The 56,460-nt window shown below is 67.0% G+C and carries 54 protein-coding genes (1 of these 54 only partly in view); 27 read left to right on the top strand and 27 right to left on the bottom strand.

From position 1 onward, the window contains the following. From WKW82_RS17820 to cuyB, 6 genes are all read right to left on the bottom strand, one after another. Positions 1-205, bottom strand: partial view of an amidohydrolase family protein gene (locus WKW82_RS17820; RefSeq protein ID WP_340343658.1) — the start only. It extends 632 nt beyond the left edge of the window; only the first 205 of its 837 coding nucleotides appear in the window; the start codon lies at positions 203-205; its stop codon lies beyond the left edge, outside the window. Then, the gene (locus WKW82_RS17815) at positions 202-774 is read right to left on the bottom strand and encodes a carboxymuconolactone decarboxylase family protein (RefSeq protein WP_340343657.1); all 573 of its coding nucleotides are present in this window, start codon (positions 772-774) and stop codon (positions 202-204) included. The genes WKW82_RS17820 and WKW82_RS17815 overlap by 4 nt, the downstream gene beginning before the upstream one ends. A gap of 108 nt (positions 775-882) precedes the next feature. Continuing rightward, on the bottom strand, positions 883-1,851 hold the full coding sequence (locus WKW82_RS17810; RefSeq protein ID WP_340343656.1) for a LysR substrate-binding domain-containing protein: 969 nt from the start codon (positions 1,849-1,851) through the stop codon (positions 883-885). 158 nt (positions 1,852-2,009) lie between these two features. Further along, on the bottom strand, positions 2,010-3,137 hold the full coding sequence (locus WKW82_RS17805; protein WP_340343655.1) for a serine hydrolase domain-containing protein: 1,128 nt from the start codon (positions 3,135-3,137) through the stop codon (positions 2,010-2,012). Further along, positions 3,128-3,490: a copper-binding protein gene (locus WKW82_RS17800; RefSeq protein ID WP_340343654.1), complete on the bottom strand. Its 363-nt coding sequence runs from the start codon at positions 3,488-3,490 to the stop codon at positions 3,128-3,130. Before WKW82_RS17800 ends, WKW82_RS17805 begins: the two co-directional genes overlap by 10 nt. Positions 3,491-3,656: 166 nt before the next feature. Further along, a complete protein-coding gene (cuyB, locus tag WKW82_RS17795) occupies positions 3,657-5,111 on the bottom strand; it encodes a cysteate racemase (RefSeq protein WP_340343653.1) in 1,455 nt (484 codons plus the stop codon). 109 nt (positions 5,112-5,220) lie between these two features. Here cuyB and WKW82_RS17790 point away from each other — a divergent pair, with 109 nt between their 5' ends. Then, positions 5,221-6,198 carry a Bug family tripartite tricarboxylate transporter substrate binding protein gene (locus WKW82_RS17790; RefSeq protein WP_422823509.1) on the top strand — a complete coding sequence of 326 codons (978 nt, stop codon included), beginning with the start codon at positions 5,221-5,223 and terminating at the stop codon, positions 6,196-6,198. Between the two features lie 18 nt (positions 6,199-6,216). On the opposite strand, the gene WKW82_RS17785 is transcribed toward WKW82_RS17790, so the two are convergent. The 9 genes from WKW82_RS17785 to WKW82_RS17745 all read right to left on the bottom strand — a co-directional run bounded on the left by WKW82_RS17785 (position 6,217) and on the right by WKW82_RS17745 (position 14,123). Next, complete coding sequence (locus tag WKW82_RS17785; protein ID WP_340343652.1) at positions 6,217-7,497, bottom strand: MFS transporter; 1,281 nt, start codon at positions 7,495-7,497, stop codon at positions 6,217-6,219. Beyond that, positions 7,494-7,949, bottom strand: a complete 456-nt coding sequence (locus WKW82_RS17780) for a MarR family winged helix-turn-helix transcriptional regulator (RefSeq protein ID WP_340343651.1) — start codon at positions 7,947-7,949, stop codon at positions 7,494-7,496. Before WKW82_RS17780 ends, WKW82_RS17785 begins: the two co-directional genes overlap by 4 nt. Positions 7,950-8,185: 236 nt before the next feature. After that, positions 8,186-9,328 carry an FAD-dependent monooxygenase gene (locus WKW82_RS17775; protein WP_340343650.1) on the bottom strand — a complete coding sequence of 381 codons (1,143 nt, stop codon included), beginning with the start codon at positions 9,326-9,328 and terminating at the stop codon, positions 8,186-8,188. Positions 9,329-9,365: 37 nt separating this feature from the next. Further along, positions 9,366-10,463, bottom strand: coding sequence for an ABC transporter substrate-binding protein (locus tag WKW82_RS17770; protein WP_340343649.1), 1,098 nt, complete (start codon positions 10,461-10,463; stop codon positions 9,366-9,368). A 186-nt stretch (positions 10,464-10,649) separates the two neighbouring features. Continuing rightward, positions 10,650-11,549, bottom strand: a complete 900-nt coding sequence (locus WKW82_RS17765) for an ABC transporter permease (protein WP_340343648.1) — start codon at positions 11,547-11,549, stop codon at positions 10,650-10,652. Positions 11,550-11,567: 18 nt separating this feature from the next. Further along, complete coding sequence (locus WKW82_RS17760) at positions 11,568-12,380, bottom strand: ABC transporter ATP-binding protein (protein WP_340343647.1); 813 nt, start codon at positions 12,378-12,380, stop codon at positions 11,568-11,570. Further along, the gene (locus WKW82_RS17755) at positions 12,377-13,168 is read right to left on the bottom strand and encodes an alpha/beta fold hydrolase (protein ID WP_340343646.1); all 792 of its coding nucleotides are present in this window, start codon (positions 13,166-13,168) and stop codon (positions 12,377-12,379) included. The genes WKW82_RS17760 and WKW82_RS17755 overlap by 4 nt, the downstream gene beginning before the upstream one ends. After that, positions 13,165-13,572, bottom strand: a complete 408-nt coding sequence (locus tag WKW82_RS17750; RefSeq protein ID WP_340343645.1) for a VOC family protein — start codon at positions 13,570-13,572, stop codon at positions 13,165-13,167. The genes WKW82_RS17755 and WKW82_RS17750 overlap by 4 nt, the downstream gene beginning before the upstream one ends. A 2-nt stretch (positions 13,573-13,574) precedes the next feature. Continuing rightward, the gene (locus WKW82_RS17745; RefSeq protein WP_340343644.1) at positions 13,575-14,123 is read right to left on the bottom strand and encodes a GAF domain-containing protein; all 549 of its coding nucleotides are present in this window, start codon (positions 14,121-14,123) and stop codon (positions 13,575-13,577) included. Positions 14,124-14,218: 95 nt separating this feature from the next. Here WKW82_RS17745 and WKW82_RS17740 point away from each other — a divergent pair, with 95 nt between their 5' ends. Continuing rightward, a complete protein-coding gene (locus WKW82_RS17740) occupies positions 14,219-15,190 on the top strand; it encodes a LysR family transcriptional regulator (RefSeq protein ID WP_340343643.1) in 972 nt (323 codons plus the stop codon). A 268-nt stretch (positions 15,191-15,458) separates the two neighbouring features. Further along, positions 15,459-16,613: a hypothetical protein gene (locus WKW82_RS17735; RefSeq protein WP_340343642.1), complete on the top strand. Its 1,155-nt coding sequence runs from the start codon at positions 15,459-15,461 to the stop codon at positions 16,611-16,613. A 202-nt stretch (positions 16,614-16,815) separates the two neighbouring features. On the opposite strand, the gene tcuB is transcribed toward WKW82_RS17735, so the two are convergent. The 5 genes from tcuB to WKW82_RS17710 all read right to left on the bottom strand — a co-directional run bounded on the left by tcuB (position 16,816) and on the right by WKW82_RS17710 (position 23,390). Next, positions 16,816-18,000, bottom strand: coding sequence for a tricarballylate utilization 4Fe-4S protein TcuB (gene tcuB, locus WKW82_RS17730; RefSeq protein WP_340343641.1), 1,185 nt, complete (start codon positions 17,998-18,000; stop codon positions 16,816-16,818). Continuing rightward, positions 17,987-19,396 (bottom strand): FAD-dependent tricarballylate dehydrogenase TcuA, encoded by a 1,410-nt coding sequence (gene tcuA / locus WKW82_RS17725; RefSeq protein WP_340343640.1) that lies wholly within the window; start codon positions 19,394-19,396, stop codon positions 17,987-17,989. Before tcuA ends, tcuB begins: the two co-directional genes overlap by 14 nt. 80 nt (positions 19,397-19,476) lie before the next feature. After that, a complete protein-coding gene (locus WKW82_RS17720) occupies positions 19,477-20,403 on the bottom strand; it encodes a LysR family transcriptional regulator (RefSeq protein WP_340343639.1) in 927 nt (308 codons plus the stop codon). Positions 20,404-20,664: 261 nt separating this feature from the next. After that, the gene (locus tag WKW82_RS17715; protein WP_340343638.1) at positions 20,665-21,189 is read right to left on the bottom strand and encodes a hypothetical protein; all 525 of its coding nucleotides are present in this window, start codon (positions 21,187-21,189) and stop codon (positions 20,665-20,667) included. Between the two features lie 203 nt (positions 21,190-21,392). After that, positions 21,393-23,390, bottom strand: a complete 1,998-nt coding sequence (locus WKW82_RS17710) for a YncE family protein (protein ID WP_340343637.1) — start codon at positions 23,388-23,390, stop codon at positions 21,393-21,395. A gap of 220 nt (positions 23,391-23,610) precedes the next feature. Between WKW82_RS17710 and WKW82_RS17705 the strand changes: the two genes are divergently transcribed. The 15 genes from WKW82_RS17705 to WKW82_RS17635 all read left to right on the top strand — a co-directional run bounded on the left by WKW82_RS17705 (position 23,611) and on the right by WKW82_RS17635 (position 39,642). Further along, positions 23,611-24,651, top strand: coding sequence for an HAD family hydrolase (locus WKW82_RS17705; protein WP_340343636.1), 1,041 nt, complete (start codon positions 23,611-23,613; stop codon positions 24,649-24,651). A gap of 92 nt (positions 24,652-24,743) precedes the next feature. Next, positions 24,744-25,535, top strand: a complete 792-nt coding sequence (locus tag WKW82_RS17700; RefSeq protein ID WP_340343635.1) for a transporter substrate-binding domain-containing protein — start codon at positions 24,744-24,746, stop codon at positions 25,533-25,535. 229 nt (positions 25,536-25,764) lie between these two features. Then, positions 25,765-27,405 carry an NADP-dependent glyceraldehyde-3-phosphate dehydrogenase gene (locus WKW82_RS17695; RefSeq protein ID WP_340343634.1) on the top strand — a complete coding sequence of 547 codons (1,641 nt, stop codon included), beginning with the start codon at positions 25,765-25,767 and terminating at the stop codon, positions 27,403-27,405. Positions 27,406-27,414: 9 nt separating this feature from the next. Beyond that, complete coding sequence (pyk, locus tag WKW82_RS17690; RefSeq protein WP_340343633.1) at positions 27,415-28,830, top strand: pyruvate kinase; 1,416 nt, start codon at positions 27,415-27,417, stop codon at positions 28,828-28,830. A gap of 56 nt (positions 28,831-28,886) precedes the next feature. Beyond that, entirely contained in the window at positions 28,887-30,791 is a 1,905-nt protein-coding gene (gene edd / locus WKW82_RS17685; RefSeq protein WP_340343632.1) for a phosphogluconate dehydratase, read from the top strand. Then, positions 30,788-31,435 carry a bifunctional 4-hydroxy-2-oxoglutarate aldolase/2-dehydro-3-deoxy-phosphogluconate aldolase gene (gene eda, locus WKW82_RS17680; protein WP_340343631.1) on the top strand — a complete coding sequence of 216 codons (648 nt, stop codon included), beginning with the start codon at positions 30,788-30,790 and terminating at the stop codon, positions 31,433-31,435. The genes edd and eda overlap by 4 nt, the downstream gene beginning before the upstream one ends. Continuing rightward, the gene (locus WKW82_RS17675) at positions 31,432-32,604 is read left to right on the top strand and encodes a YncE family protein (RefSeq protein WP_340343630.1); all 1,173 of its coding nucleotides are present in this window, start codon (positions 31,432-31,434) and stop codon (positions 32,602-32,604) included. Before eda ends, WKW82_RS17675 begins: the two co-directional genes overlap by 4 nt. A gap of 21 nt (positions 32,605-32,625) precedes the next feature. Further along, positions 32,626-33,609, top strand: coding sequence for a 2-hydroxyacid dehydrogenase (locus WKW82_RS17670; RefSeq protein ID WP_340343629.1), 984 nt, complete (start codon positions 32,626-32,628; stop codon positions 33,607-33,609). Between the two features lie 4 nt (positions 33,610-33,613). After that, on the top strand, positions 33,614-34,441 hold the full coding sequence (locus tag WKW82_RS17665; protein ID WP_340343628.1) for a shikimate dehydrogenase family protein: 828 nt from the start codon (positions 33,614-33,616) through the stop codon (positions 34,439-34,441). A gap of 107 nt (positions 34,442-34,548) precedes the next feature. Then, a complete protein-coding gene (locus WKW82_RS17660; RefSeq protein ID WP_340343627.1) occupies positions 34,549-35,220 on the top strand; it encodes an amino acid ABC transporter permease in 672 nt (223 codons plus the stop codon). Positions 35,221-35,262: 42 nt separating this feature from the next. After that, positions 35,263-35,916: an amino acid ABC transporter permease gene (locus WKW82_RS17655; protein ID WP_340343626.1), complete on the top strand. Its 654-nt coding sequence runs from the start codon at positions 35,263-35,265 to the stop codon at positions 35,914-35,916. A 43-nt stretch (positions 35,917-35,959) separates the two neighbouring features. Further along, entirely contained in the window at positions 35,960-36,769 is an 810-nt protein-coding gene (locus WKW82_RS17650) for a transporter substrate-binding domain-containing protein (protein WP_340343625.1), read from the top strand. 8 nt (positions 36,770-36,777) lie between these two features. Beyond that, positions 36,778-37,566 carry an amino acid ABC transporter ATP-binding protein gene (locus tag WKW82_RS17645; protein ID WP_340343624.1) on the top strand — a complete coding sequence of 263 codons (789 nt, stop codon included), beginning with the start codon at positions 36,778-36,780 and terminating at the stop codon, positions 37,564-37,566. 5 nt (positions 37,567-37,571) lie between these two features. After that, positions 37,572-38,522: a sugar kinase gene (locus tag WKW82_RS17640; protein WP_340343623.1), complete on the top strand. Its 951-nt coding sequence runs from the start codon at positions 37,572-37,574 to the stop codon at positions 38,520-38,522. Positions 38,523-38,580: 58 nt separating this feature from the next. Beyond that, the gene (locus WKW82_RS17635; RefSeq protein ID WP_340343622.1) at positions 38,581-39,642 is read left to right on the top strand and encodes a LacI family DNA-binding transcriptional regulator; all 1,062 of its coding nucleotides are present in this window, start codon (positions 38,581-38,583) and stop codon (positions 39,640-39,642) included. Here WKW82_RS17635 and WKW82_RS17630 read toward each other — a convergent pair. Next, the gene (locus WKW82_RS17630) at positions 39,612-40,448 is read right to left on the bottom strand and encodes an amidohydrolase family protein (protein ID WP_340343621.1); all 837 of its coding nucleotides are present in this window, start codon (positions 40,446-40,448) and stop codon (positions 39,612-39,614) included. The two genes, WKW82_RS17635 and WKW82_RS17630, sit on opposite strands and share 31 nt — an antisense overlap. A gap of 193 nt (positions 40,449-40,641) precedes the next feature. Between WKW82_RS17630 and WKW82_RS17625 the strand changes: the two genes are divergently transcribed. Further along, positions 40,642-41,652 carry an aldo/keto reductase gene (locus tag WKW82_RS17625; protein ID WP_340343620.1) on the top strand — a complete coding sequence of 337 codons (1,011 nt, stop codon included), beginning with the start codon at positions 40,642-40,644 and terminating at the stop codon, positions 41,650-41,652. Positions 41,653-41,698: 46 nt separating this feature from the next. Further along, entirely contained in the window at positions 41,699-42,826 is a 1,128-nt protein-coding gene (locus WKW82_RS17620; RefSeq protein ID WP_340343971.1) for a zinc-binding dehydrogenase, read from the top strand. Positions 42,827-42,854: 28 nt separating this feature from the next. On the opposite strand, the gene WKW82_RS17615 is transcribed toward WKW82_RS17620, so the two are convergent. Both WKW82_RS17615 and WKW82_RS17610 read right to left on the bottom strand, forming a co-directional pair. Beyond that, the gene (locus WKW82_RS17615) at positions 42,855-43,058 is read right to left on the bottom strand and encodes a hypothetical protein (RefSeq protein ID WP_340343618.1); all 204 of its coding nucleotides are present in this window, start codon (positions 43,056-43,058) and stop codon (positions 42,855-42,857) included. Positions 43,059-43,066: 8 nt separating this feature from the next. After that, on the bottom strand, positions 43,067-43,450 hold the full coding sequence (locus WKW82_RS17610; protein WP_340343617.1) for a tautomerase family protein: 384 nt from the start codon (positions 43,448-43,450) through the stop codon (positions 43,067-43,069). A gap of 133 nt (positions 43,451-43,583) precedes the next feature. On the opposite strand from WKW82_RS17610, the gene WKW82_RS17605 reads away from it, so the two are divergent. From WKW82_RS17605 to WKW82_RS17595, 3 genes are all read left to right on the top strand, one after another. Beyond that, entirely contained in the window at positions 43,584-44,807 is a 1,224-nt protein-coding gene (locus WKW82_RS17605) for an MFS transporter (protein ID WP_340343616.1), read from the top strand. Between the two features lie 74 nt (positions 44,808-44,881). After that, positions 44,882-45,754, top strand: a complete 873-nt coding sequence (locus WKW82_RS17600; RefSeq protein WP_340343615.1) for a ParB N-terminal domain-containing protein — start codon at positions 44,882-44,884, stop codon at positions 45,752-45,754. Between the two features lie 88 nt (positions 45,755-45,842). Continuing rightward, a complete protein-coding gene (locus WKW82_RS17595; RefSeq protein WP_340343614.1) occupies positions 45,843-46,358 on the top strand; it encodes a DUF4124 domain-containing protein in 516 nt (171 codons plus the stop codon). A 19-nt stretch (positions 46,359-46,377) separates the two neighbouring features. On the opposite strand, the gene WKW82_RS17590 is transcribed toward WKW82_RS17595, so the two are convergent. Further along, complete coding sequence (locus WKW82_RS17590) at positions 46,378-47,208, bottom strand: urease accessory protein UreD (RefSeq protein WP_340343613.1); 831 nt, start codon at positions 47,206-47,208, stop codon at positions 46,378-46,380. A 122-nt stretch (positions 47,209-47,330) separates the two neighbouring features. Next, positions 47,331-47,663 carry a hypothetical protein gene (locus tag WKW82_RS17585; RefSeq protein WP_340343612.1) on the bottom strand — a complete coding sequence of 111 codons (333 nt, stop codon included), beginning with the start codon at positions 47,661-47,663 and terminating at the stop codon, positions 47,331-47,333. A 121-nt stretch (positions 47,664-47,784) separates the two neighbouring features. Between WKW82_RS17585 and WKW82_RS17580 the strand changes: the two genes are divergently transcribed. The 4 genes from WKW82_RS17580 (at position 47,785) to WKW82_RS17565 (ending at position 52,632) form a co-directional block, all read left to right on the top strand. Then, positions 47,785-48,285, top strand: a complete 501-nt coding sequence (locus WKW82_RS17580; protein ID WP_340343611.1) for a DUF2306 domain-containing protein — start codon at positions 47,785-47,787, stop codon at positions 48,283-48,285. Between the two features lie 90 nt (positions 48,286-48,375). Next, on the top strand, positions 48,376-48,846 hold the full coding sequence (locus WKW82_RS17575; RefSeq protein ID WP_340343610.1) for a (2Fe-2S)-binding protein: 471 nt from the start codon (positions 48,376-48,378) through the stop codon (positions 48,844-48,846). 2 nt (positions 48,847-48,848) lie between these two features. Next, positions 48,849-51,116 carry a xanthine dehydrogenase family protein molybdopterin-binding subunit gene (locus tag WKW82_RS17570; protein ID WP_340343609.1) on the top strand — a complete coding sequence of 756 codons (2,268 nt, stop codon included), beginning with the start codon at positions 48,849-48,851 and terminating at the stop codon, positions 51,114-51,116. 292 nt (positions 51,117-51,408) lie between these two features. Continuing rightward, on the top strand, positions 51,409-52,632 hold the full coding sequence (locus WKW82_RS17565) for an IS110 family RNA-guided transposase (protein ID WP_340343608.1): 1,224 nt from the start codon (positions 51,409-51,411) through the stop codon (positions 52,630-52,632). A 252-nt stretch (positions 52,633-52,884) separates the two neighbouring features. Here WKW82_RS17565 and cobA read toward each other — a convergent pair whose 3' ends face one another. Both cobA and WKW82_RS17555 read right to left on the bottom strand, forming a co-directional pair. Then, a complete protein-coding gene (gene cobA, locus WKW82_RS17560) occupies positions 52,885-53,712 on the bottom strand; it encodes a uroporphyrinogen-III C-methyltransferase (protein ID WP_422823508.1) in 828 nt (275 codons plus the stop codon). Continuing rightward, a partial coding sequence (locus WKW82_RS17555; RefSeq protein ID WP_340343606.1) for a nitrate reductase occupies positions 53,709-56,460 on the bottom strand: 2,752 nt, incomplete at its 5' end. The genes WKW82_RS17555 and cobA, both read right to left, overlap by 4 nt.

Raw genomic sequence — 56,460 nt, 5'->3', positions numbered from 1 at the left:
CCTTGCCATACGCGCTGGCATGCACCAGCACGCCGTGTCCCAGGCCCAGCCGGGAAAGCAAGGCCAGATACGACGACTCGACCGCTTCAGGCGGCGTGTAGCTGCGCTCGGGCGCCAAGGGAAAGCGCTCGTAGGGACCGAACAGGTGGGCGTGGCAGTCCCAGCCCGCAGCAACCATCCCTGTGTTGTTGACCGCTTCGCTCATTGCAGCGCGGCTTCCTGGGGCAACGGGAACGCCGGCGACACGCCTTCGGGCAGCGGAATCTCGTGGCAGTTGAGCGTCATCGCGACCATCGTGTAGTAGCCCACCAGCGCGGTCAGTTCGACCACCGTGCGCTCGCCGAACCGTGCGAGGGCGGCTGCATACGTCGCGTCGGATACCGAGTTGTGTCGATTGAGTTCGACCGCGTAGTGGTAGACGGCCGCGTCGTCTGCCGACAGGCCGGGCGGTTCGGTCTGCGCGAGAAGCGCTTCGATGATCGGCTGCTCGATGCCGGCCTTCTCGGCCTCGACGCGATGCGCGTACCACTCGAAGGGCGAGTTGCAGGCGCGGCCGGTGACGAGGATGGCGATCTCCGACAGTCGCGGCGGCAGGGATGTTCCGTAGCGCAGCAAGGCCCCGATGGCCTGCCACTTGTCCGCGAGTTCCGGGTTGTGGAGCGCGGCCCGCAGCGGGCCCTGGATGCGCCCGCGCGGGCCGGAGACGATCTTGTCGTAGACCACACGCTGGTCGGCGTTCATGGTCTCCGGGGCGGGCAGGGAAATTCTGGGCATGCGGGTGTCTCCTGAGGTCGATCGTTGCCGACGAGCTTAGGGGGCAGCGGCCTCGCGCGCATCCGCGCCCGGCGCAACGCTGCTATGCGCAGGCGTGCAACGCGGGGCTCATCCGGGACCGCCGGAATGCCACATGCCGCTGCGTGCGCTGTCTTCCACGATGCTGACGATTTCCGACGCGACGGCTGACACGGCCCGGCCCGGTCCCTTGGTCCGCGCCAAGGCCATCGAGACGACCCGCTGGAGCGTGGGCGAGACGATCCTGGCGGCTTGCAGCCGGCCCTCCTGCACCTCGGTCCATACGGCGTGGATGGGCAGCACGGTGTAAAGCCGGGCCTCGGCGACCGTCGACCGCATGAGCGGCAGCGAATCGGCCTCCAGCACCGGCGCCAGGGTGATGTGCTCCTGGCGCGCCATCGCGTCGAGGGCGGTGCGCAGGCCATTCGGCGCGCTCGGCAGGATGAAGGGCAACTCGTGCAGCGACGCGAAGGGAAGCTCCGGCTTGGCCGTCAGCCGGTCGCCCGCAGCCCCGATCAGGTAGCTGTCGACGGTGGCCAGCGCTTGCTCCTGCTCGTGCAGCGCGGTGCCGTAGCGATAGAGGATCGCAATGTCGACGCGCCCATCGGCCAGCCATTCCTCCACCTGTCCACTGGAGCCCTCGAGGATCTTGAGCTGGATGCCGGGATGACGCTCGCGCAGCTGCTTGAACAGGCGCCCGACGATCGGATTGGTGATGGAGGGCAGCGAGCCGATGGTGACCCGCCCCGCGGGCTCGCGCGCCTCGCCGTGGATCTCCAGCTCGAGTTGCTCGGCATCGGAGAGCAGGGCCTTGACCAGCGGAAAGATGCGTTGCCCCACGTCCGACAGCGCCACGCCGCGCCCGGTGCGGTTGAACAGGCGCGCCTTGCATTCCCGCTCCAGCGCGTTGAGGTGACGGCTCAACAGCGACTGGTTGCTGTCGAGGAACAGCGCCGCGCGCGTCAGGCTCCCAAGCTCGGCGATGGCCAGGAAGGCGCGCCACTTCTGCAGGTCCGACGTGATGTCGAGTTGGATTTGGGTGGCTTTGCCGGATTGCATGGGGCCTTGCTCGCAGCGTGGGGTGCGCCCATTGTCCAGCGTGCGGGCGGCAAGCAAATGCCGGCTTTCCCTCGGGAGAGGCTGAGCGCTACCGCGAGATCTTTCTCTCCACCGACCCCACGCGCCCATCCCTGATGGTCACGGTGGTCAGCGTCTGTTCATCGCGCGGGACCCGCCGCCTGCTTCTCATCCGGCGCCGCCGCGAGGATGCGCGCGGCAAGCACGTTGAACTGCCCCACATCCACGGCGTTGCGCTTGTACCAGAGCCGGCTGTTGTCGACGCGATGGACGACCACGATGTCCCGCGTCCGGTCGACCAGCATGAACTGCCCGCCGGTCCCGTCCGCAAGCACCAGCGGGTTGCTGGCGGGGCGCCATGCGGCGAAGGACGTGTACGGCACCCACCACATGTAGCCATAGCCGTTCCCGCCCGACACCGCGCTGTACGACTTCGTGCTATCGCGCAGCCAGGCGGTCGACACGATCTGGCGGCCGTTCCACTGGCCGTCGCGGCTCACGAGCAGCCCGACGCGCGCCAGGTCCCGTGCGGACAGGTACATCAGGTAGGCGGGGTGGTCCGAGACGCGCTCGTACTCGAACTTCGTGTCTTGCGCATAGCGGAAGTCCTCGAACTGAAGGGGTTCCGCCAGGTCGGACTTCAGGGCCTGGAACACGTTCTTGCCGGCGCGGCGCTGGAAGATGGCGCCGAGCGTGTTGAAGTCCCAGTTGTTGTAGTACCACCAGGTGCCCGGTGCGTGGCTGCCGCGTTCGGGCCGCCGCTTCTTGGCATCGGGTGTTTCGTAGGCCGCCTCGTGATAGACGCCCGAGCGCGATTGCAGCAGTTGCCGGACCGTGGCGGTCCGCTCGACCTCGGACAGGCCGCCCTTGTCCGTGATGTCGAGCGTCGCCAGGGTCTGGTTCAAGTCGATCGCGCCGCGGTCCACCTGGATGCCGAAGAGCACGCTCAGCACGCTCTTGCGAACCGACGCGAGGTTCATGGGTCGACGGATGTCGCCATAGGCATGCACCAGCACGCCGCGGTGGATCACCAGGTAGGCGTCGGAGCGAGCCCAGTCGGCATAGTCATCTGCGAGCTTGAGCTTTTCTGCGGACCAGCCGTTCGGTTGCCCGGCGGTCGCGGGTGTACTCCACGATGCGCCGGGAAAGGCCTGCTGCGCGGCCACCAGCGCGGGCGCGGCGATGCACAGCGCCGCCAGCACGCGAGCGGCCAGGCGCGCCAAGCCACCGATTCGTGTGCGCGAGGGGAAGGGCTGGGTCAGTCGCATGGCTGGAAGCGCTTGCATTCGTCGACGACGTGGATGGCCGTCAACACGTTCTCGCCGTCCACACGCCGTGACGTGAACTTGACCCATGCACCCTCGGGAATGTCGGCCAGCAACGAGCGGTCGGTCACCCGGAAGGCCTGCGTCATGAAAGGCAGCTTCGCGCTGGGCAAGAGCTTCAGGCGGACATAGAACCTGTTGTCCGTCTCCTGCAGGAAGGACGCGACGCGCGCGCGTGTGAACACGGTGGCGCTTTGCTTCGAACCCGACTCACTCGAGGTTGCAGGTTGAGCGACTGCACTGCCGATCGCGATGACGGCCAGGGCACTCGTGACGGCGGTGCGCAGCGTGTTCAAGACATGTTTCTCCATGGAGATCGTGATGCCGAATGTATGTCGTCGATGGTCGGCTCCGATCTCGGGTTTGACCGGTATCGACCATCAGGTTGATCCACGGATGGCTTTGCATGTCGACGCCCGAACGCTTGGCCGGCGTTTGTTCACGCGCCGGCCGGGATGGCGGCTATGGCGCATCGACATGCGCAAGCGCAACGCACTTGCGCGCCAGGATGTCCGTCGGGTCGAGCAGGACCACCTGCGTTCCGGCGACAGGGAAAGCCGCCGACTGCGCAAGCAGCAGCGGCAACTCCGTGCAGCCGAGGATCACCGCCTGCGCGCCCCGCTCGACAAGATGGGCGAGGGCCAGCATCAGGTCGTCACGGCATTCGCCCTCGGTGAAGCCGGCCTTCACACCCTTCTCGCCGTAGATGGCGTTCATCACGCGGGCCTGGTTCGCCTCGTCGGGCGCGATGGCCTCCAGTCCGGCGCCTTCCACAGCCTCGTGGTAGACGCGGCTGCCCAGCGTGCCGGAGGTGGCCAGGAGGCCGACCCGTTGGCAATCGGGATGGTGTTCGCGCAGATGGCGCACCGTCTCGTGCAGCATGTTCACGATCGGTATCGACAGGTAGGGCTGGATGCGCTCGACGAAGGCATGGGCCGTGTTGCAAGGGATGGCGATCAGGTCGGCGTCGCCGGCTTCCAACTTCTTGCAGGTGGCGTACAGCGCCACGGTCGGGTCGGGGCCGTCGCCGATCAGGTTGGCCGTGCGGTCGGGTATCTGCGGGTTCTGCTCGACCACGATCTTGATGTGATCCTGGTCCCGCGCCGCCGTCGTGTTGAGCACGATCTTCCGCATGAAGTCGGCCGTCGCCGCCGGCCCCACGCCACCCACCACGCCCACCTTGAAGGGCCGGGCCTTCGCGCTGCCCGTGTCCGTGACGGCGTGGGCGGCGTAGACGCGGTTGGAATCCACGATCGGCACTCCGCGCTCGCGCAAGGCCTCGATCACGATCGGGATCTCGGTGAAGCCGGGCACGATCAGTTCGGCGCCCTGGTCCAGCAGGCTGCGGCAGGCACGTTCCAGCAGGTCGATTGCCTCGCCCTGCAGGTGTCCAGACTTGATCCCGTTCGCGCCGTAGATGGCGGGCATGAGGGCCGCTTGCTGCACATCCGGCGCAGGCTGGATCACGGTCAGTCCCGCCCGCTCGAAAGCGATCTCGAAAAGCCGATGCCGCCGGACGCGGTCCGAGGTGAGCACGCCGATGCGACGTGCCTCCGCATAACGCCGCTGCACGTGCGAAACCAGTGCATCCCGGATGTCGAGGATGGGCACGCGCACCTCGTTGGCGATCTCGTCGAGAAAGGTGTGGCTGATGAAGCAGGGCAGCAGCACCGCGTCGGCCTGGCGCGCCTCGAAGTGCCGGATCATGTCGAACACGTACAGCTTGCGCGCCGTCAGGCTGGCCTCCTCGGCGCCGGCCGCTTCAGGCTCGTCGAAGGGGCGCTGCTCGAACATCAGGTCGTACTGGTCGCGGCCGCTCGCGGACGGTGTGGCCTGCACCAGTTTGAAGAAGATGTCGGCCGCGCCGAGCGCGCCCAGCCCGCCAATGATGCCGATGCGTTTGCGCTGAGGGTTCATGGTCGAGATTCTGCGGAGGATGTGGCGACCATCGCATCTTAGGGAGGCGAGGACGATCGGGCGCGTTTCCTGCTAAGCGACGGGTACCCCCATTGCCGCCGAGATCCTCATGACCACCTTCCGCCCCACGCGGCGCACCGCGCTGCAATTCCTGGCCGCCGGCGCCGCCGCGTCGGCGCTTCCCGCATTCGCCCAGTGGCCCGACAAGCCCATCAAGATCATCGTGACCTTTCCGCCGGGTGGCTCCAGCGACGTGCTGGCGCGTCTGATGGCGGAGCAACTCACGAAGAAGCTCGGCCAGCCTGTGGTGGTCGACAACAAGCCCGGTGCGGGCGGCACGATCGGCGGAGTGCAAGTCGCCACGGCCGCGCCCGATGGCTACACGCTGATGCTGTCGAACACCACGCCGATCGCCCTCGGCCCGTTCACGCTGGACAAGCCACCGTACGACCCCGCGACCGGCTTCAGCCACATCGCCTACCTGGGTGCCGCACCGCTGGTCATCATGGCGAGCAAGCCGTCGGGCATCAAGACGTACGCGGAGTTCGATGCGCTCGCGCGCAAGGACGGCCGTATGGACTTCGGCTCCGGCGGCCCCGGCTCCATCGGCCACATCTACGGCGAGTTGCTCAAGAAGACGACGGGGATCAACCTGGTGCATGTGCCGTACCGCGGTGGGGCGCCCATGACCACCGACCTGATCGCCAACACGATTCCTATCGGCATCGACGTGATCACCTCCTACGTGCCCTTCTTCAAGAGCGGCCAACTGGTGCCGCTGGCCGTGACCAGCACCCAGCGCTCGCCCCTGATGCCGGAGGTTCCGACCATCGTGGAACTCAAGCAACCCAAGCTGGTGCTCGAAAACTTCTTCGGCCTGTCCGGCCCCGCCAAGCTGCCCGCGGATGTCGTGACGAGGTTGAACACGGCTTGCAACGAGGTCCTGGTGATGCCCGAGATCCAGAAGAAACTGAATGACCTGGGGATCGTGGCCAAGCCTGAAACCGTCGGGATGTTCAACGATTTCGTGAAGGAGCAGGTGAGCGTGCTGGGGCCGACGATCAAGGGGGCGGGGATCAAGCTTTAGGGAGATTGCGAAAGAGCATCATCCCGTCGCGGCTTCCGGGTTCCCCGCAGGCTGCACGCTCCAACGCAACCGCCACCTTTCCACCCACAACCGCAGCCCGCGGTACCTGACCAGGTAGCGCAGCCCGATGACCGCCGATGCCAGCCCCGCGGCGGCGGCCACGCCCAGCGCCCAACGCGGGCCGAAGGTGTCGGCGACCCAGCCCACCAGCGGTGCGCCGATGGGCGTGCTGCCGAGCAGCGTTGCCATCAGGATCGCGATGACGCGGCCGCGCAGCGCGGGTTCGGTCGAGAGTTGCACCAGGCTGTTGGTGGTGGTGGTGAGGGTCTGTGCCGCGACGCCGGTGACGATGAGGACGATGCCGAAGGCCACGGCATTCGGCATCAACGCGCCTGCGAAGGTGGCGCAGCCGAACAGTGCCGAGCCGACCACCAGATGGCCGAGGCGCGGCTGCGCGCGGCGCGCCACGAGCAGCGCGCCGGTGACCGACCCGATCGCCATCGTGGAAGACAGCAGGCCGTACTGCCCGGGTCCACCATGGAAGGCGCCGACCGACATGGTGGAGATGAAGATCGGAAAGTTCAGGCCGAAGGTGGCCACCAGGAAAAGCATCGCCAGCACCGCACGCAGATCCGGCCGCGCCCACACGTAGCGGAAGCCTTCCATCAGGCTGGCGCTCCGGCGCCCCGCCACATCGGGCCGCGCGAAGAACTCGCTCTTGCGCAGGCAGGCCAGCGAGATCAGCACCGCCACGAAAGACAGCGCATTGAGCAGGAAGGCCGTGCCCGGACCGGTCGCCGCGATCACCATGCCGGCCACGGCCGGACCGACCATGCGCGCCGCGTTGAAGGAGGTCGAGTTGAGCGCCACCGCGTTGGAGAGCTCGGCGTCCGACACCAGTTCGGCGACGAAGGTCTGGCGCGCCGGCGCGTCGAATGCCGCCACGCAACCCATCAGCAACGCGAACACGTAGACATGCCACAGCTGCGCCATGCCGCTGAGGGTGAGCAGGCCCAGGCCGAGCGCGAGCGCTCCCATCGAAGCCTGCGTGACCATCAGCAGCTTGCGCCGGTTCAGCCGATCGGCTGCGAGTCCGGTGAAGGGCAGCAGCACCAACTGCGGACCGAACTGCAGCGCCATCACGATGCCCACCGCCGTCGCGTTGTGGTCGGTCAGGTGCGTCAGGACCAGCCAGTCCTGCGCCGTGCGCTGCATCCAGGTGCCGATGTTGGACACCAGCGCACCGGCCGCCCACAAGCGGTAGTTGCGGATGCGCAGCGAGCGGAATGTCTGGCTCAAGGGGTGTCCAGCAGGCGCTGCAGCAGCTTCACGGCGGCGGCGAGCTGCTTCTGCTCGGCCAGCGAATAGCGCGCGGAGATCGTGCGCTGCAACCAGTCTTCGCGCGCGGCGCGCACCTGGCGGATCATCTTGCGGGCCTGCGGGGTGAGCGACAGCAGCGTGCGCCGGCCGTCGGCCGGGTCCGGCGCGCCCTTGACGTAGCCGGCCTCGATCAGCGATGCCACGGTGGCGCCCATCGACTGGGAGCGCACGCCTTCGGCCGTCGCCAGTTCGGTCACGGTGGCGGCCACCTGGCGCTCCAGCCGCAACAGGACGGCACGCTGGGATTCGGTCCAGTCGGCGACCGAGGCCTCCTGCCGCAGCCGACGTCGCAACTGCGACGCGAGCATGCGCAGGTCGACGGCCAGGGCGTGGGCGGCTTCGGTGGACGGGTCGGCCAGTGGGGTGGGCATGCGCTCGGGTTTCGTCGAATGACGATTGAACAGGACAACTACGAAGTTTAGCTTCCTAAATTGACCCTGGCCGGAACTCGACCATGCCCCGCAGCAATCTCCCTGCAACCTGAATCCTTCGCGACCGTCATGCCCAGCGCTTCCATGCGGTGCTGGTCACGACGATGGCGGTGTCGCCTGGCTGCGCACGCCGGCGCGTTTGCCGGCCAGGTCTCGCGGCCCCGGCCCGCCGATGCTCAAGCGCGAACTGCCTCGACACCTCCCGCGAACTTTTCGGCATGGGCCCGGAAAGTCGCGTTGCGCTGGTCGAGCGCTTCCTGTGTCGCGGGCACCATGATCGGACCGCCCTCGTGCGCAAAGGCCTGGCACTGCTCGACGTAGGGACGCAGGCGCTCGTGATGGATCGGGGATGCGGCGGCCATGTCGCCACCGCAATCGGTCCACGTCGTCGCCAGTGTCTCCGCGGCCACCATCGCCAAGGTGGTGCCCATGCCTGACAACAGCGCGGCACAGTGGCCCGCATCGCCGATCACGGCCACGTTGCCCTTGGTCCAGCTGGGCATGTGGGTCTGGCTCACAGAGTCGAAGTAGAAGCCCTTCGCGGCGGGGTCTGCGAACGCCGCGCGGATCTCGCGCACTTGCCAGGCGTCGACGCGCGACAACAGGCCGTCGATGATCCGCCGTTGGCTGGCCGCATCACGGTAGTCGTAGTCGATCTCGGGACTGGCGCAGAGCACGAAGGCCTGCGGACCGTCGCCCGCATCGCGTACGGCGATGGTCAGGCCGGGCACGTTGAGCATGCCGCGCTTCCATGGGCGATCGTTGGGGAGGTCGAGGAGCGCCACGTAGTACCCGAAGTGACGGACGTAATCCCTCTCCGGGCCGAAGACGAGCTTGCGCACGTTGGAGTGCAGGCCGTCGGCGCCGACCACCAGGTCATAGTGGCCCTGCACGCCGTCCGTGAAGGCGACGTCCACGCCGGCGGGACCGTCGGCGATCGAAGCAATGGAGGTCATGAAGCGGAAGGCTACGTCGTCCGGAATCGCGCGCAGCAGGATCTGGTTGAGCCGGTCGCGCGAGATCTCGATGTCCTCGTCGGTCTCGTTGGCGAACCAGCGCAGGTCAAGGGTCGCGACCTGTTTCCCCGTGGCGTCCAGGACCGGCGCGGGATCCGTGATGACGACCTTCTGGTCATCGATCTGCCGGAGGATGCCCATGCGCTGCGCCGTGCCGAGCGCGCGTCCACGCACGTCGATCGGCGCACCGCCGGGACGCAGGCCATCGGAACGCTCGACCACCGTCACCCGGTGACCGAGACGGGCGAACCACCAGGCGGCCGAGAGGCCGGCCATGCTGGCGCCGGAGATGAGGACGTTCATGGTGCTGCTCCTGAATGTTGTATGCGGGGACAGGGACCTAACCCCTGAACGACTTCGCCATGTCCACCACCGCCTGCTTGTCGAAGGCATTGATCTCGTCGATCAATTCGTTGGAGAACAGGCGGTTCGGGTCGCCCAGCTCCTCGGCCAGCTTGGGGTTCTTGCTGCTCTCGGCGGCCATCTCGATGTTGGCCTTCCACTCGGCCAATGACATGGCGCCCATGCGCTGGTCCGGGTCGTCGGGGCGGCGCATCCAGCTGTTCTTGCGGTCCTTCAGGATGAAGGCCAGTTCCTTGCGCGCCTCGTCCTCGGTGCGCCCCTTCGGCTTGCTCTCGGGGTACACGGACCAGTGCAGGTCGATGCCGGCGTCGAGGTTGGCATTCGAGAAGATGGTGGACTTGGCGATGCCGCGGAACAAGGCCACCAGGTTCTTGCGCTCGTCCTTCAACAGCTTGCGCGGCACGCACATCCAGCCCGAGCCCAGCTGGGCGAACTTCGGCGTGAGGGGCACGTAGCGCAGCTTGGTGCCGACCAGCTCGATGCGGGCGGTGGCGGTGTCGAAGGCCACCATCGCATCGACGCGCTCGTTGTCGATGGCAGCGCCGGCCGGCGCGCCGTCACCGATGGCGATGTACTCGCACTTGTCGTCCTTCAGGCCCAGTTCGGCCAGCATGGTCTTGGTGATCACGACGCCGCTGTCGCCCTGGCTGCGCACCCCGATGCGCTTGCCCGCCAGGTCGGCCACCGTCTTGATCGGGCTGCCGGGCTTCACGACGATCGTGTTGGCATTGCGCGGCAGCCACTTGTAGACGCTGACCAGGTCCAGCGACGGATCCTTGGCCATGGAAGGCAGCAGGATGCCGGGCACGGCGGGGCCGAATTCCACATGGCCTGCGCGCAGGCTTTGCAGCGCCTGGGTCATGCTCGACATGTTGACGTACTCCACATCGACGCCGCCAGACTTGTAGAAGTTGAGCCGGGGCGACTGGCCGGCGGTGACGAAGCACTGCTGCGGATCGTTCACCGCCGCGGTGTTTGCCACCCGCATGATGCGCACGTTCTGCGCCAGGGCCGGCAGGCCGCCCGTGAGTCCGAGGGCGCCCAGGCCCAAACCGAAATTGCGTCGTGTCAACATGGTCCACTCCTTCGCCGGACTGCGCCGGTCATGCGTTCAAGAAAAGGTTTGTGCGGCTTGAATCGCGCGCCGCAGCCAAGGGGAGCAATGCCTGTTCGTGGGCACCCGCGGAACCGGTTTTGCCGGGCCGCAGGGTGCGCCTCCTTGAGGGGTGCGCCGCAGGCACATTCGGAGGTGGGCCACATTTCAGGCGTTCACCGTGCGCTGCGAGGCGTCCGCCGGCATCCAGTGCAGCACGCGCCGTTGCACGCGCCGCAACAAGCTGGTCAGCGCAATGCCGATCACCGAGAGCACGACGCACACCGCGAAGCTGCCGCCCGTGTCGGCTTGCGCCTCCATCTGCAGGATCAGCACCCCGAGCCCCGCCTGCGCCCCGACGAATTCCCCCACCACCGCACCCACCACGCTGAAGGCGGCGGCCATGTTCAGGCCGGCGAAGACGTAGGGCAGGGCGCTCGGGAACTTGGCCTTGCGGAAGATCTGCCACGGCGTCGCGGACAGCGAGCGCAAGAGATCGATGCGGTCCGGGTCCACCGCCTTGAACCCCGCGATGCTCGTCACCAGCACCGGGAAGAAGGTCAGCAGGCAGATGATCACCACCTTGGAGCTGATGCCGAAGCCCAGCCACACCACGATGATCGGCGCCACCGCCACTTTGGGCACGCTCTGCAGCGCGGCCACATAGGGTTCCACCAGCGCCTCCACCTTCGGCATCTGCGACACGATGATGCCGATGGCCAGGCCGATGCCGCTGCCGATCACGAAGCCCAGCAGGATCTCCGCGAGCGTGACGCCGCCGTGGTACCAGAAGCCGTCCTTCGCCATCGGCCCGGTGGCCAGGCCGCGCCACAACGCGACCGCGATGTCGCTCACCGGCGGGACCAGGTGCCTGGGCAACTTGAACACGCGCACGGCGGCTTCCCACGAGCCCAGTAGCGTGAACAGCAGCAGGATGGATTGAACGCGCGTGGAGGCCAGCGGATTGGTGCGGCGCGGTTTCGGCGGCGAGGCCGCGACGATGGCCGGGCTCGTCTTGCGGACGTCAGTTTGCGGGGCGGATTCGGCGTTCATCGTGGCAGTGGTCATGGCAGCACCTCTTTTTCTTCAATCAAACGAAGCCGCATGCGAGAAGCGCTCGCGGATGGAAGCGGTCGCGGCGGCAAAGGTCGGGTGCGACATCACCTCCATCGTTCGCGGCCTCGGCAAGTCGATGGGCAGCACGCGCTCTAGCGTGCCGGGCCGGGGCGACATCACGAACACCTTGTCGCCGAGGAATACCGCCTCGGGGATGGAGTGCGTGATCAGCACCACGGTCTTGCCGCTCTCCATCCAGATGCGTTGCAGCTCGAGGTTCATGCGCTCGCGCGTCATCGCATCGAGCGCGCCGAAGGGCTCGTCCATCAGCAGGATCTTGGGGTCGTGCAGCAGCGCCCGCGCGATGGAGGCGCGTTGCTGCATGCCGCCGCTCAGCTGCCGCGGCAGCTTGTGCTCGAAGCCTTCGAGGCGGACCATCTGCAACAGTTGCATGGCCCGTTCGCGCGCCTGCTTCCTGTCGATGCCGAGCACCTCGGCGGGCAGCATCACGTTCTCGAGGATGGTGCGCCAGGGCAGCAGGATGGAGCTCTGGAACACCACGCCGACGTCGCGCCGCGTGCCATGGATCGGCTGGCCGTCGAGCACCACGTTGCCGATGTCGTAGTCGAGCAGGCCGGCCAGGATGCGCAGCAGCGTGCTCTTGCCGCAGCCGCTGGGACCGACGATGGTGACGAAGCTGCCTTGCTGGATCGTGCAGTCGATCTGCTTCAACGCGAGCACGCCGTCGTTGCCTGCGCCGAAGTTCTTGGACAGGCCTTCGATGCGGATGTAGTCCGACTTGCCGGCTGCAGACTGCGCGGGCTTTGGAAGCGTGGTGTTCATGCCTTGACTCCTTGAGGGCTCAGAAAGCGGACCATGTGATGGGCGAGGACCTCAGGCGCCTGCATCGAGGTCACATGCCCGATGGCCGGGAGCAGCACGGCGTCGGCGCCACGGATTCGCCCCGCCATGGCCAGCGTCACCGAAGCAGGCACGACGCGATCGAGTTCACCGGCCAAGACCAGCGTGGGGGCGACGATGTCCGCCACGCCGTTCTCCAGTGTGCTCGCTACGGTGGCGGCGCGCCGTGCGGAACGCGCCGTAGCGGGCCGTGCGTTGGCGAAGATGCGCCGCAATTCCGGCCGTTGCGCGAGAAAGGCTTCGGGGAAGAACCAGGTCGCCAACTCTTCCGCCGTGCCAGGCAAGCCGCTGCGCAATTCGGCCAGGCGGCGCGCGTCCGGGCACAACTCCTCGTACGGACGGGGCAGTGGCCAGGTGCTCGCGAGCACCAGGTGATCGACCACCCGTGGATACAGCAAGGCCAGCGCCTGCGCCACGCGTCCACCAAACGAAGAGCCGAACACATGCGCCCGCTTGAAGCCCATCGCCTTGATGAACAACTGCGCATCGTTGGCCAGATCGGCCAGCGTGGCCGCGCGCTCGGGGCCTTCGGTCTCGCCGCAATCGCGCTGGTCGTAGGTGATCACGGTGAAGTGCTTCGACAGGTGCGGCACCAGCGCGGCGAACATGCTGCGCGAGGCTTCCGCGCCGTGCATCAGCACGATGGCGGGGCCCTGGCCCGTGCGTTCGAAGGCGATGCGAACCTCGCCGGCCTGGACAAAGTCGGTCATCGTGCGCTCCCTGGTTCCTGGTCCATCCAGAAGGTCATCTCGATCTTCAGCCCGCGCGGGTCGTGCAGGAACAATTGATGAATGTCCCACCCCGGGATCGGTGCCTCGGCGAAGGGAACCTCCAGTGCAGTGAGATGCTCGCGCATCTCCTCCAGGCCGCGTGAACGAAAGGAGATGTGGTCCAGGGGGCCCGTGACCGGTTGCACCGATGCGTCTGCCTTCGAAAGGTGCGCGTACAGATGCACGATCGGCTGCCCCTCCGCATAGAGCCATGCGCCCGGCGCCGGGATCTCCGGCCGCGCGCCGACCTGCAGGCGCATGACGCGGGTGTAGAAGTCGACCAGCGGCGGCAGCTCGTCCGGCGTACAGCGGATCGTGAAGTGGTGCAGTGCGGTGACGGGCATGGTCAAGCCTCCACGGGGTTGCGTAGCGATGCCCCGATGAACCGTTGAGCGAGGTCGGGCGCCACCGGCACCCACCGCGCGGCAGCCAGCGCCATCAGGCGGATGCCGAGGATCTGTTGCGGCAACCAGCGCGCACAGGTGCCGAACACGTTGAAGGTTGCATAGCAGAGGTTGCCCCGCAGCAGCGGCACGTTGACCACGCTCTGCAGGCCCTGCGCATGCATCAGCTCGAAGTCATCGAAGTGGCGCGCCAGTTCGTCCGCGCCTTCGCCGATGAACACACGGCCTTGCACGAACAGGCATTCGGTCCACGGCGTGAGCGTCTTGCGCTTGGCACCGTTCACCGGATAGCGCTCTGCTTCCGACGAGTAGAAGCGGCTCAGCCGGATCTCGTCGGCTGGGTCCTGCGCCGTCGTCACATTCTGCTGGATGCTGAAGATGCTCTCGCCTGCGATCTGGCGGCGGCAACGGTCCACTTCGCGCAGGGCGTCGTCGGCGTTTCGCGCGTCGGCGAGTGCATCGAGCAGGGCGGCGATCGGGGCCGTTTGCATTGACGTGGTGGTTGAAGGCATGGACAAAGTCTAGGCATCCCGAATCACCAAAATGCACTAAATTCTGATGACCCGATAACCGTGGAGTTATGACGATGCCCAGCGTTCGCGACCCCGCCACCGACCTGCAGCACGCATTGCTGTCCCGCCTGAAGCTGCGCCAGTTGTCATTGCTGGCGGCCATCGACCGCCATCGCACGCTTGGTCGCGTGGCCGCCGAAATGCGCTTGAGCCAGCCGGCCATCACCAAGGCGCTGCACGAGGCGGAGGACATCTTCGGCAGCAGGCTGTTCGAGCGCACCAGCCGGGGCCTGGTGCCGACGCCGAGCGGGGAGGCCGTGCTGCACTACGCGCGCCGATGGCTGGCCGAACTGGAGGCCACCTCGCGCGTGCTCACCTCGCTCGGCGCCGGCCAGAGCGGTCGGCTGCGCCTGGGCCTGACGCAGCAGGTGCCGCAACGCTTGCTGTCCGCCGCGCTGACGCACTTGCTGGACCGCACGCCGCGCATGGCCGTGATGACGCGCGAAGGCACCACCGATGAACTCGTCGCCGGCCTTGTCGCGCGCGAACTCGATTGCGCCATCGGCCGTTCCTACGACGGCGACGCGACGGGCCTGGTGCAGGAGGCTATCTACGAGCAGGCGCCTTGCCTGGTCGTGTGCGCCAAGAGCGTCAAGCGGCTGTCGCGCGGGCCGCTGGACTGGGCGCGGATGGCGCAGCTCGACTGGATCCTGCCACCTCCCAACACGCCCATGCGCCGCACCTACAACGCGATCTTCGTCGGCGCGGGCGTGCAACCGCCGCTGCCGATGCTGGAGACCACGTCGATCCGCAGCATCGAGATGGTGCTGCGCACGGAGCCCAACGCGGTCTCCATCCTGGCGCGCGACGTCGTGGCCGAGATGGCGCGCTCCGGGCACTGCGCAGCGCTGCCCTACCGCATGAGCTGGAACCTGCCGCCGGTGAGCTTCTTCACGCTGAAGGAACTGGAGGCACACCCGACCGTGCAGTCGCTGAGGGCCGCGGTAGGGGAGGTTGCGCGGGCGCTGCAGCGAGAGGCTGCCTGATCGAGCGAGCCTCCTCAAGATCCGGGGCGGTTCAGGGTCCGGTTCGCTTCCCCGACTGCGTATCGGGTACTTGGTCTGCGGGGCACTCGTCTGATGTGGCTCCCGGCCAGTGACTCTCACATCACTTGGGGAGGCGCACCTGCAGGAAGGTGCGCATGATGGCGTCGCACTGGAGAAGCGAAGGCAAGCTTCGATCAGAAGGAAGCTGCGTCCGCCATTGGAGTCCCGTCTGTCTTGATGGAGGTTCGGAATGCTTGGATCCGCCACCTTGGAAATGGCCATCGGAATGGTGTTCATCTTCCTTATGCTCAGTCTTGTGGTCTCCGCGATTCGAGAGGCCATCGAGGCGCGACTCCAGGATCGCGCCAAGCTGCTGGGACGTGGCCTGAAAGAGGTGCTGGGCGGCGACGCCCCGTTGAAGTCAGGCACAGGCGTGCAGGGCGATGAACTTATTGTGAAGTTCTATGGCCATCCGCTGATCGAGTCGCTCTACTCGGGGCCGTTTGACAAGAAGCTCCTCCAGTACAAGCGCAATACCTTGGGCCTCTGGATCCCCAAGTACCTCATGAGCTTCTTCGTGGGACGGACAAAGATGCCGGCCTACATTCCTGCGCGCTCGGCAGCGCTTGCGTTGCTGGATCTCGCGCGTACGCGTGGGCTGGCTCAAGGCAACGGCACTAACTCCACAGCGGTGGCCCTCGGTGAGCTCAAGCTGAGCGAGGTGCGCTTGGCGTTGCAGGAACAGAAGGATTCCAGGGTTGCGCGAGCACTGCTCGCAGCGCTGGCGGAGTCCGGCGAGGATGTGGAAAAGGGAGTGAAGGCGGTTCAGGATTGGTACGACGGTTCGATGGACCGTGTATCGGGCTGGTTCAAGCGGGAGACCCAGCAGATTCTTTTCGTGCTGGGCCTGGTCGTGGCCGTTGGCCTCAACGTCGATGCGATCTTCATGGTGAAGTTCCTGGCCTCCAATGAGGCGGTTCGGACCCGGCTGGTCGAAACGGCCGTCGAAAGTGCGAAGTCTCCGGAGCGGAAAGCCAGTGTCGATAGGCTTCGGGCGCCGGAAGCGCCGTCTGCGCCGGCGAGCACTTCCCCGGAGGCCCAAGGCACGCCGGGGACGCCCGCAGAGCCAGGAAAGCCATCGGACCCCGATGCGAACGTGACCAAGGCAATCGACCGCTTTGTGAAATTGAGCCTGCCGATCGGCTGGACGCAGACGCAGTGGCAAGAATTCAGGAGGCAGGACTGGCAGGTGATCGCGTGGTCAGTGGTCGGCTGGTTGTTGACGGCGTTCGCCCTGTCGTTCGGGGCGCCGTTCTGGTTCGACGTCATGAACAAGTTGATGGTCATCCGCTCGACGGTGAAGCCGCACGAGAAGAGCCCAGAGGAAGCATCGGAGGACCGGCAAAGGACCAAGAAAGCTTAGGCCTCACGAGCGCCGCAGCGGCCCTCGACATCGTCGAGCCGTCCGCCGGACCGTTGCCATACGTGACGGGCCTTGCCTGTGGAAAGTCGCGCATGGCCGGGCGGCGGCAGCAGCAAGGAGGGTGCGACCAGCATGGCGGACTGCAACAGATGACTTCGGTTCACCTGGGTGGTTCTCGCTACTGGTTGTCTGGTCATGCCGTTCATTCGTCGCCCAGGCCGATCGGACTCGGCTGGCGCTTTTCGATCGCATGGCGCAGCAGCGCGGCGCTGCGGAAGATGCCGTGCGCGAACTTGCCGTAGGGCAGGGTGGCGAAGAGCGCCATCACCGCGCCGAGGTGGACGCACAGGAGCACGGCCAGGGCCGGCGTGCCGCGTCCCGGCCACAGGGCCAGGCCACTCGCGCTGGTGAGAAACAGCAGTGCGATGAAGCCCAGGTCCATCGGCTTTTGCGCGGCGTCGGAATGCAGCGGATGGCGCCTGCGGTTCAGCCGCCACAGGCCAGCGGTGCCGATCATCAGGCTGACGCCGCCGGCCACGCCGAGCAGCTTCGGAAGGCTGGGCCATTCGTAGGGCGCGACCCAACCGAAAACATAGTGGTAGAGCGTGGCGACGCCCGTGGCCGCGAAGCACAGCAGGAAGCCATGGAAGGTGAAGTGATGAAAGCGCCGGCGCCACAGCGTGAAGGCGTCGTCCTCGTTGTTGCAGCCTTCACCGTGCCCGCCATCCAGGTATTTCAGGCGCAGCACGGCATCGGTGGCCTCGGCTGCGGCCGGCCCGTTGATCGGTGCGCCGCCGGTGGCCGGCGTCACCTCGCGCCAGAAGCGCCGCACGCCCATCGTCAACGCCAGCGTCGCGTACAGGAACACCGGCGCGAACATGCCGACCAGCAGGTTGTGCGGAAACAGCTGGTAGAAGCTGCCGCCGAGCCCGCCTCCCCACAGCGTGCCCTTCATGGCGACCGCCAGGATCAGGAAGAGCGCGAGGCCGGCCGACAGGGCCAGCGACAGCGTCAGGCCGTTGCGCTGGTAAAGGCGGCCCAGCGCCGGCGGCCAGGCGTAGTCGGCATAGGTCTGGCCGCGCACCTCGGCCATGGCCTTGGGCACGTTGACCGCGAACTCGTGTGGCGGCGCGTACTGGCAGGCATGCAGGCAGGCGCCGCAGTTGTGGCACAGGTTGGCCAGGTAGTGGATGTCGGCTTTGCCGAACTCCAGCCGCCGCGTCATCGCCGGGAACACGGCACAGAAGCCTTCGCAGTAGCGGCACGCGTTGCAGATCTGCATCTGGCGGCCGACCTCGGCCTCCCGCGCATTCAGGATCGGGATCACCCGCGTGCCGCCGTTGGCCAGCATGCTGGCCTCGCGGGTCAGGACTTCAAGCGCTTGCATGGTCGACTTTCCTTGTGGCGGCGGCAGCGGCCGCCTGTTGGCCGGCGATGCGGCCGAAGGCGGTGCCGATCGCCATGCCGACGCCCGCGGTGTAACCCTTGCCGAGTACATTGCCGGCCATCATTTCGCCGGCCACGAACAGGTTGGGGCTGGGCCGGCCGCCGAAGTGCACCGCAGCGCGGTCGTTGATCTTGAGTCCCAGGTAGGTGAAGGTGATGCCGGGCTTCAACGCGTAGGCGTGGAAGGGGGGCGTGTCGAGCGGTCGCGCCCAATGCGTCTTGGCGGGTGCCAGGCCTTCGGTGTGGCAGTCATCCAGCGTCGTGTGGTCGAAGGTGCCGACGCGGCAGGCGGCGTTGTAGGCCTCGACTGTGTCGACGAAGGCCTGCTCTGGCAGCGCAAGCTTGCCCGCGAGTTCGGCCAGCGTGCGGGCCGTGGTGCCGGGAAACACCGGCGGCATGAAACGGCCGATCGCCTTCTGGTCGATGATCGAGTAGCCGACCTGGCCCGGCTGCTGTGCCACCAGCCGGCCCCAGATGGCATAGCGCTTGGGCCAGAAGTCCTCGCCCTCGTCGTAGAAGCGCTCGCCCTCGCGGTTGACCACCACGCCCAGCGACACGCAATCGATGCGGGTGCAGATGCCGCCGTCGTAGAGTGGCGCGCGGGCATCGATGGCGACCATGTGCGCCTGCGTCGGATCGCCGATCGCGTCGGCGCCCGATTCGATCATGTGCTTGAGCAGCACGCCCTGGTTGAAGCGGGTGCCCCGGATCAGGAAGTTGTCGGCCGGCCATTCCCCGCGCTCGTTCACGCCCCAGGCTTCGCGCAGCCATTCCAGGTTGGATTCGAAGCCGCCCGCTGCCAGCACGCAGCTCCTGGCTTCGATGCGCTCGCCGCTGGTGGTGCGGGCGGCGACGAAGCGATCGCCATCGCGCTCGATCGACACCACCGGCGTGTCGTAGCGGACCTGCACGCCGAGCTTTTCCGCGCTGCGGAAGTAGGCGTTGACCAGGGCCTTGCCGCCGCCCATGAAGAAGGCATTGGTGCGCGCCACGTGCAGCGCGCCCGACAGCGGTGGCTGGAAGTGCACGCCATGCTTTCGCATCCAGTCGCGGCAGTCCGACGAGGCACGGATCACCAGGCGGGCAAGGTGCTCGTCGGTGAGGCCGCCGGTCACCTTGAGCAGGTCTTGCCAGTACTCTTCTTCCGGGTAGGCATCGACCAGCACGTCCTGCGGTGCATCGTGCATGCAGCGCAGGTTGCGGGTGTGCTGCGAGTTGCCGCCGCGCCAGGCGCGGGGGGACGATTCGAGCAGCAGCACGCTGGCGCCTGCCTCGCGCGCCATCAGCGCGGCGCACAGGGCGGCGTTGCCGCCGCCGACGACCAGGACATCGATCATGGGGTTTGCCTCTTTGTGGGGATGAGGCGACTGTAGGCAGCAACGGCTGCGCGCGAAACAGCGAACCCGGCAACGGGTCTTCAGTGTTCGTGAAGGGTGGCGCCGGGCCAGCGGCCATCGCGCACCAGGGCGCGTGCCACGTCGGTCAGCACCACGCGGGCCGCCAGCGCAGCGGGTGACAGCTCGTCATTCGACACGCTGGCCAGCAGGTTGCTGCGGCCGCACTGCGCATCCGCAATCACGGCCTGTACCAATTTGCCGTCGCCGAGGCGGGCAGTGACTGCACCGGGCTGGATGGTGGCGCCGCGGCCGGCGCGCACCGCTTCCATCAACAAGGCGAGGCCGTCGATCTCGGCGACCACGTTCGGCGTGACGCGCACCCGCGCAAAGGCGGCCTCGATCAGCGCGCGCAAGCCGTGCGTGCCGCTCGGCAGGATCAGCGGCAGCGTCCCGATCTGCGCCAGGCGGACGCGCGACTTGGCCGGCAGTCCCGGCAATCCGGCGGCGCCGATCACGTAGAGCCGCTCGTCCAGCAGCGGCATCACGCTCCAGCGCCGAGCGGTCTCGGTCCGGAACAGGATCGCGAGGTCCAGTTGGCGCGCGTTGAGCATGGTGGCCAGGTGCCCCGACAGCGCCTCCACCAGGTGCAGGCGGACGGCGGGATAACGCTCGCTCATCGCCTGCATCAGCGGCACGCCGAGCACCGAGGCGGTGGTCGACGCCAAGCCGATGCTGACGTGGCCGGAAAGCCGGGCCTGCTGCGCGGCGCGCACCGCCTCGTCGGCATGCCGCAGCGTGAGCTGGGACTGCTGCAGGAAGGCAAGGCCTGCGTCGGTCGGCGTCACGCCGGTCGACTGGCGCTGCAGCAGACGGGTGGACAGTTCGCTTTCCAGCCGGCTGATCTGCTGGCTCAATGCTGAGGTGACGACGCCCAGTTCCAGCGCCGCGCGTCCCATGCTGCCGAGCTCGCACACCTTGACGAAATATCGCAGTTGCCGCAGTTCCATGGCCGTGTCCAAAAAGTCAGCGCATGCCGATCATCCCCAAAAGGCAGTCTTCGGGGATCAATAGGATCAATAGGATCAATAGGATCAATGGGATCAATGGGATCAATGGGATCAATGGGTGCCCACGCCGTCACTGACGCAGCGCCACATGGTGGACAGCCGGGCTCCAACGATCTTGCGCGACGCAGTGAGCAGTCCCCGCGGGTTTGCGCGCGCCCCGGACGGCTTGTTCAGAACCGCCAGAGGGCCGCGCACCGCCGCTCAACGCTTCTGGCAAAGGCCCAGCGCCACGGTCGCATCGGTGCAGGGCCTTTCCTTCGGCGCCGCCACCGCCGCGGCAGCACTCGCCGGCACAGGGGCCGCAGCCGGTGCTGCATCCACCGGTGCGGCACTTTCGATGAGTTGCTTCGATGTGGATCGGTGCTCGATGATGACCACGGGGCGACCGGGCTCCGATGGCGTTGCGGTCTTCTGCCCGAGGTTGGACGTCAGGTTCTTCAGGGGCAGGCTGCCGCCTTCGGGCCGGAGCGCATACCAGTACGCAAAGGCGCCCACGACCAACAGCACGAACAGCACCAGCAGGCCCTTGCCCTTGAGGATGCCGTTGCTCGGCTCCGGCTTCCAGGGCGGCAGGTACATCGCCGCCGACGCCTCGCGCGAATCGGCGAACTCGGAGGCCACGGTGTTGGCGGAAAAGCGGTAGCCCGAGAACCTGCCCTTGCAGCCGATGCAGTGTTTCGCGCTGTCCTTGTTGGGGGAGTGGCACGCCTCGCAGAACTTGGTCATGGCGCAAGTCCCGCGAATGGCGCCGGTGTGGGCGCGGCCGGCACCACCGGCGTGTCCGCCGCAATGAGTTCACCAGGTGACTGATCGGCGCTGAAGGCGGGCATGCCCAGGTGGAGGAAGGTAAGAAGTTCGCATTATGTTCTCGCAGTTGGCCTCACGGCACCGCGGGTTTTCTCCTCCTGACCAGCGGCGATCTGCTGGCCTCAAGCCGCCAGCACGAAGGCAAATGCTGCCGAAGCGTCGTACTGGCTCTGCCGGCCCCATCCGTTGTTGATCGTCGTCGCCACGTAGAGGTACTCCGCGAAGCCGGCCACGTCGCAGGTGCCGAGCGCCGCTGCCACCGTGATGGTGACCGGGGCCGCTGGCGCAGGCACCGGCCCGCCCACGGCCAGCAGCTGGTTCACGCCCTTGATCAGCGAGAAGGACCACGTCGCGTAGTTGGCGGGATGCGTGGCCGTCAGCGCCATCGTCACCGGGTTCGGATTGGTCTTGACGCCGTAGTGCAGCAGGCCGCAAACCGTGTCGGCGCCAACACCGCTGATGGTCGGCGCAGCGAGGGCGGCGCTGCAGGACTGGTTGTTGACCATGATCGTCAACGGCGTGCTGCTCTCGATCACGGCGCCGGTGCTGGTGGTGAACTCGACCGTTATCGTGTGCAGCCCGTTCGACAGGTTGGTCGAGTTGGTCAGCATGCCCAGCGACGGGTTCATCCACAGGAACAGCTCGGCGATCGGATGCACCGGATAGAAGTTCGGATTGCTTCCCACGTTGACCGGCCCGATGGTTTGCAGCACGTAGGTGGTGCCGTTCCACTTGTAGTCGGTCCAGGCGTCGTTGCGCAGCACGCCGTCGATCTTGACGCGGTAGTACTTCGCGCCGTTGTTGGCCGCGCGCTGGAAGTTGATCATCAGCGGCAGCGTGCCGCCGAAGGGCACGTTGGTCACCGGGAAGAAATAGCCCGGGTCGGTGGTGGCCAGGCCGCTCGCCTGCACCTTGTCGAAGGGAATGAAGCCGATGCCCATCAGCAAGGGCCCGGTCGCCACGAAGGGCGTGAACTCGACCTTTTCGACCACCTGGTCGCTGCACACCAGCATCTGCCCCGTGCCGATCATCGCCACCGATGAAGGGCGCGCAGGCACCCCGCCCACGACCAGCGCGGTGCCGCCACCCAGCGCAATGCTCGTGATGCGATTGGCCGGGTCGCGCTCGGCGACCAGCAGCGTGTTCTGCGACGCATCGGACCAGGTGAGATAGAAGGGGGCCACCAGGCCGGTGGCCAGCTTGGTGGTGGCGCCATTGCTGATCTGGATGCGGCTCACGCGGCCTGCGTCGGGGCCCGTGGTCTGCTCGCTGACATAGGCGAACTGCAGGTCCGAACTCAACACCAGGCCGACGGCGTTCTGCAGGTTCGACACCACCGCGGTCTTGGCGCCGCTCGTCAGGTCGACGCGCCACAGCCGGCCGGGCGATGCGAATTCGACGACATAGGCCGCGTTGTGCGCCTCGTCGAGGAAGATCTGGTGCGGCGCATTCATGCCGGTCGTGATCACCGTCGCCGCAGACCGGTTGGCGCTGGCCAGCGCGACGCGCACCAGCGTGCCGGTCCGCTCCGTCACGTAGGCATGCAGGTTGTCGATGCCGACCTTGACGTCTTCCGGCTGGGTGTAGCCGGTGCCGATCACCGCATACGCCGGGGTCGGCTTGTAGGTGACCCACTGGATCTTCATGTCGTAGCCGTAGGTGACGACCTTCACCTTGGCATAGTTGCCCTGGCTGGTGCGCACCGCGAACACGTCGCCGTTCACCAACTTGTTGCTGGCGTCGTTGTTGCCGGGGATCGGCGCGGTGCCGTAGATCAGTGTCTGCAGGTTGCTGGCGCCCAGCGTGGTGAAGCTGACCACGCCCAGGTTGACGATGCGCGCCGTGTTGCGCACCGCCATCTGCCGCGCCGTGGCGGTCATCTGTTCCCACCAGATGTCGTAGCCCGCGCCGGTGCCGCCCTGCACGCCGGTGTCGAGGTCGAAGGTGAAGGTGCCCTTGAGGATGGTCGTGCCCGACGACACGATGGTGGCCGAGGGCAGCAGGTTCAGGCGCGACAGCTTGCCGGCGAACTCCACGAAGACAAGCTGGTTCTGCGCACTGCGAAAGCTGCTGCCGATGGCGCCGCCGAGTCCGGACACGAGCGGGGTTTGTGTGGTCATTTGAATCCTCCTGATGACCGCGTCGTCGTCGGCGAAGTGCCTTGCGCAATCGCGGTGACGATGTTGTATGCCTGGGCGGTGACCGAAACCATCCCCTTGAAGGCATACCCCATGGCTCGCACCGACGGAAGTGCATAGAACCTTTGCCCCAAAGGGCAATGGGCTGATCGTGCCGCCCGGTCTAGTCTGGAAGGTCGTATCCAAATCAGGAGGTCATGGCATGACGATGACATCGAACGAGCAAGCGAACCCCAACCCGTTGATGCGAGGATGGCGCCGCGCGTCGGCCGCGTTTGCCTCGGCGTGTATCGCGCTGCTCCTCGCGGGCTGCGCCAGCGTTCCCGGCGGCGACCCGCTGCCGTCCTGGAACGACGGCCCGGCCAAGAAGGCGATCGTGGCCTTCGTCGACGACGTCACGCGGGACGGCTCGCCCGGCTTCGTGCCGCCGGCGCAGCGCATCGCCACCTTCGACAACGACGGCACGCTGTGGGCCGAGCAGCCCATGTACACGCAGTTCGCCTTCATGATCGACCAGGTCAAGGCAGCCGCGCCGAAGCATCCGGAGTGGGCCAACAATGCCGTCTACAAGGCGCTGGCCGCCAACGACCTGCGCGGCGCGCTGGCGGGTGGCGAGAAGCCGTTGCTGGAACTTCTGGTGCAGGGCAACAGCGGCATGTCGGTTGATGAGTACGACAAGTCCGTGCGGCAGTGGCTGGCGACCGCGCGGCATCCGGTGCTGAAGCGGCCCTACGTCGAGACGGTCTACCAGCCGCAGCTCGAACTGCTGGCCTATCTGCGGGCCAAGGGCTTCAAGACCTTCATCGTCTCGGGCGGGACGATGGACCTGATGCGGCCCTGGACCCAGGCCACCTATGGCATTCCGCCCGAGCAGGTGGTCGGCTCGTCGCAGGGCATCAAGTTCGACGGCAACGGCGGGCTGATGCGCGAGCCCAGCCTCGCCTTCCTGAATGACGGGCCGGGCAAGCCGGTCGGCATCTACATGCACATTGGCCAGCGGCCCATCCTGGCCTTCGGCAATTCGGACGGCGACCTGCAGATGCTGCAGTACACCGTCGCCGGCCCCGGACGCAGCCTGGCGCTGCTGGTGCACCACGACGACGCCGCGCGCGAGTTCGCGTATGACCGCACGTCATCGTTCGGCAAGCTCGACAAGGCCTGGGACGAGGCGGTGCGCAGGAACTGGGTCGTGGTCAGCATGAAGAACGACTGGAAGCGTGTGTTTGCCGAACCGAAACCCTGATCGACGGTTTGAAGGGAGCAGGCCTAAGGGAAATCCCTAGACTGCGTTCTGAAACCGGTTTCATACAATGAGGCACCACATCAGGAGACCTCATGATCCGCTTCGCTTCCCGCCGCGCCTTGCTTGTTTCCGGCCTTGCTTTCGCAATGGCCCTGCCCGCATTCACCGCGTCTGCCCAGACCATGGCCGACATCAAGAAGAAGGGCGAAATCACGGTGGGGGTGATGGTCGATGTCCCGCCATTCGCCACGACCAACGCGCAGAACCAGCCCGATGGCTATGACGCGGACGTGGCCCGGCTGCTCGCCAAGGACTGGGGCGTGAAGCTCAACATGGTGACGGTGACCGGACCCAATCGCATCCCCTACGTGCTGACCAACAAGGTCGACACGCTGGTGGCCGTCCTCGCGATAACGCCGGAGCGTTCGAAGCAGGTGCAGTTCTCCACGCCGTACTCGGCCGCCACCATCGTGCTCTACGGCACAGTCAAGACGCCGATCAAGACGCCAGCGGACCTCAAGGGCCTGCGCGTCGGCGTCACCCGCGCGAGCACGCAGGACGTCGCGCTCACGGCCGCCGCGCCGGAGGGCACCGAGATCCGCCGCTTTGATGACGACTCTTCGGCCATGCAGGCGCTGATCTCCGGCCAGGTCGACGCGATCGGCTGCCCCACCATCGTCGCCAACCAGATCGCCAAGCGTGTACCCGGTGCCTACGAAGAGAAGTTCGTGCTCCGCCAGCAGTTCATGGGCATCGTGATGCGGCCCGGCCAGGACGACCTGCTCAAGAACATCAACGAGTTCGTCGCCCGCAACACGGCCAACGGGGAACTCAACAAGCTGTACCGCAAGTGGCTTGGCGTGGACCTGCCGAAGTTGCAGTGATCGCTTCGAGGCGCGTTCGGCCCCGGACGTAGCAACGCCCCGCCAAGCGTAGGCCGGGCCACCTCTCCAACGTTTCCAGCAAACCGGATCGACCGGTTTGAGGGGATGGCTTTCGCCAAAAAATCAGGCCGGTTTCATATTGGCGTCAGCGGCTCCAGTGATTTCCCGATGCCGGCCGCTGCCGCTTGTGCGCACTCCGGCCGCCCAGCAATCAACCCAAGGCTCCCAGATGACGACCCTCGACCGCCGCGCGCAGCTTGCGCAGCACTTCCCGGCTCCCGAAGACATTCCCGCAGAGCATCGTCTGCCCGCGCCGTTGCACCAGAGGCACTCGCTGATTCGCGGTGACCTCATCGAATGGAACGGCCCCTGCAAGAAGGTGCTGTCCCCCGTCTGCACACGCGACCCGTCCACCGGCGACGTGAAGCAGGTCGAGATCGGCAGCTACCCCGTCATGGGCGAGGCCGAGAGCGATGCCGCGCTCGACGCGGCCGTGGCCGCCTATGCCAACGGGCGCGGCGCATGGCCGACGATGGCCGTGGCCGATCGCATCGGCTGCATGCAGGAGTTCGTTCGTCAGATGGCGCAGCAACGCGAGCTGATCGTGAAGCTGATCATGTGGGAGATCGGCAAGAGCCTCGCCGATTCGCGCAAGGAGTTCGACCGCACCGTCGAATACATCCAGGCCACCATCGAATCGCTGAAGGAACTCGACAACGGCAGTTCGCGCTTCGTGATTGCCGAGGGCACGATCGGCCAGATCCGCCGCACGCCGCTGGGCGTCGTGCTCTGCATGGGGCCGTACAACTATCCGCTGAACGAGACCTTCGCGACGCTGATTCCCGCGCTGCTCATGGGCAACACGGTGGTGTTCAAGCCGCCGCAGTACGGCACCTTGCTGTTCCATCCCTTGCTGGAGGCGTTTCGCACGGCGTTTCCGCCGGGCGTCATCAACACCATCTATGCACCGGGCGCTGTCGTGGTACCGCGTTTGCTGGCATCCGGCAAGGTGAACGTGCTGGCGCTGATCGGGTCGAGCAAGGTCGCCGACCACCTGAAGAAGCAACATCCGAAGTCGCACCGCCTGCGGGCCATCCTCGGGCTCGACGCAAAGAACGCGGCCATCGTGCTGCCCGATGCCGACATCGAGCTTGCGGTGAAGGAGTGCCTGCTCGGCGCGCTGTCTTTCAACGGCCAGCGTTGCACGGCGCTCAAGATGCTCATCGTGCACCGCTCGATCGTCGAGCGCTTCGTGCAGCGCTTCACCGAGGAGCTGGGCAAGCTCAAGGTCGGCATGCCATGGGAGGCGGGGGTGAGCATCACGCCGCTGCCGGGCCTGCACCGCACCGCCTACATGACCGAGGCGCTGGAAGACGCGAAGGCGAAGGGCGCGAACATCGTCAACGAGGGCGGCGGCGAGTTCTGCCAGACCTTGTATTCGCCGGCGGTCGTGTACCCGGTGCGCGAGGGCATGAAGCTCTACCGCGAGGAGCAGTTCGGCCCGCTCGTGCCCATCATGCCCTTTGACGACATCGAGACCGCGCTCGACTACGTCATCACCTCGGACCATGGCCAGCAGGTCAGCATCTTCGGCACCGATCCCGCGCAGATCGGCGCGCTGGTCGATCCGCTGGTCAACCAGGTCTGCCGCGTGAACATCAATTGCCAGTGCCAGCGCGGGCCCGACGTGTTTCCTTTCGCGGGACGCAAGGACTCGGCCGAAGGGACGCTGTCCGTGGCCGACGCGCTGCGGGCCTTCTCGATCCGCTCGATGGTCGCCGCGAAGCAGACCGAGCCGAGCAAGAAGCTGCTCAACGCGATCGTGCAGGACCACAAGTCGCAGTTCATCAACACCGGCTTCATTCTTTAAAGGCAGACCATGCATCGACAACGCCACGCCAAGATCGTCGCCACCCTCGGGCCGGCCAGCTCCGACACCGAGACCATTCGCGCACTCTTCGAGGCCGGCGCGGACGTGTTCCGCTTCAACTTCAGCCACGGCAGCCATGAGCAGCATCGCGCACGCCATGACATCGTGCGAGGGATCGAGAAGGAGACTGGGCGGCCCATCGCCATCCTGCTCGACCTGCAAGGCCCCAAGCTGCGCGTCGGCCGCTTCGCCGACGGTCCGGTGACGCTGGCCGCGGGCGACGCGTTCCGGCTCGACCTCGACACCACGCCTGGCACGCAGCAGCGCGCACCGCTGCCGCATCCCGAGATCTTCGCGGCGCTCAAGCCGGGCACCGACCTGCTGCTCGACGACGGCAAGATCCGCCTGCGCGTGCACGCCTGCGGCGCCGACTTCGCGGACACCACCGTCGTCGCCGGCGGCGTGCTGTCGGAACGCAAGGGCGTCAACGTTCCCGAGGTGCTGCTGCCGATCTCGGCCCTGACCGAGAAGGACCGCGCCGACCTCGACTTCGGCTTGCAACTCGGCGTCGACTGGGTGGCGCTGTCCTTCGTCCAGCGGCCCGAGGACATGCAGGAGTTGCGCGACATCGTGCAGGGCCGCGCGGGCGTGCTGGCCAAGCTCGAGAAGCCCGCGGCGATCGAGCGGCTCGATGCCATCGTCGCGCTGTCCGATGCGGTGATGGTCGCGCGCGGCGATCTCGGCGTGGAAATGCCGGCAGAGCAGGTGCCCAGCATCCAGAAGCGCATCGTGCGGGCCTGCCGCGATGCCGGCAAGCCGGTGATCGTCGCCACGCAGATGCTCGAGTCGATGATCAGCGCTCCGGTGCCCACACGCGCCGAGGCCTCCGACGTGGCCACCGCGATCTACGACGGCGCCGATGCGGTGATGCTGTCGGCCGAGTCGGCCTCCGGCCAGTACCCGCGCGAGTCGGTCGCGATGATGGACCGCATCATTGCCGAGGTGGAGCGCGACCCGCACTACCGCACGGTGATCGACGCGTCGCACAGCGCGCCCGAATCCACCGTGGCCGATGCGATCTGCTCGTCGCTGCGGCAGACCGCGAGCCTGGTGCCGGTGGCGGCCATGATCACCTACACCCGGTCCGGCTACACGAGCCTGCGTGCGGCGCGCGAGCGTCCCGTGGTGCCCGTGCTCAGCATCACGCCCGAACTGCCCGTCGCACGGCGACTGGCGCTGGCCTGGGGCGTGCACTCGGTGCATGTGGAACACCACGTGAGCGATGTGCCCGGCATGGTCGAGACGGGCTGCGCGGTGGCCATCCGTGAAGGCCATGCGAAATCCGGCGACATCGTCGTCATCGCCGCCGGCATGCCCTTCGGCCAGGCCGGAACCACCAACCTGCTGCACATCGCACGCGCATGAGGTGCGTGCCGCAAGGCACGCCCGGTCGACGCATCAACCCCTTCGAGGAGATTCCATTGAGCCTTCATCCAGTGCTTCAGGCGGTCACCGACCGCATCCGCAGCCGCAGCGCGCCATTGCGCACCGCCTACCTGGCCCGCCTCGAAAAGGCGCGCGCCAAAGGCCCGATCCGCCAGGCCCTCGGCTGCACGAACCTGGCGCATGGCTATGCAGCGGCGCCGGCGGGCGACAAGATCATGCTGCGTGAACTGAGGCGGCCCAATCTCGCGATCGTCTCGTCGTACAACGACATGCTGTCGGCGCACCAGCCCTTCGAGCGCTTCCCCGCGCTGCTCAAGCAGGCGGCGCGCGGAGCTGGCGCGACCGCGCAGTTCGCTGGTGGAGTACCCGCGATGTGCGATGGCGTCACGCAGGGCGAGCCCGGCATGGAGCTGTCGCTGTTCAGTCGCGACGTGATCGCCATGTCGACGGCAGTGGCCCTGTCGCACAACATGTTCGATGCCGCGCTGTGCCTGGGCATCTGCGACAAGATCGTGCCCGGCTTGCTGATCGGCGCCTTGCAGTTCAGCCACCTGCCGACGATCTTCGTGCCCGGCGGCCCGATGCCTTCGGGCATCTCCAACGACGAGAAGGCGCGCGTGCGCCAGCGCTTCGCCAAGGGCGAGGTCGGCCGCGCCGCGCTGCTGGAATCCGAGGAGAAGTCCTATCACTCCGCGGGCACTTGCACCTTCTTTGGCACGGCCAACAGCAACCAGATGCTGATGGAGGTGATGGGCCTGCACCTGCCGGGCGCGGCCTTCGTGAATCCGGGCACGCCGTTGCGCGACGCGCTGACCGCCGCGGCTGCAAGGAGGGCTGTCGAGATCGGGGCAGAGGGCAACGAGTACACGCCGATCGGCCACGTGGTCGACGAGCGTGCGATCGCCAACGCGATCGTCGGGCTGCTCGCCACGGGCGGCTCGACCAACCACACGATCCACCTGGTCGCGATCGCGCGCGCGGCCGGCATCGTCATCAACTGGGACGACTTTCGCGACCTGTCGGATGTGGTGCCGCTGCTGGCGCGCGTCTATCCGAACGGCAAGGCGGACGTGAACCATTTCCATGCCGCCGGCGGCATGGGCTATGTGATCGGCGAACTGCTCGACGCGGGCCTGCTGCACGGCGACACGCTGACGGTGGCTGGCGCCGGCGGGCTGGCACGCTACAGCCAACAGCCGCATCTGGACGAAGCCGGGCGCCTGGCCTGGCGCGACGTGTCACGCTCGGACCCCGATACCAGCGTGCTGTCGCCGGCATCGGCACCGTTCAGTTCCGACGGCGGCCTGAAGCTGCTCGGCGGCAACCTGGGAAGGGCCGTCATCAAGACCTCGGCGGTCAAGCCGGAGCACCGCGTGGTGCAGGCGCCGGCTCGGGTGTTCGACACGCAGGAGGCGGTGATGGCCGCCTTCGACCGCGGCGAACTGCACTGCGACTTTGTCGCGGTGGTCCGCTTCCAGGGTCCGCGTGCCAACGGCATGCCTGAGCTGCACAAGCTCACGCCGCTCCTCGGTGTGTTGCAGGACCAAGGGTTTCGTGTGGCGCTGGTCACGGACGGGCGCATGTCGGGGGCTTCAGGCAAGGTGCCGGCTGCCATTCACGTGACGCCGGAGTGCCTCGCAGGCGGGCCGCTTGCGCGGGTGCGCGACGGCGACATGCTCGTGCTGGACAGCGAGCGCGGCGTGCTCGAAGCGCGCGTCGACGCTGCCGAGTGGCTGGCACGCGAGCCCGCGGTCGCCGATCTCGAGGAGTCTCGCCACGGCATGGGCCGCGATCTGTTTGCAGCCTTCCGTGCCAACGCGCTGGGCGCGGAGGAGGGCGCCATCACTTTCCAGGCTGCGGAGCCTGCTGGCGCGACGGGCGGATCCCACGATGCGCCTGTGCATGGCCATTTCGTCTTTGCCGAGGGAGTCGAGGCATGAACATCCTGGACACCATGCGCACCGGGCCGGTGATCCCGGTCATCGTTATCGAGCGACTGGACGACGCAGTGCCGCTGGCGCGCGCGCTGGTGGCCGGTGGCATCCGCGTGCTCGAAATCACCTTGCGCACGCCGCAAGGGCTCAAGGCGATCGAGGCCATCGCGAATGAGGTCGAAGGCGCCATCACCGGCGTGGGCACGATCACGCAGGCGCGGGACTTCGAGCGGGCCCGCAAGGCCGGCGCGGTGTTCGGCGTGAGCCCGGGCCTGACGCCCGAGTTGATCGCGGCGGCCTGCGGCAGTGCATTGCCCCTGTTGCCGGGCGTGATGACGCCGTCCGACGTCATCGCTGCGCGCGCTGCCGGCTACACGGAACTCAAGCTCTTCCCGGCGCAGCAAGCGGGCGGCATCGGCATGCTCAAGGCGATGGCCGGCCCGTTTCCCGATGTGACCTTCTGTCCGACCGGCGGCATCTCCGCGGCCACCGCTGCGGACTTCCTCGCGCTGCCCAACGTCGCATGCGTCGGCGGCTCGTGGCTCACGCCGGCCGACGCCGTGGCGGGCAAGGACTGGTCGCGTATCAGTGAACTCGCGCGGCAAGCCTGCACCCTGGCGCGCCCCGCACTCGCAAGCCGAGCCTCATGAACTTCTCCCAACTCACAGCCGCACTGGCCTGCGGCATTGCCATGACCACTCCAGCCCTCGCGGCCGACCTGATCGTCTCGACCAACGACGCCAAGTACCAGCGCGTCGCAGGCAGCGACACCTTTCCGACGAACACCGGCCCCGACACGCTCAACGTGATCGATGCCTCCAACTTTCCGCCGCGCATCGTCGCGACGGTGGACGTTGCGGCCACCATCGCCGGCCCGCCGCAGGCGGTGGCGATCACGCCCGACGGCAAGCTGGCCATCGTCTCGGCGCCAAACCGCTACGACCATGCGGCGCAGAAGAACATCCTGGAGAACTACCTGCAACTCGTCGATCTCGAGGCCACCCCGCCGCGCGTGATCGCGAAGGTGCCGGTCGCGCACCATCCGCAGGGCTTGGCGGTGAACCGCGCCGGCACCGTGCTGCTGGCGGCCACCGTGGGTGGCACCGTCACGTCGTTCGAGATCAAGGGCAAGACGCTGGTGGCCACCGGCGACCTCGCATTGTCAAAAGGGCGCCTGGCCGGCATCAGCTTCACGCCGGATGGCAAGTCGGCGCTGGTGGCGCTTCGCGACGAGCAGGGTGTCGTGGTGCTGGACGTGTTGCCGGGCGCGGTCACGACACGACGAGAGAGGGTCTCCAGTGGCATCGCGCCTTACTCGGTCGACGTGTCGAGTGATGGCCGATGGGCTGTCGTCAGCAATGTCGGATTGGCGGGCCTGGCGGGCGATGTGGGCGTGCTCGCCGGCGATGCCGACACGGTGACGCTGATCGACATCTCCCGGCGCCCGTTCCGCGCGGTCCAGCACATGACGGTGCCTTCGCTGCCCGAAGCGGCTGCGATCTCGCCGGACGGGCGCTGGATCGCCGCGCAGTCCATGGACGGCTCGAACCTGAAGCCGGACAATCCGGGCCGCCGCGAGCGCGGCAAGCTGGTGTTGTTCGAGATCCGGGACGGTCAGGCGCAGCGCGTTGGCGAGTTGCCCGCGGGCGAGGGCGGGCAGGGCGTGGTGTTCACCGCCGACAGCAAGTACATCCTTGTCCAGTTCAATGTCGAGAAGCAGATCGCCGTCTTCGCCGTCGATGCGGGCAAGCTGCGCGACACTGGCGAGCGCCTCGCCGTTCCCGGTGGCCCTTCGTCGATCCGTTCGATGCCGCGTTGAGAATCACCAAGGAGAACAAGAATGAGTGGATCGCGAAAAAAAGTCGTGGTGTTCAGGAAGCTGCCGGACGATCTGCTGGGGCGCATCAGCGCGCAGCATGACGTGACCGTTGCAGACCCGCGCCGCGCCGAAGAACTGCCGCGCTTTCGTGCCGCGTTGCATGACGCGCAAGGCCTGATCGGATCGAGCTTCAAGCTGGTTGCCGACGACCTGGCGCTGGCGCCTGCGCTGGAGGTCATCTCCAGCATCTCGGTCGGCATCGACAACTACGACCTGGCCTGCCTGAAGCAGCGCGGCATCGTGCTGTGCCACACGCCGGGCGTCCTGACCGAGACCACCGCCGACACGGTGTTCGCGCTCATCATGGCGACCTCGCGTCGACTCGTCGAACTCTCCGCGCTGGTTCGCGAAGGCCAGTGGACGCGCAACATCGGCGAAGACTTGTTCGGCTGGGACGTGCATGGCAAGACGCTCGGCGTGCTCGGCTTCGGGCGCATCGGGCAGGCGGTTGCACGCCGTGCCGCACTGGGCTTCGGCATGCCGGTGCTGTTCCACGATCCCTTCGACGTGCCGGTGCCACAGGAGCTGGCCGGCCGCGCATCGCGGCTGCCTTTCGAAGACGTGCTGGCGCGCGCCGACATCGTCGCCCTGACCCTGCCGCTCGCGGAGGAAACCCGCGGACTGATGGACGCTCGCGCGTTTGCGCGGATGAAGAAGGGCGCCATCTTCGTCAACGGGTCGCGCGGTGCCATCGTGCAGGAGGCGGCATTGCTCGACGCGCTCGACAGCGGCCATCTTCGCGCGGCCGGTCTCGATGTATTTGCTATCGAGCCCTTGCCGCAGGACTCGCCGCTGCGCACGCACCCCATGGTGACGCCGCTGCCGCACATCGGCTCTGCGACACACGAGACGCGCCGCGCCATGGCCGAACTCGCAACCGACAACCTCCTGAAGGCGCTGGCCGGCGAGAAGCCGGTCGCCGCATTCGATCTCTCCAAGGTGTAGCACCATGCCCAGTTCCATCCCCACCCTGTGCGGCTCGCTTGCGGGCACGCCCTTCACCTTCAATGTCAAGGTCCACAACGCCGCGTACCGCGCGCTGGGTGTGGATTACACCTTCGTATGCTTCGGCGTCGACGACGCGGCGGGCGGCGTGCAGGCGATGCGCACGCTCGGCATTCGCGGACTGAACGTGACGATGCCGCACAAGCAGACGGTGATCCCGCACCTGGACGCACTGGACGACACCGCCCGCGAGATCGGGGCCGTCAACACAATCCACAACGTGGACGGTTTCCTGACGGGCTACAACACCGACTGCATCGGGGCGGTGCGCGCCATCGAGGAGGCCAGTCCGCTCGATGGCCGGCGTGTTGCGCTGCTGGGTGCAGGCGGCGCGGCGCGCGCCATTGCATGGGGCATGCGACGGGCCGGCGCGAAGGTCACGCTGTTCAATCGCACCGCGGAGCGCGGCGAGGCTTTTGCGCGCGAGTTCGGCATCGCGTTCGCGGGCGCGCCGTCGTCCTTCAATGCCGCGGATTTCGATGGTGTCGTCAATGCTACCGCCGCAGGCTATCGCGCCCCCGATGTCAGCCCGCTGGATCCCGGACAGCTGGCAGCGCATCTCTTCGTCATGGACGCCGCGTTCATCCCCGTCGAGACCAAGCTCATCCGCGATGCGCAGGCCGCAGGCTGTCGCGCCGTGAACGGCACCCGCATGCTGCTGCATCAGTTCTGCGGCCAGGTCGAGCTCTACACGGGCAAGCCGGCGCCCTTCGAAGTCATGAGCACCGCGCTGCTCGACGAGATCGCGCGCTCGCAGCAATCCCCCGTCTGACTTGAAGCGGTTCTGAACGCGCCGAGGGAAATCCCTAGTGCTGTTCTGAAACCGGTTTCATACAATCCACCATCGCATCGAAATCACCGGACACGGAGACACTTCAAGTGAACTATCAGTTTCAGTTCGACGCCGTTCTGGCCGCCTGGCCACTGCTGCTCAAGGGCACCTGGATCACGGTCCAGCTCTCGCTCATTGCCACGCTGCTGGGCCTGGTGGTGGCGGTGTTCTGCGCCTGGGGCAAGACATCGGGCCCCAAGTGGTTGCGCTTCATCGTGAACGCCTACATCGAGGTGATCCGCAACACGCCCTTCCTCGTGCAGTTGTTCTTCTTCTTCTTTGCACTGCCGTCCATCGGCCTGCGCTGGTCGCCCTACACGGCCGCGTTGACGGCGATGGTGGTCAACCTCGGGGCCTATGCCGCGGAGATCGTCCGCGCCGGCATCGAATCGATTCCACGGGGACAGATCGAAGCGGGCAGGGCGCTCAACCTCAAGGGCTGGGAGATCTTCCGCTTCATCATCATCAAGCCGGCGTTGAAGGCGATCTACCCCGCGCTCACCAGCCAGTTCATCCTGCTGATGCTGAGTTCGGCGGTGGTGTCGGTGATCTCGGCGGACGACCTGACCTCGGTCGCGGCCAACCTGCAATCGCAGACCTTCCGCAGCTTCGAGATCTACATCGTCGTGGCGGGCATCTACCTGGCGCTGGCACTGAGCTTCTCGGCCTTGTTCAAGGCCATCTACAACAACGCGCTCAACTATCCCGACCGGCGCTGAACCAGCACCTGCCCGACCAAGCCCAAGCGGAGACAAGACATCATGCGTACCTTCGGCTACCCCGAATTCCTTTTCATCCTAGAAGCGGCCAAGTGGACCTTGGCGCTCTCCCTGATCGCCTTCATCGGCGGCGCCATCCTCGGCCTGGTGATCGCCTTGGCGCGCACCTCCGAGAACCGGACGGCCCAGGTGCTGTCCACGGGCTTCATCCAGATCTTCCAGGGCACGCCGCTGCTGCTGCAACTCTTCCTGATCTTCTTCGGCGCGCCGGTGATCGGCATAGAGGTCAATCCGTGGGTTGCCGCAGGCGTGGCGTTGATCCTGAACAGCGCGGCCTTCCTCGGCGAAATCTGGCGCGGCTGCATCCAGTCCATCCCGCGCGGCCAGGTCGAGGCAGCCCATGCGCTCAACCTCAACTACACCGCTCGCATGCGTGACGTGGTGCTGCCCCAGGCCTTCAAGATCGCGCTGGCGCCCACCGTGGGCTACGTGGTGCAGATCATCAAGGGCACCTCGCTCGCGGCCATCATCGGCTTCACCGAGATCACCCGCGCCGGCCAGATCATCAACAACGCGACCTTCCAGCCAGTGGAAGTGTTCGGCACCGTCGCGGCCCTGTACTTCTTCATCTGCTGGCCGCTCTCGCTGCTGGCCGCGCACATGGAGCGCAGGCGCGCCGTCGCACTCACTCGTTGACCCTTCACCTGTTTTTGCCCGCACAACCCCAGGAGACATCCACATGATTCAGAAGACCCGCCAGATGACCCGCCGCACCGCGGCCATCGGCCTCGCAGCCGCCGCGCTGACCGTGCTCGCGCCCTTCGCCTGGGCACAGAGCGTGGCCGACCTCAAGAAGAAGGGCGAGATCACCGTCGGCATGCTGGTGGACTTCCCGCCGTATGGCACCACCAATGCGCAGAACCAGCCCGACGGCTACGACGCCGATGTCGCCAGGCTGCTGGCCAAGGATCTTGGCGTCAAGGTGAACCTCGTGCCGGTGACCGGACCGAACCGCATTCCCTTCCTGTTGACCAACAAGGTCGATGTGCTGGTGGCCTCGCTGGCGGTCACGCCGGAGCGTGCCAAGCAGGTGGACTTCTCGGTGCCCTATGCGGCCGCCTCCATCGTGCTCTACGGTGCACAAAAGGCCGACATCAAGTCGCCCGCCGACCTCAAGGGCAAGCGCATCGGCGTCGCCCGTGCCAGCACGCAGGACATCGCGCTCGCCGCGGTTGCGCCAGAAGGCACCGAGATCCGCCGCTTCGATGACGACGCATCGGCCATGCAGGCGCTGATGTCGGGCCAGGTGGATGCCATCGGTTGCTCCACCACCGTGGCCGCGCAGATCGCCAAGCGCGCACCGGCCAACACATACGAACAGAAGCTCGTGCTGCGCCAACAGGTGATGGGCATTGCGATGCGCCCCAATCAGGCTGAACTCAAGAAGACCCTGGACGATTTCGTCGCCCGGAACAAGAGCAACGGGGAACTCAACAAGCTCTATCAGAAGTGGCTCGGGACCGATTTCCCGGCCATGCCCAACTCGTGAGGAACGTCATGGAAGAAGTCAACGTACACCTGCCCGACCACGCACTGGGCGAGCCCATCATCCGGCTCGAAGGCGTGAACAAGTTCTACGGTCAGTTCCAGGTGCTGACGGGCATCGACCTGTCGGTGCGCGCGGGCGAACGCATCGTCGTCTGCGGCCCGTCGGGCTCGGGCAAGTCGACGCTCATTCGCTGCATCAACCGGCTCGAAGTCGTGCAACAGGGCAAGATCGTCGTCGACGGCATCGAGCTCACGGCCGGCGGCAAGAACGTCGATGCAGTGCGCGCCGAGGTCGGCATGGTGTTCCAGCAGTTCAACCTGTTCCCGCACCTCACCATCCTCCAGAACTGCACGCTGGCGCCGATGCGCTCGCGCGGCATGTCGAAGGAGCAGGCCGAGGATATCGCGATGAAGTACCTCAAGCGCGTGCGCATTCCCGAGCAGGCCAACAAGTTCCCGAGCCAGCTCTCGGGCGGCCAGCAGCAGCGCGTGGCGATCGCACGCGCCCTGTGCATGAGCCCGAAGATCATGCTGTTCGACGAGCCCACGTCCGCGCTCGACCCCGAGATGGTCAAGGAAGTGCTCGACACCATGATCAGCCTGGCGGAAGACGGCATGACCATGTTGTGCGTGACGCATGAGATGGGCTTCGCACGCAGCGTTGCCGACCGCGTGATCTTCATGGCCGACGGACGGATCGTGGAGCAGGGCCCGCCGCAGGAGTTCTTCGGCAACCCGAAGCATGAGAAACTGCGCCAATTCCTCGGCCAGATCCTCAGTTCACACCAGGCCCATTGATCAATATGAGCGACACCGCATTCGACGTTGCACTGTTCGGCGAGGCCATGCTGCTGCTCGTGGCAGACAAGCCTGGACCGATCGAGAACGCCACCGGCTTCCACAAGCGCACAGCCGGCGCAGAGACCAACGTGGCGATCGGCCTTTCCCGGCTGGGCCTGAAGGTCGGCTGGGCCAGCCGCCTCGGCACCGACTCGATGGGCCGCTCGCTCATCGCCAGCATGAAGTCCGAAGGCATCGATTGCTCGCACGTCATCTGCGACGCGAGCCAGCGTACCGGCTTCCAGTTCAAGGGCCGCGTGATCGACGGCAGCGACCCGCCGGTCGAGTACCACCGCAAGGGCTCGGCCGCGAGCCAGATGGGGCCGGCCGATGTCGACGAGGACTGGCTGCGTTCGGCGCGGCACCTCCATGCGACGGGCGTGTTCCCGGCCATTTCGGAAACGAGCCTGCAAGCCGCGATCAAGTCGATGGACGTGATGCGCGCTGCCGGCCGCACGATCTCCTTCGACACCAACCTGCGGCCCACGCTGTGGGCTTCGACGGAGGTCATGCGCCACTGGATCAACGACCTCGCCGCGCGTGCCGACTGGGTGTTGCCCGGCATCGAGGAAGGCCTGCTGCTGACCGGCGAAAGCACGCCCGAAGGCATCGCGCGCTTCTATCGCCAGCTCGGCGCCAAGCTGGTCGTCGTGAAGCTCGGCAAGGACGGCGCCTACTACGACGACGAAACGGCCGGCACCGGCCGTGTCGACGGCTTCCCGGTCAAGGAAGTGATCGACACCGTGGGCGCTGGCGACGGCTTTGCCGCCGGCGTGGTCAGCGCCTTGCTGGAAGGCCGCAGCGTGCCCGACGCGGTGCGTCGCGGCGCCTGGATCGGCGCCCGCGCGGTGCAGGTGCTCGGCGACACCGAAGGCCTGCCGACGCGCGAAGAACTGCGCCAGGGCGGGTTCTAGAAATCAGCCGCGCTCGTTCCGGATCGCTCTGTTCAATGACGTGCACGGTTAGTCATCGATGAACGACAGGCTGCAAGTTCGACGCCCCACCATCGCAGCCGTCGCGGCGTCGGCCGGCGTGTCCAAGGCCACCGTCTCGCGGTATTTCAATCACGAGCAGTTGCTGACGCCCGACATCGCGGCGCGCGTCAAGAAGGCCATCGAAGAACTCGATTACGCGCCCAGTCCGATGGCACAGGCATTGAGCCGTGGTACCTCGCGATTGATCGGCTTGATCGTGGCGGACATCACCAATCCCTATTCGGTCGCAGTATTGAGAGGCGCGGAAAAGTCATGCCAGGAAGCGGGCTACCTGGTCATGCTGTTCAACCTCGGCAATGCGATCGGGCGCGAGCGCGAGGCCATCGATGCGCTCGCTGGCTACCAGGTCGACGGCTTCATCCTGAACACGCTGGGCCGCGGTGCCGGGGTCATGGAGGCGCTGGAGCGCAATGGCAAGCCTGCGGTGCTCGTGGACCGGCGGCACACCGGCATGACGGCCGATTTCGTGGCCCTGGACAGCGCGGACGCGATGGTCGCCGCCTGCAAGCACCTTGTCGAGAACGGCTACCGGGAACTCATGTACGTCACCGAGCCGAAGAAGGGCGTGAGCAGTCGGCGCGAACGTGCCACGGCATTCAACAAGTACGTCGCATCGCATGCGACGCGCGTGGCGGGCCAGGTGTTCGAGCATTCGGAAGAAAGCGAGAACTCGCTGGAAGACGCGATGCGTGCGCTCATCCTCCGAGCAAAGACCTCGAAGGATGGCCGCCGCGCCGCGGTCATTTCAGGCAATGCCGTCGTCACCTTGCGCATCGCGAGCATGGCGGCCAAGTGCAACTGGACCTTCGGGGCCGACCTGGGTTTTCTTGGTTTCGACGATCCCGAGTGGGCGCCGCTGATCGCGCCGGGACTGAGTGCCATTGCGCAACCCACGGATGCGATCGGACGGACGGCGGCAACCTGCCTGATCGATCGGCTGCGCGGCGAGGAAGCGCCACCCCGGCAAATCCTGTTGCCCGGGCAACTGGTCGTGCGGGGCTCAAGCGCTCAAGTATCCGACGCCCAGCCAAGCAACTGACGCGGCGTATCCCACAGCAGCTTGTTGCGATCCACCGGGTTCGGAAACAGCTTTTCGATCAGCTTGAGCTGCGGCCCGTATTCGATGCGTTCCGGCGCGCGCAGGTAGGGCCAGTCGGAGCCCCACACGCAACGGTCGAGCGTGAAGGCGCTTACCAGTTCATGGATGAAGGGCCAGGTGTCCGCATGGGGATGCGCTTCGTGCGAGAACTTGGACAGGCCCGACAGCTTGACCCATGCGCGTCCGCTGCGACCCAGCGTCAACAGCGCCTGGAAGGCCGGGTTCGACAGGCCGGCGCGCGGCTCGGGACGGCCGCAGTGGTCGATCAGGATCCGCACGCCTGATTCGTTCAGCAAAGGCAGCAGCTCCGGCAACTGGTCCTTCTCGACCTGCACCTGCAGTAGCAAGCCCAATTGCTGCAGCATCTTCAACAGCGGCGCCGTACCGGTGTAGTAGGACACGCCCAGGAAGGCCGGGTTGAACGCCACGCCGACGATGCCCTGCGCCTGCAGCGCCATCAACGTTTCCAAGGTGCAGAAGTTCTCCACCACCGCGATGCCCTTGAAGCGCCCGCCGCTCTGCGCGATGGCATCGAGCAGGCAGCGGTTGTCGGTGTCGTAGCCCGAGTTGGGGCCCACCACCAGCGCATGACCGACGCCATAAGCATCGAGCACCTGCAGGAACAGTTGCGCCGAGCCGCACTCCTGCCCCGCAGGGCGGTAGTGCGTGTCGGGCCGATAAGGAAAACGAACCGGGTCGAAAATATGGTTGTGACAGTCGATCTTGGGCTCGTTGAAGATGCTCATTTGCGCTCCTTGGGGCTGCGATCATCCCGCGGATGGGTGATGGCGAGATGGTCGCGAGGGATTCGACACGAACATTGCGCCCGTGTACATCTGCCGCATGGATGGCGCGCATGCACACCGCCGATTCGGGCATCGCCAGCAGGATTTCGCCGCGCTCACTAAGATGGCCGCCCCTCCCACTGCGAGCCAACCCATGAGCCTCCCCACCACCCGCCTGGGCCGCACCGGCCTCACCGTGTCACGCCTGGCATTGGGCACCATGACCTTCGGCCTGCAGACCGACGAGGCCACGTCCTTCCGCATCCTCGACAAGGCGACCGACGGCGGCATCAACTTCCTCGACACGGCCGATGTGTACCCGCTCGGCGGCACCGTCGAGACCACCGGCCGCACCGAGGAGATCATCGGCAACTGGCTGAACCAGCAAGGCAAGAGCCGCCGCAGCGAATTCATCGTCGCGACCAAGGCCGCCAACAAGGTCGGGACGAACCCCTGGGACCAGGGCAACTCGCGCAAGCACCTGCTCGACGCCATCGACCTCTCGCTGAAGCGGCTGCAGACCGACCACGTCGATCTCTACCAGCTGCACCACGACGACCCCAACACCCCGCTCGACGAAAGCCTGGAAGCGCTGGACGTGATCGTGCGCTCCGGCCGCGCGCGGTACATCGGCGTGTCCAATTTCCTGTCGTACCGGCTGGCGCGCGCCATCGGCCGCGCGGCGTTGAACCGGCACACGCAGTTCGTGTCGGTGCAGCCGCGCTACAGCCTGCTGTTCCGCGAGATCGAGCGTGAACTGCTGCCGCTGGCGAATGAAGAAGGCCTGGGCGTGATCCCCTACAACCCGCTCGCGGGCGGCCTGCTCACCGGCAAGTACGCACCTGGCGCCAAGCCGGAGGACAACACCCGCTTCACGCTCGGCACCGCCGGCAGCATGTACCAGGACCGCTACTGGAACGAGCGCAGCTTCAACACCGTGACGCAACTGCAGAAGCTCGCGGAAGAGGCCGGCGTGCCGCTGTCCACGCTGGCCGTGGCCTGGGTGATGGCCAACCCTTTGATTACCGCACCGCTGCTCGGTGCCAGCAAGCCCGAGCAGCTCGATGCCACGCTGGCCGCGGCCGAATACAAGCTCCCCGCCGACCTCAAGCAGAAGCTCGACGAGTTGACCGCCGAATACCGCAAGGGCGATGCGCCCCGTTGATTTCATTCAGGACAGAGAGACTTTCATGAGCATTCCCAAAGACCGCATGGCCCTGCAACTGCGCTCGCTGATCAGCAAGAGCGGGCAGCTTGAAGTTTCATTGGCCAGCGTGCCGGTGCCTGCGCCCGAACCCGACGAGGTGCTGGTGCGCATCGAGGCGTCGCCGATCAATCCCTCCGACCTGGGCCTGCTGTTCGGCGCGGCCGACATGACGACGGCCAAGGCATCGGGCACACCCGAACGTCCGGTCGTCACGGCCAGCGTGCCGGAAGGCGCCGCGCTGCGCGCGATGACGGCGCGACTCGACGAGTCGATGCCCGTCGGCAACGAAGGCGCGGGCGTGGTGGTCGAGGCCGGTTCCTCGCCGGCCGCGCAAGCGTTGCTCGGCAAGACGGTCGCGGCCATCGGCGGTGCGATGTATGCGCAGTACCGCGCCGTGCCAGTCGCGCAGACGCTGCTGCTCCCCGAAGGCGCGACGGCAGTCGATGGCGCGTCGTCCTTCGTCAACCCGCTGACGGCCCTCGGCATGGTCGAGACGATGCGCCGCGAAGGCCACAAGGCGCTGGTGCACACCGCGGCGGCCTCCAATCTGGGCCAGATGCTGAACCGCATCTGCATGAAGGACGGCATCGCGCTGGTCAACATCGTGCGCAAGGAGGAGCAGGCCGACCTGCTCAAGGGCATGGGCGCGAAGTACGTCTGTGATTCGAGCGCGTCCACCTTCCTGCAGGACCTGACCGACGCGCTGGCCGAGACCGGCGCCACCATCGCCTTCGACGCCACCGGCGGCGGCAGGCTCGGGGGCCAGATCCTGGGCTGCATGGAAGCCGCGATCAACCGCACCGCGAAGGAATACAGCCGCTACGGCTCGGCCACGCACAAGCAGGTCTACCTCTACGGCGCCCTGGACATGCGGCCGACCGAGATCGTGCGCAACTTCGGTATGGCCTGGGGCATGGGCGGATGGTTACTGTTCCCGTTCCTCAACAAGATTGGGCCGGCGGCGACGGAGGTGCTGAAGCAGCGTGTCGCATCGGAACTGAAGACGACCTTTGCGAGCCACTACTCGAAGGAGATTTCGCTGGCAGAAGTGCTGGACCTGGGCACGATCGCGGTCTACAACCAGCGCGCGACGGGGACGAAGTACCTGATCAATCCGGGCAAGGGCTTGTAGCGAGCGATCAGCGCGTGCGCTAAGCGAGTCAACCTGCAGATGGCAGCTTGATTCGCCGCGCCACGGGCCGCGGTGGATTCGCGCCGCTTGCCCTCGCGTGGAAATAGGCCTTGGCCTCGTCCCAAGGCACCGTTTCTCCAGTCTCGAGAAGCATGGTCCAGCGATCTTCGGCAAGGGCATCGAGTGCTTGCCGGGTGCGGGCCAGTTCGACGGCCTCGGTGAATGTTTTCATGATTGCCCTCAAACAGCGTACTGCGCCTCTCCGTTCCCAAAGGACCAGTTCTCCTTGCGCACCTCGACCAGGTTGATGAACACGTCCTCCCGGCGCAGGCCGAGCCGGTCGTGCAGGCCGTCGACGATGGCCTTGTAGAACGTGCGCTTCTGCTCGACGGTGCGACCGTCGCTCAGCGTGATCTGCAACACGACGCAGTCCGGGGATCGCGTGATGCCCATGTAGTTCGGGTCAATGATGAAGTCCGCGGGTGCGTGTTCCGTGATGAGTTGGAAACGGTCGTCCTTCGGCACGTTGATGGTGCGGACCATCGCGTCGTAGATGACGTCGCCGATGGTTCGGCGGTAGTCGGCGCTCTTGCCGGCGGCGAGGTCGATGCGAACGAGGGGCATGGCGGGTCCTTTGACGTGGGCAGAAATTATGGCGACGGGGCTGCCTTGCGTGAATTCCCCGCCGCCTGCGCCCGCAGCGTGTGCGTGCTAAGGTCGCCGCGCTCGGGTTAACCCTGCTTCCTGCCGCCTTCTCGTGTCCCGTTCCCCCGCCTCCCATCCCGCCCCTCCGCACGCGCCTGGCCTGTCGCCCGCATTGACCTGGCTGTTCGCCATCGCCTGCGGCCTGAGCGTCGCGAACATCTACTACGCGCAGCCCCTGCTCGACCCGATCGCGGGGACGCTGGACCTGCATGCGGGCCTTGCCGGCCTGATCATGACCCTGACGCAGCTCGGCTACGGGCTGGGCCTGCTGCTCATCGTGCCGCTGGCGGACGTGGTCGAGAACCGGCGGCTGATCGCGATGGCGCTCATCGGCGTGGTGCTCGGCCTGATCGGCATCTCGCTTTCCGATTCGGCCGCGACCTTCCTGCTGGCCTCCTTTCTCGTCGGCAGCGGCGCGGTGGCCACGCAGGTGCTGGTGCCCTTCGCATCGCACCTGGCGCCGGAGGCGACGCGCGGCAAGGTGGTCGGCAACATCATGGCCGGGCTGCTGGCCGGCATCATGCTGGCGCGGCCGTTCTCCAGCATCGTGGCGGCGGCGCTCGGCTGGCGCGCGGTATTCGCCGTGTCCGCCGTGATGATCGCCGTGCTGATTCCCGTGCTGTGGCGCGTGCTGCCGCAGCGCCATCCGCACGCCTCGGTCGGCTACATGCGAACGATGGGGTCGCTGCCCGTCATCGTGCTGCGCACGCCACTCCTGCGCCGGCGCGGGCTCTACCAGGGGATGATGTTCTCGGCCTTCCAGACCTTCTGGACGGCGGTGCCGATGCTGCTGGCACACACCTTCGGATTCGGCCAGGGCGGCATTGCGGCCTTTGCGCTGGCCGGCGCGGCGGGCGCCCTGGCGGCACCGTGGTCGGGCCGGCTCGCCGACCGGGGGTTGACGCGTCCGGCCACCGGCTGGGCCATGGCCGCGGGATTGGCTTCCTTCGTGATTGGCGCGCTGTCGGTGCGCTTTCATTCGATCGCCGGGCTGGTGCTGGCGGGCGTGCTGCTCGACGGCGCGGTGCAGCTTTGCCAGGTGCTCAACCTGCGCAGCCTCTACATGCTGGCGCCCGAATTGCGCGGCCGGCTCAATGGCCTGTACATGACCTTCATCTTCCTGTGCGCGGCCGTGTCCTCTGCGCTGGCGGCCGCGGTCTACGCTTTCCATGGCTGGACCGGCGTGAGCCTGCTGGGCGGCGGCTACGTCGCCGTGGCGCTGGTGCTTTACGCGACGGAATTCGTGCGGCGAGAGCCCGCATTGTCTCCGAGCTGAGCGCGCTGGACGCCTGTCTCGCGGGCCTCTCTACAATTGCGCCCCTCTTGCAACCGCCCCGGAACCGCGCCCCCATGGACATCGTCGTCAACGAAGAACTCAAAGCCTATATCGACCCGCTGACGCCGGAAGAATACGAATCGCTGGAGCGCAGCATCCTGGCCGAAGGCTGCCGCGATGCGCTGGTGCTGTGGGGCGACGTGCTGGTCGACGGCCACAACCGCTTCGGCATCTGCCAGAAGCACGGCCTGCCGTTCCAGACGGTGCAGAACACGCGCTTCCAGTCGATGGAGGACGTGCACCTGTGGATGATCGACCAGCACCTGGGCCGGCGCAGCATCTCCGATTTCCAGCGCGGCGTGCTGGCGCTGCGCAAGCGCGAGATCGTGGCGGCGCGCCGTGCGGCGCCGGCTTCGTCTCCTGCCACCGAAAAAGCGAAAGCGTCCGAATCGGCTGCTGCCGACCACGCGGTGCCGCCACCCGAGCCGCTCGATTCCCGCGAAGCCCTGGCCCGCGCCGCGCGCCTGAGCAGCAGCCAGGTCGTGATGATCGAGAAGATCCAGAAGCAGGCCACGCCTGAGCTGGTCGAGGCGATCAAGTCCGGCACGATCTCGCTCAGCGCCGGTGCGGCCGTCTCGAGCCTGCCGGCCGAAGAGCAGGTCGCCGCAGCGGCGGCCGGCAAGGACGAGCTGAAGCAGGCTGCCAAGCGTGTGCGCGAGGCCAACAAGCGCAAGCCGCGCGAGGAAGCGCCCGCAGGCGAGCCGCAGGAGCAGGCCGATCCTTCCGAAGACACCGTCGAATCCTTGCGCAAGCGCGTGGCCGAACTGACCCGCGAGAACACCGCCTTGCGCAAGCAGGTGGCGAACCTGCTGAACCAGCTGCTGGCGCGCCCGGGCGGTGCCGATGCACCGCAGGCGGAGCCGGAAGACACGTCCGCGCCGTTCTGAGTGCCCGGGGGCTTGCGCCGCTGAGCGGCGTGTCCAATGCCCCTGACGGCATGCACGGTGCGCACCTGCGGCGCACAATCGTGGTCCGATGCGACGCTTCCTGGTCCTTGCTGCCTTGAGTCTTCTCGGCCCGCTGTGCAGTGCCGAGGTGAACCGTTGCACCGACGCTGCCGGCAAGGTGAGCTACACCGACGGCAAGTGCCCCGCCAGCACCAAGGTCACGCGCCTGGCGCTCCCGGAGCCGATGGTGGTGAACCGCGGCGATTCCGATGCCGTGCCGCGGCCCGCCGACCCTCGCCCTGCAGTCCCGACTCCCACCCCCACGCCGCCCCCGCAAGCCGTCGTGCCGGTGCCTCAGGCCCCGCCAGCCCCCGTCGTCGGTTCCTACGGCGGCGACCCTGTCGTCACGGACTACGGCTACCCGTACGGCGGCTACCGACCGCCTCCGCCGCGCAACCTGGGACCGCGCTTTCGAAACTGCGACGCCGCCGGATGCGATGACAAGCAAGGCAATCACTACGACCGAACAGGCACCTTGAACCGCTACAAGAGCCTCGACGGCAAGACCTGCACGCCGGTCGGCACCACGGTCGTCTGCCGCTGATCTGCGACGAAAAGGCGGGCTACATCGCCCAGATGCGCGGGCTCGACGCCGGCAGTTGCCACAGCTCCGCGCGCCATGCCTGCCAGACGCGACGCAGCAGTTGCATGGCCGGCTCGACCACCGGCGCCAGCACGCGCAGCACCACGATCTCCGCATGCGGGCTGGTCGCGCCCGCGCTCTCGGCCAGCCCATCGGCATCGGCGCACTGGCGCGCGATGTCGAGCAGCGCATCGCGCCTCGCCTTGCCCATCGGCGCGCCCGAGACAACGAACAACGAAGCCATGCACCGATGCCCCGCCAGTCCGATCGGGCTGCTCAGCAGGCGCTCGTCGCTGGCGTCGATGCGCCCGCGCTCCAGCCACACACCCGGCACCTCGATGTGCTGCAGCAGCGAGCCGCGTTCGAAGGGCAGCTTGGCATTCGGCAGGCCCAGCGCCGTCACGTCCCAGCCGATCAGCTCCGCCCCTGGCGCGGCCTCGATGCGCAGGCGGTTCTCGGCCTTGCAGCCGCTGTAGCAGAGCGCCTCCAGCGGCAGCCATTCGAGGCGCGCATCGGCATCGAGGCGGATGCGCGTGTCCTGCAGCGCGACCTCGCCTTCGGAACGGTAGAAGCGCGTGGCGCCCGGCGTGGTCAGCAGGCCGTGGCTGCCGGGTGCGCCGTGGATGTCGATGGTGAGGGTGTCGCCGCCGACCAGGCCGCCTGGTGGATGCACCAGCACGTTGTGACAGATTGCGTCGCCTTCGGGGTAGAGGCTCTGCAGGATGCGCAGTGGCCCGTCATGGCGATGGCGGGCGACGCTGCGGCCGGATTCCTGTTGGTAGTCGAGTTGAAGGCGGGCGTGCCAGGGCATGGGTAGGGGAGGCGGGTGCGTTGGTCGAAGCGCGAAAAGTCGCCGGTCGAATGTACCCAGACTTCTCATCGCGAATGACCCGTCCGCCGCATGCCCACGGCGACCGTGGCACGTGTCGCCTGCTACTCGTGTTCGTTCAGCAATCGCCCGGAAACGTAGACCGTCACCCCCACACCTTCGGGCTGGCAACTCATCTTGAAGCCCGTGTCGGCGAGCGACTTGCCAACCCAGTTCAGCGTGAACACCGTGGCGTCGCCGAACGCGGAGGCGGCCGCGAAGTTGTGGCGGCTGACTTCCATGATGACCCGCAAGTCCACGCCGTCCTGCACGATCTCCCCGCGATAGAACTGCAGGTCGTCCGCGCCGTAGACGTGCTGGTTGCGGATCAGCACCGCGCCCGTGCCCAGCATGCCCTGGTCGGTGGTGAAGCTCGCTTCGTAGATTCCGTTTCTCATGAGTTCCTGTCTCGCTGCTGCGTCCGGATGATCGCCGGAATACCCATGCTCGGCGCGATATTTGCATCACGCTGCCAGACCGGTTCCACTCTGCCGGTCACTCAACGACAGGAGCTTGCCCATGTTCGGACTGACTTCCCTCGGCATCGTTCACACAGCCATCAGCCTGGTCGCGGTGGGAGCGGGCGTGCTCGCCTTCCTGCGCTACAAGGAGATCCCGCCCGGCACCCGGGCCGGGCAGGTCTACATCTGGACCACGGTGCTGACCTGCCTCACCGGCTTCGGCATCTTCCAGCACGGCGGCTTCGGCAAGCCGCATGCGCTGGGCATCCTGACCCTGGTCGTGCTGGCGATCGCGGCCGTGGCCGGGCGCACCGCGCTGTTCGGGCGCGTGTCGAAGTACGTCGAGGCCATCTGCTACTCGACGACTTTCTTCTTCCACATGATCCCGGGTTTCACCGAATCGCTGACGCGGCTGCCGGCCGGCTCGCCGGTGTTCTCGAGCCCGGAAGACCCGGGCCTGCAGCCGGTGATCGGCGTGGTGTTCGTGCTGTTCCTGGTCGGCGTGGTGCTGCAGGTGCTGCGCATGCGCGGCGCGGGGCGCGCGACGGCCGCTGCCTAGCGACAACCCTGCGCTCGAAAGCGCCATTGCCGGTGCCGCCGAAGCGTGGCACGCTGCCATTCCCCCGAAGCACATCGAAGGAGTGGGTTCATGCCGAACATCACGCTCGACATCAATGGCGCCGCGCGATCCGTCGACGCGTGGGACGCGGACATGCCCTTGCTCTATGCCCTGCGCAACGACCTGGGCCTGCACGCGGCCAAGTTCGGTTGCGGGCTGGGACAGTGCGGCTCCTGCACTGTATTGATCGACGGCGCGCCGGTGCGCTCGTGCGTGACCAGCGTCAGCGCAGCGGCCGGCAAGCGCATCGTCACCGCCGAGGGACTGGGCTCGCCGACAAAGCCGCATGCGGTGCAGGCCGCGTTCATCGCCGAGCAGGCCGCGCAGTGCGGCTACTGCACCAACGGCATGGTGATGTCCGCCGTCGCGCTGCTGGCGCGCACGCCGAAGCCCACGCGCGAGCAGGCACAGCAGGCGCTGGCCGGCAACCTGTGCCGATGCGGTTCGCATGACCGTGTGCTGCGCGCGGTGCAGCGTGCGGCGGATACGGGGAGGGCGTGAGCATGGCGAATCTCGTTGCTTCTTGCGGGCAGCTCACGGCAGACCCGATCGCACTTCCCGGCGCGCTGTCGCGTCGCGCCGCGCTCAAGGCGGGCGCGCTCTTCGTCGGCTTCTGCCTCGCACCCGGCGGCCCGGCACTGGCGCAGGCCGCAGCCGCATCGGACAGCGCCAACCGCAGCCTCGCGCTCGACAACGTCGACTCGTTCCTCGCGGTCGGCTCCGATGGCACCGTGGTCATCTATTCCGGCAAGGTCGACCTCGGCACCGGCCACCGCATCGCGATCCGGCAGATGGTGGGTGAGGAACTCGGCATCGGCGTGGACCGCATCGAACTGATCGAGGGCGACACCGCGCTCACGCCCAACCAGGGGCCGACCGCCGGCAGCACCGGCATCATGCGCGGCGGCGTCGAACTGCGGCAGGCCGCGGCGACGGCGCGCGAGGCGCTGCTGACGCTGGGTGCGCAACGGTTGCAAGCGCCGGCCGAGCAACTGTTGCTCGCCGGCGGCGAGGTGCGGGCAGCGGATGGCCGCAGCGTCGGCATCGCATCGCTGGTCGGCGGTCGCAGCTTCGACGTGAAGATGAATCCGAAGGCGCCGTTGAAGAAGCCAGCCGATTACAAGCTGGTCGGCCAGTCGCTGCCGCGTCCGGACGTGCCCGCCAAGGTGACGGGGCGCCATGTCTACGTGCATGACCTGGTGGTGCAGGGGATGCTGCACGGGCGCGTCGTGCGCCCGCCATCGGTGGGTGCGAAGGTGCTGGCCGTCGACGAGTCGTCCGTCGCCAAGCTGCCGGGTGTGCGCGTGGTGCGGATCGTGGATTTCGTTGGCGTGGTGAGTGCCGACGAATGGGCCGCGGTGCGCGCGGCACGAGAACTCAAGGTGCAGTGGAGCGACAGCGCTCCCCTTGTCGGCCACGCGGCGCTCGCCGCTTGGGCGCGCAGCGGCCCCTTCGTGGCGGAGGATGTCATCACGGCCAAGGGTGATGTCGCGCGCGTCGATGCCTTGCGCGATGCGCCCGATGCGTTGCGTGCAACCTATTCATGGCCGATCCAGTCGCACGGCTCCATCGGCCCGTCCTGCGCGGTGGCCGATGTGCGTGCTGACGCCGGGACCGTGTGGACCGCATCGCAGGCCAGCCACCGCTTTCTCAACGTCTTCGCCGCGCTGGTGGACGTGCCGCGCGACAAGCTGCGCGTGATCTACCTCGACGGCCCGGGCTGCTACGGCATGAACGGCAGCGACGACGCCGCCGCCGATGCGGTGCTGCTGTCGAAGGTGGTCGGCAAGCCGGTGCGCGTGCAGTGGAGTCGCGAGGACGAACTCGGCTGGGACCCCAAGGGCCCGCCGCAGCTGCTCGACATGGCCGCGACGCTCACGCCGGAGGGCGACATCGATGCGTGGCAGACCGACATGTGGGTGCCGCGCGCGACGGCGAACCTCGAATGGATTCCGCTGTTGTCGCCGTTGGCCGCGGGAATGCGGCAGCCAGTGGGCCAGGCGACCGGCCTGGTGTCGCAGAACGGCGATCCGCCCTATGCGCCCAAGGCCGTGGCGGTGAAGGCGCATTGGCTCGGCCCCGCGCCGCTGCGTCCATCGAACATCCGTGCGCCAGGCAAGGTGGCGAACTGCTTCGCGGTCGAGAGCTTCGTCGATGAACTTGCGGCGAAGGCGAAGGTCGATCCGCTGGCGTTCAGGCTGCGCAAGGTCGCGAACCCGCGCAGCGCGGAGGTGATTCGCCGCGTCGGGCAGATGATGGACTGGAAGGCGCGGCCTTCACCCAATGGCGCCTCGGCGCGCGGCAAGGTCGCGGCGGGTCGCGGCATGGCGTTCATCCACTACAAGAACAACGAGACCCATGTCGCGGTGGCGATGGAGGTCGAGGTAGAACGCGACAGCGGAAGGATTGCCGTGCGGCGCATCTGCTGTGCGCACGACTGCGGGCTGATGATCAACCCCGATGCGGTGCGCGCGCAGGTGGAAGGCAACATCCTGCAGACCCTGTCGCGCACCTTGTATGAGGAAACGACCTTCGACCGTTCGCGCGTCACGAGCGTCGATTGGCAGAGCTATCCGTTGCTGCGTTTCCCCGCCGTGCCGCGCATCGAGATCGCGTTGATCGACCGTCGCGACGAGCCGCCGCTGGGTGCCGGCGAGGCCGCATCGAGCCCGGTGCCTGCGGCATTGGCAAATGCGATCTTCGACGCGACGGGGGTGCGGATTCGCAGCGTTCCCTTCCTGGACGACAAGTTGAAGGCGCTGATGGCGTGAACCTCCCTTCCCAGCCTGCGCGGGCAGGGCTGGAGTCTCAGAAGGTGAAGTCATATCAGTTTTCCATGACGCTGGCGCGTCTTCCGCGACGCATGAAACGGATGTGTAATTCGAGCGCGGCGTCCGGCACAGAGGTCGGTTTGTACTTGGTGCCTCGAACCCGTATTTCAGTTGGACCCGCGGCCTCACGAGCACCCCGTACTGTCGCCTGGGGCTTGGCGCCCCTGAGCACGCATTTCAGACTCCGATAACGTGGGCCGCACGCCGATGTCGCCGCGACACGGAGGCAATCATGGAAGTCATCTATCCGCGCTGCGCAGGTCTGGATGTGCACAAGGAGACCGTGGTGGCGTGCGTACGCATTGCCGGCGACGGCCCTCCGTTGCAGGAAGTGCGCACCTTCCACACCACGACCTCGGGGCTGCTGGCCCTGACCGATTGGCTCGACTCCTTCGGCGTCGAGCACGTGGGCATGGAGGCCACCGGCGTGTACTGGAAGCCGGTATGGCACGTGCTGGAAGGTCACTTCGAGCTCGTCCTGGCCAACGCCGCGCATGTCAAGAACGTCCCCGGGCGCAAGACCGACGTGAACGACGCGATGTGGCTGGTGGACTTGCTCGCGCATGGGCTGATCCGTGCCAGCTTCGTGCCACCCGTTGCCGTGCAGGAGCTTCGCTCGCTCACGCGTACCCGCAAGCAGTTCGTGCGCGAGCGTGCCTCGCACGTGCAGCGCATCGAGAAGGTGCTCGAGGATGCCAACCTCAAGCTCAGCGTCGTGATCAGCGACATCCTGGGCAAGGGCGGACGCGCAGTCCTGCAAGCCCTCATCGAGGGTCAGAGCGATGCCGAACGCCTGGCCTCCTGCATCACGACCCGCGTCAAGGCCAGCCGTAGCGAACTGATTGAAGCGCTGCGCGGGCGCGCCAGCGCGCACCATCGTTTCATGCTCAAGCTGCACCTGTGCCACATCGACGCATTGGACAAGGCCATCGCCGACATCGAAAAGGAGGTGGGCCTGGGGCTCGAGCCGTTTCGAGCCGCCGCCAAGCTGTTGAGCACGATGCCCGGCTTGAGCAGCGTCAACGCGAATGTGGTGGTCTCCGAAATCGGCATCGATATGTCGCGCTTCGCCACACCGGGGCACCTGCTGTCCTGGGCCTGCATGTGCCCGCGCAACGACGAGAGCGCCGGCAAGCGTCGCAGCACCCGCCTGCGCCGCGGCGGCAAGTGGCTCAAAACCACGCTGGTGCAAGCCGCCTGGTCCGCCATCAAGGTCAAGGGAAGCTATCTGCAAGCCCAGTTCCACCGCCTGCGCGCTCGTCGCGGCGCCAAGAAGGCCATCATCGCCGTGGCCGCCTCGATGCTCACCGCAGCCTGGCACATGTTGCGTGACGGCACCGAATGGCACGACCTGGGAGCCGCTCACTTCGACCGCGCCAACATCACCAAGACCGCCAACCGCCTCATCCGGCGCCTGCAGCAGATCGGCTACACCGTGCAGGCCACACCAGCTTGAATGCAGTCGTTTCATTTCAGGTTTTCACCACGCTAACGCTATTGCGTGACCCGCTACGAATGAAACCCGAGCGAGCAATGCCTGTTCGAGGGCACCCGCGGAACCGGCTTTGCCGGGCCGGTGGGTGCGCCCCCTCGATGGGCTGAGGGCCGCGGCTCCAAGCCTGCCTGCGCAGGCTTGGACGGCCCGCAAGAGCAGCCGCCTTTGGCGGCCGCCCGGGCGCCGCAGGCGCTTCGAAGGTGGGCTTTTATTTCAGGTGCCGAAGCGCGATGCCGGCACTGCGGATGCGGCCAAGCCGCGCAGCACATCGCCCACGACGATGATCGACGGGCTTGCCAGCGCGGCCTCGGCAATGCCGGCCTGGAGTCGGGCCAGCGTGGTCGCGATGTGGCGCTGCTGCGGCAGGCTCGCATGCTGGATCACGGCCACGGGCGTGTCGCCCGGCAGGCCCTGAAGCAATTCGTCCTGGATGTGCCGCACGCCCGATACGCCCATGTAGATCACCAGCGTGAGCCGCGCATCGCGCGCCATGGCCGCCAGGGCGCGCCAGTCGGTCGGTGCCTCGGCGGCACCGACGCCGGTCTTGGCATGGCCGGTGACGAACACCACGCCCTGCGCATGGTCGCGGTGCGTGAGCGGCACGTTCAGAGAAGTCACGGCGGCCAGGCCGGCGGTGATGCCATTGACCACGGTGCATTCGATGCCCGCTTCGCGCAGGTGCTCCACCTCTTCGCCGCCGCGGCCGAAGATGAACGGGTCGCCGCCTTTCAAGCGCACCACCGCTTCGCCTTCGCGCACTGCGGTGATCATGAGCTTCTCGATGAAGGCCTGCGGCGTGCTCTTGCATCCGCCGCGCTTGCCGACGTGCACGATGCGCGCCTCGGGCCGTGCATAGCCGAGGATGGCGTCGTTGACCAGGTCGTCGACGAAGAGCACGGTGGCCGCGTGGATCGCCTTGACGGCCTTCAGCGTCAGCAGGTCCGGGTCGCCCGGGCCGGCGCCGACGAGGGTGCAGGTGCCGAAGGGGTGCAGGGGGTTTTTCATGGATGTCTCGCGATGTGTCGTTCGGGTAGTTGTCATTGCGCCGCGATGCTGGGCTGTCCGGCGCGCACCATGCGTTGCAGTTCGGGCAGGCAAGAGCCGCAGTTGGTGCCGCATTGCAGCGACCCTTGCAGGGCGGCGAGGCGTTGCTTGTCGTCGCCGGTGCAACTGCGCAGCTTCCCTGCGATGGCTGTCTCGGTGACCCCGAAGCAACTGCACACGACTTTTCCGCGCGCCGCGATGCCTGCCGGGGCCGTGGCGCCGGGGCGCAGCAGGAGCCGGCCGAAGGACTGTGCCGGCAACTGCTCCTGCAGCAGCGTCTTGATCCACGCCTCCGCACGCGTGTCGCCGCCGAGCAGGAATGCCTCCAGGTGCGCATCGCCGCCCACGCGCACCAGCCGGGCCGCGCGCCGCTGGCCGCGTCGCGCGTCGGCATAGCGCAAGGTGTCGGGCGTCGACAGGCCGAGCAATTGCTCGATCTGCTGCAGCAGCGCATCGGGTGCTGCTTCATGTGCCGCGGCGCGGAACAGCAGGCCGGTGCGTTCGGATGCACCGCTCGTGAGCGCGCCGCCCGCGCCGAAGGGCACGCAACTCGCGAACGGAAAGCTCGACATCAACGAACGCAACGCTCGCGCGTTCGCAAGCGCTCGATCGGCCGGCAGCCAAGCCACTGCGAGCAGCGTCCACGGCAACTCCGCCTTGAGGACCTTGACGGCCGTGTGCTTGAGCTCGGGCTGCTTCGAGTCGGGGCAGAACGCCGGCGTCGTCAGCGCATTGATCCCCGCCACCCGCTGGCCCACGCTCGTGCTGCCGCTCAGGTATTCCTCGCCCCAGTGCATGGCAATGAACACCTGGCTCATGCCAAGCTCCGGGCTGGCCTGCACCGGCAACAAGAGCGAGCCGCGGCGAGAGGTCACATGCACCAGGTCGCCGTCCTTGAGTTGGCGCCTCGTCATGTCTTGCGCATGCATCTGCACGACGGGCTCGGCGACATGGCCGAAAAGCCGGCCGAGCGTGCCGGTGCGGCTCATGCCGTGCCAGTGGTCGCGCAGGCGGCCGGTGTTGAGGGAGAAGGGGAAGCGGGCCTCGCGTTGCTCGGCGACGGGCTTGTAGGGCGTGTCGACGAAGCGGGCTCGGCCGTCTGCGGTGGGGAAGACGCCGTCCTCGTAGAGCCGAACGCGTCCGGTATTGGCGCCTTCGGGCAGGGGCCACTGCTGCGGGCCTTGTGCATCGAGCAGGGACCAGCTCAGGCCAGTGATGTCGAGGTCGCGTCCGCGCGTGGTCTCGCGGTGCTCGTTCCAGATCGATTCGGCGCCGGCGTCGCTGTCCAGCGGGTAGGGGAAGAGCGTCGTCGATGCACGCGGAGGCAGGCGGGCTTCCAGGCGTTGGGCAAAGTCGGCGGCAGCGGACCAGTCATGGCGCGCGGCGCCGGGCGCGGCGACGGCCGGGCGCACGCGCGAGATGCGCCGCTCGCTGTTGGTCACCGTGCCGGTCTTCTCGCCCCAGGTGGTGGCGGGCAGCAGCAGGTCGGCATAGGCACAGGTCGCGGTGGTGGCGAACGCCTCCTGCACCACGACGAACTCGGCGCGTTCGAGGGCGCGTCGCACCGTCGCCTGGTCGGGCATCGACTGGGCGGGGTTGGTGCAGGCGATCCACAGCGCCTTGATCTCGCCGTCGGCGGCGGCCTGGAACATCTCGACGGCGGTCTTGCCGGGCGTTGCGGGCACCTCGGGCACACCCCACAGCGCGGCGACCTCGGCGCGGTGTGTTGGATTGGACAGATCGCGATGCGCGCTCAGCAGGTTGGCCAATCCGCCGACCTCGCGCCCGCCCATGGCGTTGGGTTGGCCGGTGAGCGAGAAGGGGCCCGCGCCGGGCTTGCCGATCTGGGCCGTGGCCAGGTGCAGGTTGATGAGCGCGGCGTTCTTGGCGGTGCCCGAGGATGACTGGTTCAGGCCCTGGCAGTACAGGCTCAGCGTGGCGGCAGAGGTGGCGAAGAGTCGCGCGGCTTCCAGCAGGTCGGCCTTGTCGATACCGCAGGTCTGCGACACTTTGTCGGGCGTGCAATCGCGCACGGTAGCTTTCAAAGCGTCGAAGCCGTTGGTGTGCGCGGCGATGTATTCGGGCTTCGTCCAGCCTTCCCACAGCATCAGGTGCAGCATGCCGTGGAACAGCATCACGTCGGTGCCGGGCTGGATCGGGAGGAACAGGTCGGCGATCTCGGCGGTGTCGGTGCGGCGGGGGTCGGCCACGATGATTTTCATCGCCGGGTTGGCGCGCTTGGCATCCTCGATGCGGCGAAACAGGATCGGATGGGCCCAGGCGGTGTTGCTGCCGACGATGAACAGGCATTGGGCGTCTTTGAAGTCGTCGTAGCAGGCCGGCGGCGAATCGGCGCCCAGCGTCTTCTTGTAGCCCGCGACGGCGCTGCTCATGCAAAGGCGCGAGTTGGTGTCGATGTTGTTGGTGCCGACGAGACCCTTGGCGAGCTTGTTGAAGACGTAGTAGTCCTCGGTGAGCAGTTGGCCGGAGACGTAGAAGCCGACGGCGTCGGGGCCGTGCTCGCGGATGATGCTGGCGAACTTGTCGGCGGCGGTGTCGAGAGCGGCGTTCCAGGTGACAGGCTGAGGGGCCGCGCTGCGCTCGAAGCGTTGCATGGGTTGAAGCAGGCGCGTTTGGCGGGTGACTTCGGCCGATGCGGTGAGGTGCAGGGTCGAGCCCTTGGAGCAGAGGCGGCCGAAGTTGGCGGGGTGGTCCGGGTCGCCACGCACGCCGGTGATCTGGTCG

It is taken from the genome of Variovorax rhizosphaerae, assembly GCF_037889975.1.
GTDB lineage: Bacteria > Pseudomonadota > Gammaproteobacteria > Burkholderiales > Burkholderiaceae_C > Variovorax > Variovorax rhizosphaerae.
The sequence above is the reverse complement of the archived record's forward strand: the minus strand, read 5'-3'. Positions and strand labels throughout refer to the sequence as shown.

Bases quoted from the DNA above. Each gene is read 5' to 3' on its own strand.
- WKW82_RS17580 (WP_340343611.1), top strand. From the start codon at position 47,785: ATGTTCGGACTGACTTCCCTCGGCATCGTTCACACAGCCATCAGCCTG.
- WKW82_RS17810 (WP_340343656.1), bottom strand. From the start codon at position 1,851: ATGCAATCCGGCAAAGCCACCCAAATCCAACTCGACATCACGTCGGAC.
- tcuA (WP_340343640.1), bottom strand. From the start codon at position 19,396: ATGATCGATGTCCTGGTCGTCGGCGGCGGCAACGCCGCCCTGTGCGCC.
- WKW82_RS17650 (WP_340343625.1), top strand. From the start codon at position 35,960: ATGATTCAGAAGACCCGCCAGATGACCCGCCGCACCGCGGCCATCGGC.
- WKW82_RS17715 (WP_340343638.1), bottom strand. From the start codon at position 21,189: ATGACCAAGTTCTGCGAGGCGTGCCACTCCCCCAACAAGGACAGCGCG.
- WKW82_RS17590 (WP_340343613.1), bottom strand. From the start codon at position 47,208: ATGCCCTGGCACGCCCGCCTTCAACTCGACTACCAACAGGAATCCGGC.
- pyk (WP_340343633.1), top strand. From the start codon at position 27,415: ATGCATCGACAACGCCACGCCAAGATCGTCGCCACCCTCGGGCCGGCC.
- WKW82_RS17805 (WP_340343655.1), bottom strand. From the start codon at position 3,137: ATGCGACTGACCCAGCCCTTCCCCTCGCGCACACGAATCGGTGGCTTG.
- WKW82_RS17570 (WP_340343609.1), top strand. From the start codon at position 48,849: ATGGCGAATCTCGTTGCTTCTTGCGGGCAGCTCACGGCAGACCCGATC.
- WKW82_RS17585 (WP_340343612.1), bottom strand. From the start codon at position 47,663: ATGAGAAACGGAATCTACGAAGCGAGCTTCACCACCGACCAGGGCATG.
- WKW82_RS17720 (WP_340343639.1), bottom strand. From the start codon at position 20,403: ATGGAACTGCGGCAACTGCGATATTTCGTCAAGGTGTGCGAGCTCGGC.
- WKW82_RS17695 (WP_340343634.1), top strand. From the start codon at position 25,765: ATGACGACCCTCGACCGCCGCGCGCAGCTTGCGCAGCACTTCCCGGCT.
- tcuB (WP_340343641.1), bottom strand. From the start codon at position 18,000: ATGCAAGCGCTTGAAGTCCTGACCCGCGAGGCCAGCATGCTGGCCAAC.
- WKW82_RS17625 (WP_340343620.1), top strand. From the start codon at position 40,642: ATGAGCCTCCCCACCACCCGCCTGGGCCGCACCGGCCTCACCGTGTCA.
- WKW82_RS17745 (WP_340343644.1), bottom strand. From the start codon at position 14,123: ATGCAAACGGCCCCGATCGCCGCCCTGCTCGATGCACTCGCCGACGCG.
- WKW82_RS17565 (WP_340343608.1), top strand. From the start codon at position 51,409: ATGGAAGTCATCTATCCGCGCTGCGCAGGTCTGGATGTGCACAAGGAG.
- WKW82_RS17635 (WP_340343622.1), top strand. From the start codon at position 38,581: ATGAACGACAGGCTGCAAGTTCGACGCCCCACCATCGCAGCCGTCGCG.
- cuyB (WP_340343653.1), bottom strand. From the start codon at position 5,111: ATGAACCCTCAGCGCAAACGCATCGGCATCATTGGCGGGCTGGGCGCG.
- WKW82_RS17600 (WP_340343615.1), top strand. From the start codon at position 44,882: ATGGACATCGTCGTCAACGAAGAACTCAAAGCCTATATCGACCCGCTG.
- WKW82_RS17675 (WP_340343630.1), top strand. From the start codon at position 31,432: ATGAACTTCTCCCAACTCACAGCCGCACTGGCCTGCGGCATTGCCATG.
- WKW82_RS17665 (WP_340343628.1), top strand. From the start codon at position 33,614: ATGCCCAGTTCCATCCCCACCCTGTGCGGCTCGCTTGCGGGCACGCCC.
- WKW82_RS17760 (WP_340343647.1), bottom strand. From the start codon at position 12,380: ATGAACACCACGCTTCCAAAGCCCGCGCAGTCTGCAGCCGGCAAGTCG.
- eda (WP_340343631.1), top strand. From the start codon at position 30,788: ATGAACATCCTGGACACCATGCGCACCGGGCCGGTGATCCCGGTCATC.
- WKW82_RS17775 (WP_340343650.1), bottom strand. From the start codon at position 9,328: ATGAACGTCCTCATCTCCGGCGCCAGCATGGCCGGCCTCTCGGCCGCC.
- WKW82_RS17630 (WP_340343621.1), bottom strand. From the start codon at position 40,448: ATGAGCATCTTCAACGAGCCCAAGATCGACTGTCACAACCATATTTTC.
- WKW82_RS17740 (WP_340343643.1), top strand. From the start codon at position 14,219: ATGCCCAGCGTTCGCGACCCCGCCACCGACCTGCAGCACGCATTGCTG.
- WKW82_RS17575 (WP_340343610.1), top strand. From the start codon at position 48,376: ATGCCGAACATCACGCTCGACATCAATGGCGCCGCGCGATCCGTCGAC.
- WKW82_RS17700 (WP_340343635.1), top strand. From the start codon at position 24,744: ATGATCCGCTTCGCTTCCCGCCGCGCCTTGCTTGTTTCCGGCCTTGCT.
- WKW82_RS17615 (WP_340343618.1), bottom strand. From the start codon at position 43,058: ATGAAAACATTCACCGAGGCCGTCGAACTGGCCCGCACCCGGCAAGCA.
- WKW82_RS17790 (WP_422823509.1), top strand. From the start codon at position 5,221: ATGACCACCTTCCGCCCCACGCGGCGCACCGCGCTGCAATTCCTGGCC.
- WKW82_RS17655 (WP_340343626.1), top strand. From the start codon at position 35,263: ATGCGTACCTTCGGCTACCCCGAATTCCTTTTCATCCTAGAAGCGGCC.
- WKW82_RS17705 (WP_340343636.1), top strand. From the start codon at position 23,611: ATGACGATGACATCGAACGAGCAAGCGAACCCCAACCCGTTGATGCGA.
- WKW82_RS17770 (WP_340343649.1), bottom strand. From the start codon at position 10,463: ATGTTGACACGACGCAATTTCGGTTTGGGCCTGGGCGCCCTCGGACTC.
- WKW82_RS17710 (WP_340343637.1), bottom strand. From the start codon at position 23,390: ATGACCACACAAACCCCGCTCGTGTCCGGACTCGGCGGCGCCATCGGC.
- WKW82_RS17610 (WP_340343617.1), bottom strand. From the start codon at position 43,450: ATGCCCCTCGTTCGCATCGACCTCGCCGCCGGCAAGAGCGCCGACTAC.
- WKW82_RS17750 (WP_340343645.1), bottom strand. From the start codon at position 13,572: ATGCCCGTCACCGCACTGCACCACTTCACGATCCGCTGTACGCCGGAC.
- cobA (WP_422823508.1), bottom strand. From the start codon at position 53,712: ATGACAACTACCCGAACGACACATCGCGAGACATCCATGAAAAACCCC.
- WKW82_RS17645 (WP_340343624.1), top strand. From the start codon at position 36,778: ATGGAAGAAGTCAACGTACACCTGCCCGACCACGCACTGGGCGAGCCC.
- WKW82_RS17815 (WP_340343657.1), bottom strand. From the start codon at position 774: ATGCCCAGAATTTCCCTGCCCGCCCCGGAGACCATGAACGCCGACCAG.
- WKW82_RS17765 (WP_340343648.1), bottom strand. From the start codon at position 11,549: ATGACCACTGCCACGATGAACGCCGAATCCGCCCCGCAAACTGACGTC.
- WKW82_RS17780 (WP_340343651.1), bottom strand. From the start codon at position 7,949: ATGCCCACCCCACTGGCCGACCCGTCCACCGAAGCCGCCCACGCCCTG.
- WKW82_RS17670 (WP_340343629.1), top strand. From the start codon at position 32,626: ATGAGTGGATCGCGAAAAAAAGTCGTGGTGTTCAGGAAGCTGCCGGAC.
- WKW82_RS17620 (WP_340343971.1), top strand. From the start codon at position 41,699: ATGGCCCTGCAACTGCGCTCGCTGATCAGCAAGAGCGGGCAGCTTGAA.
- WKW82_RS17640 (WP_340343623.1), top strand. From the start codon at position 37,572: ATGAGCGACACCGCATTCGACGTTGCACTGTTCGGCGAGGCCATGCTG.
- WKW82_RS17755 (WP_340343646.1), bottom strand. From the start codon at position 13,168: ATGACCGACTTTGTCCAGGCCGGCGAGGTTCGCATCGCCTTCGAACGC.
- WKW82_RS17595 (WP_340343614.1), top strand. From the start codon at position 45,843: ATGCGACGCTTCCTGGTCCTTGCTGCCTTGAGTCTTCTCGGCCCGCTG.